At 34.2% G+C, this 57,671-nt stretch carries 44 protein-coding genes (1 of these 44 cut by a window edge); 19 read left to right on the top strand and 25 right to left on the bottom strand.

Going from position 1 to position 57,671, the window contains the following annotated elements; translation table 11 throughout:
- A protein-coding gene (gene pdxB, locus A8B35_RS17845) for a 4-phosphoerythronate dehydrogenase PdxB (protein ID WP_068474854.1) crosses the window boundary here: on the top strand, nucleotides 1-1,009 show its 3' portion. It extends 128 nt beyond the left edge of the window; 1,009 of the gene's 1,137 nt are visible here — the last part of the coding sequence; its start codon lies beyond the left edge, outside the window; it ends in the stop codon at nucleotides 1,007-1,009.
- 179 nt (nucleotides 1,010-1,188) lie between these two features.
- Nucleotides 1,189-2,640 (top strand): decarboxylating NADP(+)-dependent phosphogluconate dehydrogenase, encoded by a 1,452-nt coding sequence (gene gnd, locus A8B35_RS17840; RefSeq protein WP_068474851.1) that lies wholly within the window; start codon nucleotides 1,189-1,191, stop codon nucleotides 2,638-2,640.
- 183 nt (nucleotides 2,641-2,823) lie between these two features.
- On the opposite strand, the gene A8B35_RS17835 is transcribed toward gnd, so the two are convergent.
- The 13 genes from A8B35_RS17835 to metH form a co-directional block, all read right to left on the bottom strand.
- Complete coding sequence (locus A8B35_RS17835; RefSeq protein WP_068474849.1) at nucleotides 2,824-3,792, bottom strand: lysylphosphatidylglycerol synthase transmembrane domain-containing protein; 969 nt, start codon at nucleotides 3,790-3,792, stop codon at nucleotides 2,824-2,826.
- A gap of 184 nt (nucleotides 3,793-3,976) precedes the next feature.
- Nucleotides 3,977-5,281: a KamA family radical SAM protein gene (locus tag A8B35_RS17830; RefSeq protein WP_068474846.1), complete on the bottom strand. Its 1,305-nt coding sequence runs from the start codon at nucleotides 5,279-5,281 to the stop codon at nucleotides 3,977-3,979.
- Between the two features lie 271 nt (nucleotides 5,282-5,552).
- Nucleotides 5,553-6,971 carry a rod shape-determining protein RodA gene (gene rodA / locus A8B35_RS17825; RefSeq protein ID WP_068474843.1) on the bottom strand — a complete coding sequence of 473 codons (1,419 nt, stop codon included), beginning with the start codon at nucleotides 6,969-6,971 and terminating at the stop codon, nucleotides 5,553-5,555.
- The gene (gene mrdA / locus A8B35_RS17820) at nucleotides 6,958-8,802 is read right to left on the bottom strand and encodes a penicillin-binding protein 2 (protein WP_068474841.1); all 1,845 of its coding nucleotides are present in this window, start codon (nucleotides 8,800-8,802) and stop codon (nucleotides 6,958-6,960) included. The genes rodA and mrdA overlap by 14 nt, the downstream gene beginning before the upstream one ends.
- Before the next feature lie 11 nt (nucleotides 8,803-8,813).
- Nucleotides 8,814-9,332: a rod shape-determining protein MreD gene (gene mreD / locus A8B35_RS17815; RefSeq protein ID WP_068474838.1), complete on the bottom strand. Its 519-nt coding sequence runs from the start codon at nucleotides 9,330-9,332 to the stop codon at nucleotides 8,814-8,816.
- Nucleotides 9,329-10,156, bottom strand: a complete 828-nt coding sequence (mreC, locus tag A8B35_RS17810) for a rod shape-determining protein MreC (protein ID WP_068474834.1) — start codon at nucleotides 10,154-10,156, stop codon at nucleotides 9,329-9,331. The genes mreD and mreC overlap by 4 nt, the downstream gene beginning before the upstream one ends.
- 146 nt (nucleotides 10,157-10,302) lie before the next feature.
- Nucleotides 10,303-11,325, bottom strand: coding sequence for a rod shape-determining protein (locus A8B35_RS17805; protein ID WP_068474831.1), 1,023 nt, complete (start codon nucleotides 11,323-11,325; stop codon nucleotides 10,303-10,305).
- Between the two features lie 12 nt (nucleotides 11,326-11,337).
- Nucleotides 11,338-12,927 carry a bifunctional phosphoribosylaminoimidazolecarboxamide formyltransferase/IMP cyclohydrolase gene (purH, locus tag A8B35_RS17800; RefSeq protein ID WP_068474829.1) on the bottom strand — a complete coding sequence of 530 codons (1,590 nt, stop codon included), beginning with the start codon at nucleotides 12,925-12,927 and terminating at the stop codon, nucleotides 11,338-11,340.
- 313 nt (nucleotides 12,928-13,240) lie between these two features.
- On the bottom strand, nucleotides 13,241-14,641 hold the full coding sequence (locus A8B35_RS17795) for an LPP20 family lipoprotein (protein WP_083634507.1): 1,401 nt from the start codon (nucleotides 14,639-14,641) through the stop codon (nucleotides 13,241-13,243).
- 18 nt (nucleotides 14,642-14,659) lie between these two features.
- Nucleotides 14,660-15,118 carry a regulatory protein RecX gene (locus A8B35_RS17790; protein ID WP_068474826.1) on the bottom strand — a complete coding sequence of 153 codons (459 nt, stop codon included), beginning with the start codon at nucleotides 15,116-15,118 and terminating at the stop codon, nucleotides 14,660-14,662.
- A 48-nt stretch (nucleotides 15,119-15,166) separates the two neighbouring features.
- Nucleotides 15,167-16,537 (bottom strand): NAD-dependent succinate-semialdehyde dehydrogenase, encoded by a 1,371-nt coding sequence (locus A8B35_RS17785; protein ID WP_068474823.1) that lies wholly within the window; start codon nucleotides 16,535-16,537, stop codon nucleotides 15,167-15,169.
- A 287-nt stretch (nucleotides 16,538-16,824) separates the two neighbouring features.
- On the bottom strand, nucleotides 16,825-17,778 hold the full coding sequence (locus A8B35_RS17780) for a methylenetetrahydrofolate reductase (protein ID WP_068474819.1): 954 nt from the start codon (nucleotides 17,776-17,778) through the stop codon (nucleotides 16,825-16,827).
- A 140-nt stretch (nucleotides 17,779-17,918) separates the two neighbouring features.
- Entirely contained in the window at nucleotides 17,919-21,653 is a 3,735-nt protein-coding gene (gene metH / locus A8B35_RS17775) for a methionine synthase (RefSeq protein WP_068474816.1), read from the bottom strand.
- 421 nt (nucleotides 21,654-22,074) lie between these two features.
- On the opposite strand from metH, the gene A8B35_RS17770 reads away from it, so the two are divergent.
- A complete protein-coding gene (locus tag A8B35_RS17770) occupies nucleotides 22,075-23,061 on the top strand; it encodes an acyltransferase family protein (protein WP_068474813.1) in 987 nt (328 codons plus the stop codon).
- 290 nt (nucleotides 23,062-23,351) lie between these two features.
- Nucleotides 23,352-24,608 carry a phosphoethanolamine transferase gene (locus A8B35_RS17765; protein WP_222844173.1) on the top strand — a complete coding sequence of 419 codons (1,257 nt, stop codon included), beginning with the start codon at nucleotides 23,352-23,354 and terminating at the stop codon, nucleotides 24,606-24,608.
- 59 nt (nucleotides 24,609-24,667) lie between these two features.
- On the opposite strand, the gene atpG is transcribed toward A8B35_RS17765, so the two are convergent.
- The 9 genes from atpG to A8B35_RS17720 form a co-directional block, all read right to left on the bottom strand.
- Nucleotides 24,668-25,543 (bottom strand): ATP synthase F1 subunit gamma, encoded by an 876-nt coding sequence (gene atpG / locus A8B35_RS17760; RefSeq protein WP_068474808.1) that lies wholly within the window; start codon nucleotides 25,541-25,543, stop codon nucleotides 24,668-24,670.
- Nucleotides 25,544-25,550: 7 nt separating this feature from the next.
- Nucleotides 25,551-27,134 carry a F0F1 ATP synthase subunit alpha gene (atpA, locus tag A8B35_RS17755; protein ID WP_068474806.1) on the bottom strand — a complete coding sequence of 528 codons (1,584 nt, stop codon included), beginning with the start codon at nucleotides 27,132-27,134 and terminating at the stop codon, nucleotides 25,551-25,553.
- Between the two features lie 26 nt (nucleotides 27,135-27,160).
- Nucleotides 27,161-27,697 (bottom strand): ATP synthase F1 subunit delta, encoded by a 537-nt coding sequence (gene atpH / locus A8B35_RS17750; protein WP_068474803.1) that lies wholly within the window; start codon nucleotides 27,695-27,697, stop codon nucleotides 27,161-27,163.
- Nucleotides 27,698-27,715: 18 nt separating this feature from the next.
- Nucleotides 27,716-28,213 carry a F0F1 ATP synthase subunit B gene (atpF, locus tag A8B35_RS17745; protein ID WP_068474800.1) on the bottom strand — a complete coding sequence of 166 codons (498 nt, stop codon included), beginning with the start codon at nucleotides 28,211-28,213 and terminating at the stop codon, nucleotides 27,716-27,718.
- A 33-nt stretch (nucleotides 28,214-28,246) separates the two neighbouring features.
- Complete coding sequence (atpE, locus tag A8B35_RS17740) at nucleotides 28,247-28,456, bottom strand: ATP synthase F0 subunit C (RefSeq protein WP_171973234.1); 210 nt, start codon at nucleotides 28,454-28,456, stop codon at nucleotides 28,247-28,249.
- 34 nt (nucleotides 28,457-28,490) lie between these two features.
- Complete coding sequence (gene atpB / locus A8B35_RS17735; protein ID WP_068474794.1) at nucleotides 28,491-29,552, bottom strand: F0F1 ATP synthase subunit A; 1,062 nt, start codon at nucleotides 29,550-29,552, stop codon at nucleotides 28,491-28,493.
- Between the two features lie 33 nt (nucleotides 29,553-29,585).
- Complete coding sequence (locus tag A8B35_RS17730) at nucleotides 29,586-29,936, bottom strand: hypothetical protein (RefSeq protein ID WP_068474791.1); 351 nt, start codon at nucleotides 29,934-29,936, stop codon at nucleotides 29,586-29,588.
- A gap of 15 nt (nucleotides 29,937-29,951) precedes the next feature.
- Nucleotides 29,952-30,329, bottom strand: coding sequence for a bactofilin family protein (locus A8B35_RS17725; RefSeq protein WP_068474904.1), 378 nt, complete (start codon nucleotides 30,327-30,329; stop codon nucleotides 29,952-29,954).
- Between the two features lie 114 nt (nucleotides 30,330-30,443).
- Complete coding sequence (locus A8B35_RS17720; RefSeq protein ID WP_245820815.1) at nucleotides 30,444-32,210, bottom strand: adenylate/guanylate cyclase domain-containing protein; 1,767 nt, start codon at nucleotides 32,208-32,210, stop codon at nucleotides 30,444-30,446.
- A gap of 93 nt (nucleotides 32,211-32,303) precedes the next feature.
- Here A8B35_RS17720 and A8B35_RS17715 point away from each other — a divergent pair, with 93 nt between their 5' ends.
- The 14 genes from A8B35_RS17715 to A8B35_RS17650 all read left to right on the top strand — a co-directional run bounded on the left by A8B35_RS17715 (nucleotide 32,304) and on the right by A8B35_RS17650 (nucleotide 51,496).
- Complete coding sequence (locus tag A8B35_RS17715) at nucleotides 32,304-33,137, top strand: universal stress protein (protein ID WP_068474787.1); 834 nt, start codon at nucleotides 32,304-32,306, stop codon at nucleotides 33,135-33,137.
- A gap of 72 nt (nucleotides 33,138-33,209) precedes the next feature.
- A complete protein-coding gene (locus tag A8B35_RS17710) occupies nucleotides 33,210-33,785 on the top strand; it encodes a non-canonical purine NTP diphosphatase (protein WP_068474784.1) in 576 nt (191 codons plus the stop codon).
- A 3-nt stretch (nucleotides 33,786-33,788) separates the two neighbouring features.
- Nucleotides 33,789-36,134, top strand: coding sequence for a type IX secretion system anionic LPS delivery protein PorZ (porZ, locus tag A8B35_RS17705; protein ID WP_068474781.1), 2,346 nt, complete (start codon nucleotides 33,789-33,791; stop codon nucleotides 36,132-36,134).
- Between the two features lie 159 nt (nucleotides 36,135-36,293).
- Entirely contained in the window at nucleotides 36,294-38,852 is a 2,559-nt protein-coding gene (locus A8B35_RS17700; protein WP_139314929.1) for a DUF3352 domain-containing protein, read from the top strand.
- 8 nt (nucleotides 38,853-38,860) lie between these two features.
- Complete coding sequence (locus tag A8B35_RS17695; protein WP_068474775.1) at nucleotides 38,861-39,847, top strand: Gfo/Idh/MocA family protein; 987 nt, start codon at nucleotides 38,861-38,863, stop codon at nucleotides 39,845-39,847.
- 118 nt (nucleotides 39,848-39,965) lie between these two features.
- Nucleotides 39,966-42,431: a replication restart helicase PriA gene (gene priA, locus A8B35_RS17690; protein WP_068474772.1), complete on the top strand. Its 2,466-nt coding sequence runs from the start codon at nucleotides 39,966-39,968 to the stop codon at nucleotides 42,429-42,431.
- Between the two features lie 102 nt (nucleotides 42,432-42,533).
- The gene (locus A8B35_RS17685; protein WP_068474770.1) at nucleotides 42,534-43,535 is read left to right on the top strand and encodes a bifunctional heptose 7-phosphate kinase/heptose 1-phosphate adenyltransferase; all 1,002 of its coding nucleotides are present in this window, start codon (nucleotides 42,534-42,536) and stop codon (nucleotides 43,533-43,535) included.
- Nucleotides 43,536-43,706: 171 nt separating this feature from the next.
- Nucleotides 43,707-44,507: a ParA family protein gene (locus A8B35_RS17680; protein ID WP_068474768.1), complete on the top strand. Its 801-nt coding sequence runs from the start codon at nucleotides 43,707-43,709 to the stop codon at nucleotides 44,505-44,507.
- Between the two features lie 18 nt (nucleotides 44,508-44,525).
- Complete coding sequence (locus A8B35_RS17675; RefSeq protein WP_068474765.1) at nucleotides 44,526-45,398, top strand: ParB/RepB/Spo0J family partition protein; 873 nt, start codon at nucleotides 44,526-44,528, stop codon at nucleotides 45,396-45,398.
- Between the two features lie 27 nt (nucleotides 45,399-45,425).
- Nucleotides 45,426-46,070: a DUF5683 domain-containing protein gene (locus A8B35_RS17670; protein ID WP_245820814.1), complete on the top strand. Its 645-nt coding sequence runs from the start codon at nucleotides 45,426-45,428 to the stop codon at nucleotides 46,068-46,070.
- Between the two features lie 52 nt (nucleotides 46,071-46,122).
- A complete protein-coding gene (locus A8B35_RS17665) occupies nucleotides 46,123-47,664 on the top strand; it encodes a lytic transglycosylase domain-containing protein (protein ID WP_068474758.1) in 1,542 nt (513 codons plus the stop codon).
- Nucleotides 47,665-47,740: 76 nt separating this feature from the next.
- Nucleotides 47,741-49,171 carry an SGNH/GDSL hydrolase family protein gene (locus A8B35_RS17660; protein WP_075603565.1) on the top strand — a complete coding sequence of 477 codons (1,431 nt, stop codon included), beginning with the start codon at nucleotides 47,741-47,743 and terminating at the stop codon, nucleotides 49,169-49,171.
- A gap of 2 nt (nucleotides 49,172-49,173) precedes the next feature.
- Nucleotides 49,174-50,685 carry an MBOAT family O-acyltransferase gene (locus A8B35_RS17655; protein WP_245820813.1) on the top strand — a complete coding sequence of 504 codons (1,512 nt, stop codon included), beginning with the start codon at nucleotides 49,174-49,176 and terminating at the stop codon, nucleotides 50,683-50,685.
- A gap of 118 nt (nucleotides 50,686-50,803) precedes the next feature.
- Entirely contained in the window at nucleotides 50,804-51,496 is a 693-nt protein-coding gene (locus A8B35_RS17650; protein WP_068474749.1) for a zinc metallopeptidase, read from the top strand.
- Nucleotides 51,497-51,546: 50 nt separating this feature from the next.
- Here A8B35_RS17650 and A8B35_RS17645 read toward each other — a convergent pair whose 3' ends face one another.
- A complete protein-coding gene (locus A8B35_RS17645; RefSeq protein WP_068474747.1) occupies nucleotides 51,547-52,050 on the bottom strand; it encodes a DUF3124 domain-containing protein in 504 nt (167 codons plus the stop codon).
- A gap of 819 nt (nucleotides 52,051-52,869) precedes the next feature.
- On the opposite strand from A8B35_RS17645, the gene A8B35_RS17640 reads away from it, so the two are divergent.
- On the top strand, nucleotides 52,870-56,388 hold the full coding sequence (locus A8B35_RS17640) for a VPS10 domain-containing protein (protein WP_068474744.1): 3,519 nt from the start codon (nucleotides 52,870-52,872) through the stop codon (nucleotides 56,386-56,388).
- Nucleotides 56,389-56,676: 288 nt separating this feature from the next.
- Here A8B35_RS17640 and A8B35_RS17635 read toward each other — a convergent pair whose 3' ends face one another.
- Both A8B35_RS17635 and A8B35_RS17630 read right to left on the bottom strand, forming a co-directional pair.
- Nucleotides 56,677-57,123, bottom strand: a complete 447-nt coding sequence (locus A8B35_RS17635; RefSeq protein ID WP_068474741.1) for a DUF2147 domain-containing protein — start codon at nucleotides 57,121-57,123, stop codon at nucleotides 56,677-56,679.
- A gap of 228 nt (nucleotides 57,124-57,351) precedes the next feature.
- On the bottom strand, nucleotides 57,352-57,549 hold the full coding sequence (locus A8B35_RS17630) for a hypothetical protein (RefSeq protein ID WP_068474738.1): 198 nt from the start codon (nucleotides 57,547-57,549) through the stop codon (nucleotides 57,352-57,354).
- Between the last annotated feature and the right edge of the window lie 122 nt (nucleotides 57,550-57,671).

Here is a 57,671-nt window from a genome sequence, read left to right as displayed (position 1 = left end):
TACGCGTACACGCACCAAATGTAATGCCCACCTACTTAAGGGGAGTAATGTAAAAACCATTGCTACAGCTACCATTGGTTACGACCATATTGATACTCAATTTTGTGCAGCACACAATATTACTTGGAATAATTCCCCAGGTTGTAATGCCGGATCAGTAAAGCAATATATTGCTTCTGCTCTTGCTACCTTAAGCTTGGCAACAGGTCAATCGCTCAAGGGAAAAACCATTGGTATAGTTGGGGTGGGTAACGTCGGCTCTAAAGTAAGCGATTTAGCCAAGGGCATCGGCATGAAAGTTTTATTGAATGACCCACCAAGGGCTAAGAAGGAAGGTGCTGCTGCTTTTGTATCCTTAAAAGAGATTCAAGAAAAGGCGGATGTCATTACCTTTCATGTTCCCTTTCAGCGTGAAGGGGTCTACAAAACGCATCATCTGGCCGATAATGCTTTTTTAGCTGCTTGTAAGAAAGATGTAGTTATTATGAACTCCTCAAGAGGTGAGGTGATTAACAATGCCGATTTATTGAATCAGATTAATACAGGTCATATTTCCAATGCCGTAATTGATGTTTGGGAAGAGGAACCAGCTATCAATCTTAATTTATTAAACAAAGTTTTAATTGGTACTTCGCATATTGCAGGTTACTCCGTAGATGGTAAAGCAAACGGAACAGCTCAATCTGTTAATAACATCAGTAAGTATTTTAATTTGGGTCTCGATAATTGGTATCCTGAAGCTTTGCCACAACCAAAGCAACCAGTAATAGAATTAGATGCAGCAGCTCATAGCTTTGATGATTTATGGATAAAGGCAGTGTTGCATACCTATCCAATCAACATTGATGATGAGCTCTTGAAAACTAAACCCGAAGATTTTGAACAGCACCGTGGTAATTATATGATGCGACGTGAGTTTCAGGCTTATACAATTCGCCTGAAAAATGGTAATGCAGATATCATTGATTGCCTTAAGAGTATTGGGTTTATAAATGTAATTAAAGAATAGAGGCGATTCTGCTTTCTGTTTTAACATTATATAACGCAATCAATTAATTTAGAGAAAAACAATATTCAATGATATTTGTCTTTATATCTGAATACTTACATTTACAAAGAATAAAATAAACATATTACATATGATATCGGGAAGTAATCTACCCAGTATCTCTTTCAAAATATCTAATTATGAGTAAAAAAGCCGATATAGGATTAATAGGTTTAGCTGTAATGGGCGAGAACCTTGTATTAAACATGGAAAGTAAAGGTTATACTGTAGCCGTTTTTAATAGAACTACTGAAAAGGTTGATAAGTTTGTGAACGGACGTGGAGCAAATAAAAACTTTATTGGTGCCCATTCTATAAAGGAGTTGGTTGACTCATTAGAGAAGCCTAGAAAGGTAATGATGCTTGTAAAAGCAGGTGCTGCTGTTGATGCCTTAATTGATCAGGTGATACCGCATTTAGAAGAAGGAGATATTATTATTGATGGTGGTAATTCTCATTATCCGGATAGTATTAGAAGAACAGAATATGTAGAGAGTAAAGGATTACTTTTTGTGGGTAGTGGAGTCTCAGGAGGTGAAGAAGGTGCACTAACAGGACCTTCATTAATGCCAGGTGGATCTCCTGCTGCATGGCCTCATATCAAAGATATTTTCCAAAATATTTCTGCTAAAGTTGAGAACGGTGTTCCTTGCTGCGATTGGGTTGGCGAAGGTGGTGCTGGTCATTTTGTGAAGATGGTGCACAATGGTATTGAGTACGGCGATATGCAAATTATCAGCGAAGCCTATCATATTATGAAGGAATACCTTGGTATGACTCATAAAGAAATGCACGATGTATTTGACGAGTGGAACAAAGGTGATTTAGATAGTTATCTTACTGAAATTACTCGCGATATTATGGCTTACGAAGAAGATGGCGAGCCATTGGTTGAAAATATATTAGATGCTGCCGGACAAAAGGGAACGGGTAAGTGGACAGGAATTACAGCTCTTGATTTGGGAGTGCCTTTAACTTTAATTGGTGAGTCGGTTTTTGCACGTTGCTTATCATCACAAAAAGCCGAAAGAGTTGAAGCAGCCAAAGTATTGGGTAGCCCAATAAAGAAATTCGAAGGCGATAAACAAGCTTTTATCAATAATATTAAGGATGCACTTTTTGCTTCAAAAATTGTATCGTATGCGCAAGGTTACGTTCTAATGAACGAAGCTGCGAAGGAGTTTGGATGGGATTTAAACTATGGAGGTATTGCATTAATGTGGCGCGGTGGTTGTATCATCCGTTCTGTTTTCTTAAACAAAATTAAGGATGCATTTGATAAGAATCCAGCACTTCCTAACTTGTTGTTAGACTCTTACTTTACAGATAAAGTGAAAGATGCAGAGCAAGGATGGAGAAATGTGGTTGGACAAGCTGTTATTGCAGGTATACCTGTTCCTACATTCTCTAGTGCATTAAGTTATTACGATGGTTACAGAACTGAGAAGTTACCAGCTAACTTGCTACAGGCACAACGTGATTATTTTGGAGCGCATACCTACGAAAGAGTAGATAAGCCACGTGGTGAGTTTTTCCACACAAACTGGACGGGTAGAGGAGGAGACACTGCTTCAACTACCTACGATGTATAAATAATAGGCAACTCATATAATTGTTGAAAGCCGGCTTTAATAAGTCGGCTTTTTTGTTGATTACATCTTTAAAAGAATATCTTTAATAATGTAATGTGTTTATTTACAGCACTAAATGAAGTTATTAACAACTTCGTGAATAGTTGAAAACTTGTTGTTTAAGTGTTGATATCCTATTAATAGCTATTTATCATCCTCTTCTTTAGCAGGAGCCTCGAAGTTGAATATTCGTTGCGTATTATAGGCAAAGTATCCTCCAAATAGAGAAACAAATAGGGATAGCGAATAAAATATAATACTTAATGCAACTGCATGATCTTGATTTAGGCCAAGGTACTTAGAGCCTATCATGAAGGTAACTTCTCTTAAACCTAGTCCACCTAGTGATATTGGTATAGCCGACATAATGCTAGATAATAAAAAGAGGAATAAGTAATCTTCAGCATGTCCTGCTATTTCGGTTCCCATCGACATGAGTATAATAAGTGCCGAAAGCATCTGTAGTCCTTGTATGATAATGGATAGAACAAGTACTTGAATTGTACCTCCTTTTAAATGGCTACTAACTACTCTTAGGTATATGTAGTATCCGATTGCTAAAAAGGGGATGAATATAATGAACCACTTGAAGAATGGTGATATAAGCACCAAGAACTCATTAAACCAATTGGCTCCTTCAAAGTCTCCAGCCACAGCTGTAAAATCATATTCTATAAAAAACACCAGAGCGCATAAGTACATCAATATAACCACAAGTCCACTCAGTCTATCAGCGAATATGGTTCCGATTAACCGTTTTACCGGCGTTCGATAATATTTATTGATGAGGTAAACCTTATAGCCATCACCACCTACACCACCCGGCAGGAATAGGTTATAGAACATTCCTAGCCAAAATAAACGAATGTTAGTTATTTGGGGGATACTTACCGGAATGTATTTGTAAAAAACATTTAAGCGAAATGCGGAGCAAACCTGAGATGCTGCAAATACTATTATCGCAATTACTAGATAAAAAGGATTTATACCTGAGATGGCGCCTAAAGTTTGAGCTAAATCTACTTTTGAAAATACGTAATATAGAGCTCCAACAGAGAGCGTAATTTTTGCAATTAATTTAATTGCTTTGGCATACTTCTTAAAAAACGACAATGCTTATGATATTAAGATTAATAGAATCCTATTTGTTGATCGTAAACAAATTAATTTAAATATAATGATTCGTTTACTATAGGATCAGCCACAAATTTAATTATTATGTGCAATCAATCACTTTTATAAACAAAAAAAGAGTGACTTAATTGTTAAGTCACTCTTCCTCCAAGGTAATTAGTTTTTATTTAAGAAGTACCTCAGCAAGTTCTTCCTCGAAAAAGAAATTCTCCATTCCAAAGGCTGGACTAAGCTCATCTATCCATTGTGCTTTTTCATCGTATTTAGCAAAAAATGGTCGTGCTGCCCAATCACTATTTCTTCCTTGAATAAACTCAAGGGCTATAACTTTTTCTCCTTTTATTTCAGTAACTCCTGAAACCCTTACTTTACCAGGCGTGCACGACATACTTGGTCCACGTACCGTACGCGCCACACCACTCACTTGAGTGTATGCTTTTTGAAAGATCTGCCACGCTTTTACTACTGGTATTCCAAAGTATTCTTGAGCTCCAGTATCACGAGCCATAAACATGTAATAAGGTATTAAACCAAGCTTAACTTGTTTCTTCCACATATCTGCCCAAACATCAGCATCGGCATTAATGTGATTTAATACAGGAGACTGAGTTCTAATTGTTGCTCCAGTTGCTCGTATCTTTTTAATGGCACTTTGTACCGCGTCTGTACTTAATTCTGTTGGGTGATTGAAGTGTGCCATAAATGAAAGTGATTTACCTGCTTTGGTAACTTTTTCAAAAATAGCTAACATATCATCCGCATCAGTATCTGTTAAATATCTATAAGGCCAGAAACCTAAGGTTTTTGATCCAATTCGGATAGTTTGTAGGTGCTCAATATTTGCATCTAATATCTTTGTGATATAAACATCCAATGCAGATGCTTTCATAATCATTGGGTCACCACCTGTAATTAATAAATCAGTAATCTCAGTATGTTCTTTTAGGTAACCAACAATCAAATCAGCCTCTTTCATTGAGAACTTAATGTCGTTCATGTTGGTGAACTGTGGCCATCTGAAACAAAAAGTACAATAAGCATGGCATGTTTGACCTTGCGTAGGGAAAAACAACATAGTTTCCCTGTATTTATGCTGTACGCCTTGTAGTTTAACTCCGTTAAGTTCGGGTACGTTATACTCCAACTGGCCCGCAGGATGTGGGTTTAATTTTTCTCTAATCTTATTTGCTTCCTCTTTAATTACTTTTTTATCCGCATTTTGCTTCAATAGATGAGCCATTGAATTAAAATCATCGGAAGGAAGCATTTCCTTTTGAGGAAAATTAAGAATAAAGATCGGATCAGTTTTATAATTACTCCAATCAATTAACTCATCCACTACATAATTATTTGTTTTAAATGGTAAAACATTTCCAACTACTTCAATAGCAAAAAGATCTTCTTCAGACAATTGATTGATTTGGGGAATGTTTTTAAAATTATGTAACGTATAAGTCTGATACTTCATAAATAATTATTTTAAATATTACTGCACTTCAATTCAACACTAACACTCATTGCCTTTTAATCATGATATATGGATGATTTTAGATGGCAAATTTGCAGTGATGCTAATTATTATTTTAGTAATTAATTCAACTTTGCGCCAAATTCCTTACTAATTGTCAATTTTATAGGGAAGTTAGTTATAAATCGTAAATCCCATAAGTGCCTAAAAAAAAGGATATTATGCGATTTGAGATTAAATCGGGCACAAAAGTATGAAAAATTAAAACAAATTACCTAATAAGTTCGGTTCTATTTGTGTCAAGCTTTAAAAATATAAATAAAAGTGTAGTAAATCCCCATAAGGAGGATCCTCCGTAACTAAAGAATGGCAAGGGAATACCGATAACAGGAGCGAGGCCGATTGTCATTCCAATATTTATTGCAAAATGAAAGAAAAAGATGGACGCGACGCAATATCCGTATACCCTACTAAATGTAGAGTGCTGTTTTTCTGCTAGAATAATAAGCCGGAGCATTAATATAAGAAATAGCGCAATTACAGCTGTAGTGCCCACAAATCCCCATTCTTCACCAACTGTGCAATAAATAAAGTCAGTGCTTTGCTCTGGTACAAAGTTAAATTTTGTTTGTGTTCCCTGTAAATATCCTTTACCAGTTAAACCACCTGAACCAATGGCAATTTTCGATTGATTTACATTGTATCCTGCGCCCAAAGGATCATCTTTAAACCCCAGAAGAACGTTAATACGAGTACGTTGGTATTCTGATAAAATCTCTTCAATAAAGTAATCGGTTGATAGCGTAAAAATTATGGCACCCCATAAAAACATTAGGATCGGGTAAACTACTTTTTGTCGTTTTTTTATCCCAACAACCAATATATAGGTGCTTGATGCTAAAGTTGCAACAACAATTAATAACTCCCAGAAATATTCCTTTTCAATGGCTGCATAAATGGCCAATCCAAGCAATAGTGTTGCAATACCTATTGCTAAACTTATTGCAACAAGCTTTAGGTTGGTTTTGTACATCAATATTAGCGCAATAACAACTATGATTGATGATAATATTAAATAGTTAGGATAAATTATGGTAAACACTGAAACCACGGCACCAATAACAGCTAATATTAATACATTGCCTGAAAATCCTTCTCGATAGAAGGGGAGGGCCAATACAAAAAATACTAAAGCTGAGCCCGTGTCATTCTGCAATAAGATGCATACAACAGGAGCCATCCATACGGCTATTATTTTTAATAAGTCTTTCCGCTTTTTAAAGGAGAAGCCGTAATTACTGATTATCCTTGATACAGTTAAGGCAGTAGCAACCTTGGCTAACTCAACGGGTTGGAACCTCACAGGACCTAGCTCAAACCACGATTTAGCTCCATTAATTTCCTTACCTAAAAAGATAACACTGAATAGTAAGAATACCGATAGACCGTACAAAAAGTAGGAGAATGCCACATAAAACTTACTATCGGTTATGAATAGAATCCATATGATAAATAACGATAAGCCGAACCATATTAACTGTTTTGCATATTCTTTATTGGGATCAAAGAAAACAGGATTCTCGGGGTTGTAGTTCGCCGCATAAATATTAATCCATCCAAAAGCCACGAGGATAAGATAAAGGATAACTGTTATCCAATCGATGTTTTTTATAGTACTATTTTTTACCATGAATCAAATCTCCTTCCAACATCCTTTTTTCAATCCACTCGCGCGATGGCTGAATTTCTTTATTTAAGTATTTTTCTACCATTAAACCTGCAATTGGCGCAGCCCAAGTAGAACCATATCCACCATTTTCAACATATACGGCAATGGCTATTTTAGGGTCATCTTTAGGTGCAAAAGCAATAAATACCGAATGGTCTTTTCCGTGAGGGTTTTGAGCAGTTCCTGTTTTACCACAAATACTTATCCCCGGAATACGTGCCATTCTAGCAGTTCCTAACTCATCGTTCCATACTGCCATTTCCATCCCATCTATAACAGGAGCAAAATGGGTTGTGTCAATTCCTGTTTCATGCTTTTCTAAAAATCGAGAAGGAACAGTATCATTTTCAATTGATTTAATAATATGTGGTGTGTAGTAATATCCTCTATTCGCAATTGTGGCAGACATATTTGCCATTTGAATAGGTGTAATCAATAACTCACCCTGTCCAATAGCCATTGAAACAACTGTTAATGACGACCAGCTTTTGTTATATATTTTATCGAAAGTTTTACTGTTCGGAACAAAGCCTCTATTCTCATTAGCAAAATCAACTCCTAGTTTGTATCCAAAGCCAAATCTCACTAGATAGTCTTTCCAAAGTTCAAAGCCATTTTGCACTGTCCCATTTTTTGGTTGATCGATAACATATCGGAAGACATTACAATAATATGCATTACATGAGTTGGCGATAGATTGACGTAAATTAAGCGGACTATAATGGTGGTGACAACCCAAGTGAAAACGGCCTACATTATAGCCGCTATAGCACTCAAATTTTGAATTTGGAGTAATTACACCTTCCTGCAGTCCAATTAATGCTTGTACGGTTTTAAATGTTGACCCTGGCGGATACCATGCCATAATAGGTCTGTTATACAGTGGTTTTAAAGAATCGGTACTAAGTTTTGAGAAATTACCAGCTCGTTGTTTACCAACCAATAAATTAGGATTGTAGTTTGGACTAGATACCATTGATAAGAGCTCGCCTGTAGAAGGCTCAATTGCAACAATGGCACCAATCTTATTTTGCATCAATTCTTCACCATAGGCTTGCAAATCAATATCAAGTGTTAAATTGATGTCTTTTCCTGCTACAGCAGGAATATCAAATTTCCCATCTCTAAAAGCCCCTTTTTCACGACCATGAACATCCACTAATACATATTTATAACCTTTCTCTCCTCGAAGGTTATTTTCGTAAGTAGATTCTATTCCATTAATCCCGTGGTAGTCACCTTTTGTATAATACTTATCTCTCTTTAAATCTTTTGATCCTACCTCGCCGATGTAACCAAGAATGTGTGCAGCATATGGATATTCGTAGTTTCTGAGTGTTCTTCTTTGAACGAAGAATCCATCGTACTTATATAGTTTCTCTTGCAAATAACCATATTGCTTTGCTGATAACTGTTTGTAAAATATGGACGGTTTAATGGCTGAAATTTTACGGTATTTTAGTTTTGTCCGCATTTTATCAAAAAGCTCAACCAATTCTTCTTTTGTTATTTCAAGGGCATTGCAAAAAGAAGTAGTATCGAGGCTTTTTAATTCTCGTGGAACCACCATCAAATCATAATCTGCCTGATTGGAAACTATGAGATTATTATTTCTATCATATACCAAACCCCTTGCCGGGAAGGTGACGATCTCTCTTCGAGTATTGTTTTCTGCATATGATTTATAAGATGGATCGTAAACTTGCAGATTGAAAAGTTTAAGCACAAATGTTAATGCCAATGAAATAAATATCAAGGCAATAACAATCGATCTTTTATTTATATTTCCCACAGCCTTACAATTTAAATTCTTCGTTTTCTTGAATAGGTAAACAGCAGGGCGATAAGCATTATCAATAAAGTAAATATTGAACTAAATGCTGTTTTAACTATCGTGGAGACAAAAGTTTCTACTCCGAATGATTCAATGAAAAAGTAAAAGAAGTGGTGTATAATAATTAATGTGATGGCATATTTTGCAAACCAGGCAAAACCATAATAGTTAGGGAGTGGGAGTGTTCCTACTTCATAACTATCGCGTGGAGCAAAGCTTCTAAGTATAAACGGTCGTAGGTATGCAATTAATACACAAGCTGCCATATGCATACCTGCCGAATTCAAGAATAAGTCAACCGACAGGCCTAGTATTGCACCTAAAACTAATAGCAACCATTTGGGCGTTTCAAAAGGCAAAGTTACGATGAATAGAATATATAGGAATGGATTTAAGTATCCTGATAATTCTATTTTGTTTAAAATAAATACTTGAAAAAGCACAAAAAAGAAAAAGCTTAGTATGTACCTTGGAATTCGTGTTATCATCTTCTCGACTCCTCCTCTAATTTAATTTTCTCCTCTTGAAACACATTCTCAATAACTTCTACAAAACTGAGTTTTGAGAAATCAACACTTAGTTTAACGCTAATTTTGTAAAAACTTTCCCCTATTGGGTGTTCTACACCATCTACGGTACCAATTAAAATGCCTTCAGGAAATATCGATGAATATCCACTTGTAATTACCTTGTCTCCTAAACTAACTGAGGCATGCTCTGGTATTTCTTCAAGAATTACTGTGTTGGCTGTTTTGTTATCCCAACTAATAGATCCAAAGAAGTCAGATTCTTGCAGTTTGGCAGATATTTTTAAGCGCGGATTCAATAATGAAAGTCCGGTGCTATAGTTTTTAGAGCATTTAATAATGATACCAACAATACCTCTTGGTGAAATAATGCCCATATCAGGCTTTATACCATCATCAGTTCCTTTATTGATTGTGATATAGTTGAATGTGTGTTTTGTTGAATTATTAACAACGCTTGCGGCTCTATATTTATATTGGGTTGTGGTTGATGAATCTCCGAGTAATGTAAAATAATCCTTCGACTGCTTAAACGATTTTATCATTTGGCTGCGCAGGTAGGCATTCTCGTTGGCTAATTCTTCATTAATGGTTTTTAATGCCAAGTATTGCTCAATGTTACTTGTGGTTTCAAAAAGATCGCCTGAAATTTTTGAAGAAGAACTTAAGAATAAAGCACGTTGATTTTGGTTGAATGTTACAATTAAGGAGAAGGCTATTATTTCGAGAAAAATAAATAAAAAGCCCAAGTGGTATTTGATAATAAAGTGTAAAATACTTCTCATTTACTTGTACTAATTTTAAGGTGCTTTATCTACTATATTAAAGTACTTTATGTTGGTGTAAAAAGTTACAATTATCGGAATTATAATCTTTTAAAATAAAAACCCGGTACAAAATTTATACCGGGTTTTAATATTTTGATTGCTTATTATCTTTTTAAGAAAGAGAATTTATGTCTGTTCTTAAGAGCAATGCCTGTTCCTCTTGCCACCGCATGTAATGGGTTCTCGGCAATATGGAATGGGATATTAATCTTATCCGTTAATCTCTTATCTAAACCTCGTAATAAGGCTCCACCACCAGCTAAATAAATACCATTATTTACAATGTCAGAATATAATTCTGGAGGGGTTTGCTCAAGCGCACTTAATACGGCTGTTTCTATTTTAGAAATTGATTTTTCTAAACAGTGTGAAACTTCCTGATAAGAAACTGGTACCTCAATTGGTAATGCAGTCATCTGATTAGGACCTTGAACAATATAATCAACCGGAGGCTCTTCCAATTCAGGTAAAGCTGATCCAACATGAATTTTAATTTCTTCGGCAGTACGCTCCCCAACTTTAATGTTGTGTTGACGACGCATGTACTCCATAATATCTGCAGTTAAATCGTCACCCGCAATACGTATTGATTTGTTGGTTACAATTCCTCCTAAAGAAATTACAGCAATTTCAGTGGTACCACCACCTATATCTACCACCATATTCCCTTGCGGTGCTTCAACATCAAGGCCTATACCTAAAGCAGCTGCCATAGGTTCGTAAATCATATACACTTCACGACCACCTGCATGTTCTGCAGAGTCACGTACCGCACGAATTTCAACCTCGGTACTACCCGATGGGATACAAATTACCATTGTTAAGGAAGGTGTGAATAAACGAGAGTTGGTATTGATCATCTTAATCATACCTCTAATCATTTGCTCAGCAGCATTAAAATCTGCAATCACACCATCACGTAATGGACGAATTGTATAGATATTGTCGTGAGTCTTACCATGCATTTGGCGAGCCTTTTCACCAATAGCCATTAGCTTATCGGTTCTTCTGTCTAAAGCCACAATAGATGGTTCGTCAACTACAATTTTATCGTTGTGGATAATAATTGTATTCGCCGTACCCAAGTCAATGGCAATATCTTGTGATAAAAAAGAAAAAAATCCCATGAATTAGGTTTTTTAGTGTTTAAAATGACGTTTCCCTGTGAATAACATAGCTATTCCAAACTCGTTGCAAGCCTCAATCACTTCCTCATCTCTGATACTTCCACCTGGCTCAACAATATATTTTACGTTGTACTCATTCGCAGCTTCAATACTATCGCGGAATGGGAAGAATGCATCAGAAATAACTACTGAATTTTCAATCTTAACTCCTTCTTTTAGATCGAAACGTGGCATTGTTAAATGACGTAAACTATCTAAACGATTTGGTTGTCCCATACCTGCTCCTGTTAACCAAAAAGAACCATCTTCATTTTCAGTTACAATTGCAATTGCATTACTTTTAAGATGCTTACATGCTGTAATACCGAATTTAGCCAATTCCATTTTAGTAGCTTCAAACTCTAGTTTAGTAACGTTTTTAAATTCGTTATCTACACCTTCGTCTTCATCCTGAACTAAAATACCACCACTAACTGAGCGAATCAACTTTTCACCAGTGATTTCATTTTTAATTGGCGTTTCTAACAAGCGTAAGTTTTTCTTTTTAGCGAAAACTTCTAATGCCTCAGGCGTAAACTCAGGAGCAATAATAATTTCAACAAAACGTTTTGAGAACCACTCAGCAATAGCACCAGTTACCGTTCCTGTGAAACAAATAATTCCACCGAAAGCACTAATTGGATCTCCTGCCCAAGCCAACTCTAAAGATTTTGTAATGTCATTAGTTACAGCTAAACCACATGGATTTAGATGTTTTACTACTGCTACAGCTTGTTTGCCCTCAATATGGTTTACTGAATGATATGCATCACTAGCAGCTTTCCAAGCAGCATCAGCATCAAGCATATTATTGTAAGATAATGCTTTCCCTTGTAATACATTTGCATTAGCTAAAGAAGCACCTTCTTTAATGTTGTTGTACTTATATACAGTTGCTTTTTGATGTGGGTTCTCACCGTAACGAAGTACTTCGCCATCGTTTAAGCTGATACGTTCCATATCATCTTTATCTTTATTAAAGAAGTTTGAGATGGCAGAATCGTAATGTGAAGATACACCAAAAGCAGCAGCGGCAAATTTAAATCTATCTTCTAAGGTAGACTCACCGTTTTGCTCTTTTAGTACATTTAATAAATCAGCATATTGATCTTTAGAAGGAACAATAATAACATCTTTATAATTTTTAGCAGCACCTCTAATTAAGGAAATACCACCTATATCAATTTTCTCGATAATATCTTGTAAAGGAGCTCCTGAGGCAACAGTTGCTTCAAAAGGATAAAGATCAACAATAATTAAATCAATCTCTGGAATATTATATTCTGCTAATTGTTGTAAGTCGCCCTCGTTATCTCTACGAGCTAAAATACCACCAAATACTTTTGGATGAAGTGTTTTTACTCTTCCTCCTAAAATAGAAGGGTAACTAGTTAAATCTTCAACACGCTCACATGGCACATCCAATCCTTCGATAAAAGCTTGAGTTCCACCTGTTGAATATATAATTACACCTTGTTGGTGTAAGGTTTTTATAATTTCATCTAATCCATCTTTATGGAACACAGAAATAAGCGCTGATTTAATTTTTCTTGAGCTACTCATATTGCAGTTTTATTCTATTTATTTTAGCAGAAATACAATCAATTTTGATAAAAATAATACCTCAAATAAAGCAAATGCATGTTTTATTGACACACTATTTTTTCGAATTGACTTTGATTAGCGCAAAATTAAGAAAATAAGGACAGTTAGCAAGTCGCAAATTAATTTTATTCGGAGTTTTTGGGTAGTTCTTTTTAATATAAAAAGAAGCTGAATGAGCATTTTATTTATTAATGGACAGGTAGTTTGTAGGACAGCAATATTAAAATGCCTAAAAATAGAAAAAGCTGCCTTTCCAGACAGCTTTCGAATTTTATAAATTTACTTGCTCCATATCGAGCAGTGTTTCATCTTTTAGTTTTTCAATGGCTTTTTCACGAGCATCTTTTAATGCATATTCAAAGCTTCCGGGTTGTATCCCTTTTACGCCAGAAAAGCCATCGGAAAAAATCTCCATTTGTGTTTTATTATCAACTATTGAAATATTTACATCGGCAAAAACAATATATAAAGAATAACCACTTCCCTTTTTTTCGTCTCCTTTGGTAAATGAAGAATTTATTTTAACGATAAAATCCGCATTCTCTTCATCTGTGGTAATATTGAAATATGAACTTGCTAATTCAGACTTGATCATCTTGCTAAATACATTCGCACTAGCACTATTTCCGAAAGATTTTTCATCAATAACTAAATATGCAGATGATTTTTGCACCTCGATATTAAATATAGTAGTTGGTAAAAATTCATCGTGAAAAAATGCCTTCAGTAAAACACGTGTTTCAGCATTTTCTTTTTCGAATAGGGGAGCTACATTAAATTTTGCAGTGATCTCTTGACTTTTTCTTTTTGAAATTAAACGTGTGATATCGCAGCCTGCAACACCCTCTCTATTGGTTGCTTCCGGAGATGATAATTCTCCTTCTCCCTTTGAAAAGTAAAATTTCAGGGGTAAGTTAGATAAAGCTCTTTTATCGCCCATGGCATCCACATATGAAGCATGCAGGCTTAGTGGTACCTTTAACTCTTTACTAAATTGTAATTTGTAATTTGGTTGGTCTGCTTGAAGATGAACTGCTTTAAAGGCATCTTGAACGCCTGCGAAAATTGCTGATCCTAAATTTATAGTCCCTTCAATATCTTTATAGGTAAGGTCTTCGTTAACGTGAGGTTGAATGGCTTTTATTGCCTGAACATATAATAATAATGCTTGATAAATATTACCGCCTGAAACTGCTTTTTGCGCATCGTAGTAGTACGTAGCACTCATTTTCTTTGCATAATCGAGTTTCATCTCTTTTTGCATTGCGTACTTGTCTTTTGATAAGCGTACTAATACCCAATACTCTTTTTTATCTTCCCAAGTAAGTACCTCGTAACCTTCGAGTGTTGCTTCAACGGATTGTGATGTACTAGACTCAAATTCTTCTTTAACCTCGTAATTGTTTTCGAACTGTCGGAGAATGGAATTGGAAGAAATGGTTACTTGTATCTCAGAACTCATTTCTTTTAATGCCTTGTTACGGGCGTTTGTTCTATAAGTAACATCGCCACCAATTTTAGGAGTCATGGCTCTACCCATGTAGTACGAATTATCTGCAGGGCGCTGTTTAACCCAATCGGGCTTGCGTTTGGCATTTAACTGATTTGTTGATGAGCATGAAAGTAGAACAATTGCTACTAAATGTATTGCTAATATTCGTATACTATCCATATTGGTTTAAATTTAAAATTAGAGCTTTAAATCATCCAAAGCATTGTAAATAAAATTTGGTTCAAATCCTCTTGAAGAGGCAAAACGCACTAAGGATGCTTTTTGTTTATAAGGATCTGTTTCTTTACTTTTTGATTTCTTTTGCTCTAGTAAAAGCATTAAGGTTTGAAAGTACTCATCTTTATTGATTTCATCAAGAGCTGAGTCAACCATTTTTCCAGATATATTCTTCGCCTTTAATTGATAACGAATTTTCACCTTGCCCCACTTGTTAAAATTAAACTTATCTTTTACATAAACTCGTATATAGCGCGTTTCATCGATAAATTTCTCCTCAATAAGTTGATCAATTATTTTGGCGATATCAGCCGCGTTAATTTGCCAATCGTAGAGCTTCTTTTCTATATCGAAAACACACTTTTCTTGGCGTGCACAAATGGCCGCAACTTTAATAAATGCATCTTTTGCTGAGATCATCGGAAATATTATATTTTACATCATATAACAGTTGTTAGTTATTGATGTTTAACGAACATAGATAGTTTTTGCGTTTACAAATTCGTGCATGCCCATTAGCGATAGCTCTCTACCGTAACCACTTTCTTTTATACCTCCAAATGGTAATCGTGGATCTGATTTAACATGTTCGTTAATAAAACAACACCCTGCCTGTATCTTATGTGCTCCTATTTCAATAGCTTTTTCAATATTACGGCTGAAAATTGCAGAACCTAAACCGAATGAGGTACTGTTTGCTATTTTAATTGCTTCCTTTTCAGTTTCAACACGAATAAGTGCGGCAACAGGACCAAATAATTCTTGGTCATAAGCAGGCATACCGCTCTGCACATTTCCGAGTACTGTTGCTGGAAAGAAGAAACCATCTTCATCGTCGTTAATTGTGCCGCCACATAGAAGTTCAGCTCCTTTAGAAATTGATTTGTTTACTTGGCGTAATAAATCTTCGCGGATATTCCCTCGAGCCATTGGTCCTAATTTATTTTCTTCATTAAAAGGATCTCCGTAAGTTACCGCTTTCATCTTTTCAACAAAAAGTTTTGTAAAGGCATCGTACACTTTATCCATAATAATGAAACGTTTTGCACCAATGCAGCTTTGACCGGTATTGATAAGTCTCCCTGCTACACAGCAATCGACAGCAGCATTAATATCTGCATCTTCAAGTATAATATATGGATCGCTTCCTCCTAATTCTAGTACGCACTTTTTTAAGTATTTTCCTGCAGTTTGAGCAACTGCTTTACCTGCTTGAGTACTGCCAGTTAAGGATATTGCAGCTACTTTTTTATTGGCAATAATACGCTCAACCTTTCTGTTCGAAATTAAAACTGTACGAAATACATCAGCTGGGAACTTAGATTCTAGAAATAAGTCTTCAAGGGCAATTGAACATCCAGGAACATTAGAGGCGTGTTTTAATAATACTGTATTACCTGCCATGATAGCTGGAATTGCAAAGCGAAACACTTGCCAAAAAGGAAAGTTCCATGGCATTACTCCAAAAATAACTCCTAAGGGGCGATAAGTAATGTAAGACTTTTGAGCCTCTGTTTGTATATGAGTGTCTTTTAGGAATTCTTCAGTATGATTGGCATAATATTCACACAACTCTATACACTTATCAATTTCTGCATGTGATTCAGCGATAGGCTTACCCATTTCATGTGTTATGGTAAAGCTATAAGCTTCTTTTTTCGTTTCGAGCAGAATTGCTAGGTGTCGTAAGTATCCTATACGTTCTTCAATTTGGCTTTCTCTCCATACGGCTTGTACCTCATAAACATCGCGTAAGATGTTTTCAATATCTTCCCATTGTGATTCGGGAAATTCTCTACTAATCTCTCCTGTAGCCGGATTGATACTTTTAAGAAGCATGTTTTTCCTATTTTATTGCAGTAATAAAGTTACGGCAAATATGGGAAATTTGAAGTAAGATGCAATTAAGTTTATGTGTAATTCGGTATCACCGTCCTTAATTAGAATGATATTAAACAAGGTATTTTATGTAAAGACGATTTTGAAATAGAGTTTAATTGTTGATGGAGTGTTTGTTAGTGCTGCGTACTATGATTTGAGGTATTTGTATTTTACTTAAATCAATTACAAAAAAAATCCGATGCTATTGAATAACATCGGATTATATATTTTATGCAGACTGTATTTTAATATACCGCTTCCGCAACTTTACGTACGCTTTGTGTGGCCATCATGGTATAATAATGAATAATTGGTACACCATGTTTCTTTAATTCTAAAGATTGCTGTGTACACCATTCAACACCAACTTGCTTAACGGCATCGTTATCCTTACACTTGCGAATTTCTTTGGCAAATGCCTCAGGAATTTCACAACTGAATATTTTAGGTAAGATTGTAAGTTGATTAGCTGTTGTGATAGGTTTAATACCTGGAATAATTGGTACAGTAATGCCAATGGCTCTACATTTATCTACAAAATCGAAATACTTTTTATTGTCGAAAAACATTTGAGTCATCACATACTCGGCACCAGCATCAACCTTAGCTTTGAGGTGTAATAAATCAGAGTCCATATTTGGAGCCTCTTCATGACGCTCAGGATATCCGGCAACACCGTAAGCAAAAGGCGTTGCTACAGGCTCATTCGCTGTTCCATCTAAATATTTACCACGGTTAAAATCGTTCACCTGATTGGCTAAATCAATGGCATATTGGTTACACTCTTCTGTGCGAGCAGGATATTTATCCTTATGGGTATCATCACCTCTTAATACTAGAATATCGTGTATACCTAAAAAGTTAAGATCGATTAATGCGTACTCAGTTTCACTTTTTGTAAAACCACGACCAATAATATGAGGTATCACTTTAATCCCAAATTTATTTTGGATAGAAGCTGCTACAGCCACCGTACCAGGACGTTTACGAATAATACGTTTCTCAATTAATCCCTTGTCGTTAGTGACAAAAGAAAACTCCTCGCGATGGGAAGTAATATTAATAAACTGAGGATCGAATTCCTTTAGTGATTCAATAGTTTTATAAACCTTCTCAATATCGTTTCCCTTTAATGGAGGTAATAACTCAAATGAGAATTTGGTCTCTTTATTTTTTAATACTAATTCTGCAGCAGTCATATTTTATTTAGTTTGAAGGCTGAAGTGAGTCGTTTTAGGTGTAGAACACCTTACTCTGCTTCAACTATTCTAATACATACTCTTTATTAACTTTATTGGTAACCAGTTTTGTTGCTAAACAAAGAACTTGACAACCTATATTATTTATAACTCAAATTTAATGGTACCCATTTTTCAATTTCTTCGATGGCAACCCCTCGACGGTCAGCTATATCTTGTATTTGATCTTTAGCTACTTTACCCATTCCGAAATAAACTGCCTCAGGGTGACCAAAATATAGTCCACTTACAGATGCATTAGGGAACATGCTGTAATGCTCTGTTAATGTAATACCCGTGTTTTCTTCAGTATTCATTATTTCGAAAAGTAATTTCTTTTCAGAATGATCAGGACAAGCTGGATAACCTAATGCTGGGCGAATCCCTCTATATCTTTCACGGATAAAATTCTCTGTATTGAACTCTTCATCGGGAGCATAGCCCCAGAATTCGCGACGTACTCTGAAGTGCAATAACTCAGCAAAAGCTTCGGCACATCTATCGGCAAGTGATTTTAATAAGATGGAGCTATAATCATCGTGATCGGCTTCAAAAGCCTTTTCCCACTTATCAACACCCAAACCAGCAGTAACCGCAAATCCACCAATATAATCCTTCACACCAGAGTCAATTGGCGCCACAAAATCCGACAAACAATGGAATGCCTTTTTACCTGGCTTATCTTGTTGCTCTCGCATTTGGTTAAAACGGCCACGCTCTACAGTTCGGGTTTCATCGGTATAAACCACAATGTCATCACCATCACTTTGCGCAGGGAATAAACCAAATACAGCCTTCGCTTTGGTCATTTGTTCCTTCTCCATTCTATCAAGCATAGCCTGAGAATCGTTCCAAAGTTTCAGTGCTTCTTTTGCTTTATTTTGGCTTAATTCAGTTTTAAATTGTGCCAACCATGTAGTTTCTTCTTCAGGAGTATTAATAGATTCAATACCATCGTAATTACCTGTTAATTGCCATGCTTGGAAGAAGAATGTCCAATCGATAAACTTGCGAATCTCACTTAAATCGTAATCATCAAAAACTTTAATTCCTGTAAATTGAGGCCTTGTAATATCTTCTTGCTTCCAATCGATTTTATAATTATTTGCTCTTGCCTTAGCAATAGGAGCTATAACGGTAGCCTTTTTATTGGCATTTCTCTCTCTTAACTTTTCATATTCCTCGCGTATGGCTAAGCCGAAAGATTCTCTGCTGTTATTAGATAATAACTGACTTACCACCTGTGCGCTTTTTGAGGCATCTTTAACATGCACCACAGGATGATTATAATTGGGCTCAATTTTTACCGCAGTATGAATTTTTGAAGTTGTTGCACCTCCAATTAATAAAGGCACTTCAAAATTCTTCGCCTTCATTTCTTTGGCCACATTCACCATTTCTTCTAGAGAAGGCGTAATTAAACCACTTAAGCCAATAATATCTACATTGTGTTTAATAGCTTCCTTCAAAATAGTTTCGGTAGGAACCATTACACCCAAGTCAATTATTTCGTAATTGTTACAGGCTAGAATAACACCCACAATATTTTTACCAATATCGTGCACATCACCTTTTACAGTGGCCATTAATATCTTTCCGTTCGAAGATGCAGCACCTTCAACTTTTTCAGATTCTATGATTGGCTGAAGAATGGCTACTGCCTTTTTCATCACACGCGCAGTTTTAACCACCTGTGGTAAAAACATTTTTCCATCACCGAATAAATCACCCACCACATTCATACCATCCATTAGTGGTTGTTCAATTACGGATAGGGCAGTTGGGTATTTCTCTATGGCTTCAGGGATATCTTCATCTAGAAAGTCACTAATTCCCTTAACCAAACAATGGGTTAAGCGTTCTTCAAGTGTTCCTTCGCGCCAAGCAGCAACTTGTGCTTCCACAACGCCTTGATCTTGGTCCTTGATCTTATCGGCATAATCAACCAAACGATCCGTTGCATCAGCTCTGCGGTTGAATACTACATCATCAACATAGCCCAATAATTCCTTATCAATATCATCATAAACCTGAAGCATAGCTGGGTTCACAATACCCATATCTAAACCTTCTTTAATGGCATGATATAAGAATACTGAATGGATTGCCTCACGCACCACATTGTTTCCGCGGAACGAAAACGATAAATTACTGATACCACCACTAATATGTGCATGTGGCAAATTAGCTTTAATCCATTTTACCGTTTCAATAAAATCAACGGCATAATTATTATGCTCTTCAATACCCGTGGCAATAGCCAATACATTGGGATCGAAAATAATATCTTGTGGCGGAAAGTTCAATTCTTCTGTTAATATCTTATAAGCTCTTCCGCATATTTCTATTCTACGCTCGTAGGTATCGGCCTGACCTTTCTCGTCAAATGCCATAACCACAACAGCAGCACCATATTTTTTAATAATAGATGCTTCGTGTTTAAATTTCTCTTCGCCTTCCTTAAGTGAAATAGAGTTTACAACCGATTTACCCTGTAAACATTTTAAGCCGGCTTCGATTACTTCGAACTTCGAAGAATCGACCATAACAGGAACCTTGGATACATCAGGCTCAGCCATTAGCATATTTAAAAAGGTCACCATTTCTTCTTTGGCCTCTAACATGGCATCATCCATGTTTACATCTACGATTTGTGCTCCATTTTCAACCTGATGACGTGCAATAGATACAGCCTCTTCGTATTTTTTCTCTTTAATTAAACGCAAGAACTTACGAGAACCGGCTACATTACATCGCTCTCCTATATTCACAAAGTTGGTATCGGCACGCATTTGTAGCGATTCCAATCCACTTAAGTGAGTAATATCTGATGGCTTTTGTTTCGGATGTACCTCAAATTTTGTAGCTGTGTTTGCCAATGAAGCAATATGCTCTGGTGTTGTTCCGCAACAACCACCTAATATATTTATTCTACGTTTGTCTAACCAGGTAGCAATCAAATCCGACATTTCATCGGGCGTTTGGTCGTATTCCCCAAACTGATTTGGCAATCCTGCATTAGGATGTGCACTAACATAGAATGGTGAACTTTTAGCTAATTCTGTAATGTAAGGTTCTAATTCAGCTGCCCCTAATGAACAGTTTAAGCCAACGCTTAAGATATCCATGTGCGAAATAGAATCTAAGAAAGCTTGTAAGGTTTGTCCGGATAAAGTGCGCCCACTGGCATCGGTAATTGTACCCGAAACCATAATAGGTAACTTCACTCCCTTTTCTTCAAAAACCTCATCTATGGCAAATAAACAAGCTTTTGCGTTTAAGGTATCAAAAACGGTTTCAATCATCAATAGATCAGAACCACCATCTATTAAAGCATGAATTTGCTCCTTATATGAATCTTTAACTTCATCGAAAGTTGCAGCTCTGTAACCCGGATTATTAACATCGGGAGAAAGCGAAAGCGCAATATTTAGTGGACCAATAGAACCGCAAACAAAACGAGGTTTATCAGGGTTCTTAGCCGTAAACTCATCGGCAATTTCACGAGCTAAAGTAGCGGCAGCAAGATTAATGTCACGAACCGCATCTTGCATATCGTAATCAGCCTGCGAAATAGAAGTCGAATTAAAAGTATTGGTTTCAATAATATCTGAACCAGCCTCTAAATATTTGGCATGAATCTCTTTAATAACATGTGGTTGTGTTAGAGATAGTAAGTCGTTATTACCTTTTACCAGTTTATGAAAGTCCTTGAAACGTTCACCTCGGTAATCTTCTTCTTCAAGCTTATAGGTTTGAATTAAACTACCCATTGCGCCATCTAAAATTAGAATACGCTCTTCAATCGCCTTATATAGTTGCTCTGTTCTACTCATTCAATCTAGTATTTGCCAATTAAACTAATTGTACAATAAAAGGTTTACGCATTAAGCGAAACAAACCCCTTAAACCATGACATTTATCAATCATTAACAATTAGCGTGCAAAAATAGCAAAATATTAGGCACAAAGGCCATATTTGTATAAGATTGTTAGTTTACTTATAATTGATGTGTTTGAGTAGTTGAGTTCTTTAAAATATATTTATTATAACTGACATACTCTATGAATTCTGATAGGTAAGGTCATATAGTTGTTTGCTGTATTGTTCTCAATAACAGGTTATGTTCTTATGGTAATATGAGTATTTCTATAAAGAAATTTTCAAGGGTGTTTATATATTTGCCTTTGTTATAAATATAGAGAGGAAGTGTTCTTTTTAATGTTGTTTGTTGATAAAATATACTTAAGAATATTATGAGAAATTGTGAAAAGAAAAGGTTTGGTTGGATTGATGCAACTAGAGGAGTTGGAATAATACTAGTTGCTTTCTGCCATATTTACTTTGAATATACTAGAATGTATATTTATAGCTTTTTAATCCCGCTTTTCTTTATTATATCAGGGATGGTCTATGATAAAAGAAAGTATTCTAATACGTATTCTTTTGTAAAACAAAGGGCAAAGCAGTTATTATACCCATATTTTTTGTGGTCTTTTCTTCTTTTTTCATTTTGGGCAGTTGCTGATTCTGGGGATTATTCTATAATTGATGGTTTTATTGGTATATTTTATGGTATATGTGATCATAAATATCTCGATTGGGGTATGATGATGTGGTTTATTCCTACTCTCTTTGTTACAGAAATACTATATGATTTCATATCTCGTAGGCGAGATCAAATACACATTGTAGTGATTTTTTTAACTTTTTTTGGATACTGTTATTGTCAGGAGATAAATTATAAGTTGCCCTGGAATATTCATATTTCATGCATAATGTTATTCTTTTATCATGTTGGAAATATTAGTCGAGGGTATTTCATTAAAGGAACGAACATACAATATGCACTATCAATTCCTGTTTTATTTTTGCTTTATCTAATTTCATGTACATTAAATGGAGATATTTATAGTGAGAGAGGTGAGTTTAATAACCTATTTCTTTTTGTGTTGTCAGGTATATCAGGCACATTCTTAATAATGTGTTTCTTGAAGCTGTTGCATATTAGGTGTCTCGAAGTAATTGGATGTAGCTCTTTGTTTATAATGATATTACATTTGCGTACTTATACTGTTTTTAAAATTATAGAGTATTATATTTTTAGTATTGAGCATAAAGATTCAGTTATATCATCAATTATTTTTACCACTCTTGCTATATCTTTAATTACACGACTGACAATTTTAGTTAGAAAGAGATTTATTCTTTTACTTTACCCAACATATTTATCTAAAAGTTAATCATGGTACTGAAAATTTCTCGTTTAATAAGGAGTAGCAAGCAACTTCACTTTTGTTGTGCAATTATTTTATTAAGCATATTTATCTCCTTATCTAACTATTTTAGGATCCCAATTGGGGGTGCTTCAGATTTTATAAAGTATGCGGTTCATTTTGTTATACTAACTTTATCTGTTATAGGCGTCTTAGGTATCTTGTCAGTTAGCCGCAGGGTGTTTATGATAATTGGACCAGTTGTGATATTTTTGTTTGCAGTAAGTGCCTCTTCATTATATCTTTATAATATCACTGTGACTAGTGAGATAATTGAAGTTATTTTTAAAACACATTGGGCTGTTACTAAAGAGTTTATAGGTACATCATTTGTGTTCTTATTTGTATTCCTATTTATAGGTCTGGTTTTTATAATGTGGTTAAGGTTAAGGTTGGCACGTATTCAAACTCAACAGAAGATACTCCTATTTTTTGTATCTTTATTATTGATTTTTCCAGCTATAGCTGCTAATAAAAAAAGGTATAATACAATGATAAGTCGTGTGCCTTTTTCATTAATAAATGCAACAAAAGAATATTATTTAACACTCAAGAATAGTCAGTTAGAGCGAAAAGTAATCGGTGAAGATGCTTATTGTACTAATGAAGATTCGGTAATAGTAGTGCTTGTATTAGGGGAATCTCTTCGGAACGATCACTTATCCTTCAATGGATATGATAAGTGTACCAGTCCATTATTAGAAAAGAGAAGAATATATTCATTTAATAAAAATAGGTCTTTACATACATATACTGCAGCATCTATTCCACAAATATTAACTAGAGCAGATTCAATGAATCTGCAAAGAGCATATAATGAAGAGTCCATTATATCTTTGTTTAAACGAGTTGGCTATAATACTGTTTGGCTAGCAAATCAGGTGCCTGATTATACCTACGCGGCCCTTGCAAAAGGGAGTGATATATATCTTAATTTAAATGCTCAAAACAGCGATTATTCCGATGCATTATCTACTGATCAAAATATACTTAATGTAGTTGATCAGCATATAAATGGTATTAATTATAAAAAGAAGTTTCTTATACTTCATACCCTTGGGTCACACTGGTATTACAATTATCGGTGTCCTCTGGATATGAGAATATTCTATCCTATTATTAATTCAAGATCATTCGTTGATAATAGTTCGGAGCAAATGATAAATTCTTACGATAATACAGTGTATTTTACAGACTATTTCATAGATGAGATAATCTCAAAATTAGAGGGTAAAAACTCGATTTTAATTTACGTATCTGATCATGGTGAATCTTTAGGTGAAGATGGAAAGTGGCTTCATGCTACAAATCATGAAAGCTTATATAATGCGGCTTGCTTTATATGGATGTCTGATCGGTATATAAGACGATATGGCCTAAATCCTCATCAAAACACTTCAAAAAGAACAAATACTAGCTCAATTTTCCATACTCTTTTGCAGGCAGGAGGTATACAAAGTAACATACTTGAAATGAATAAGAGTCTGCTTTCTGATGATTTCTGTCAATACTAGTTCTAGTGAAAGCGAGGGTGTTTTGGGCACCCTCGTTATATAATAAATTTTAAGGGACCTTATTGAGATAAAGCCTCTGCACCACCAACAATTTCTAATATTTCGTTGGTAATTGCTCCTTGACGTGCTTTGTTATAACTTAATTCTAAATCGCTAATTAATTCACTTGCATTATCTGTTGCCTTGTGCATAGATGTCATTCGAGCACCATGTTCCGAAGCAATAGATTCAAGTATGGAACTGAAAAACATTGTTTTTAATGACTTGGGAACAATATCCTCAAGAACGGCATTCATGCTTGGCTCGTAAATATAATCAGATGTTTGATTTACATCAATCTTAGGCAGTTCTATTGGTAGGAATTGCTTTGCACTTACATTCTGTACCGCTGCATTTACAAACTCATTATAAACAAGAATTACTTTATCGTATTTTTTATTTAAGAAGTCGATAATGATTTGATCAGAAATTAGTTCCACATTATGGAATGCTATATCGCTATAAACTGCATTGTTTGAAATTGCACAGAGTGTTCCTGCTGTTTTTAAAAGCTTTTCACCTTGTTTTCCAATCGACATAACATCAACTTTTGATTGTTGATGTAGATCGCTAAAATCAGTGTTTAATAGTTTGTTAACTTCTTTACTAACATTAGAATTAAAAGCACCACACAAACCACGATTAGATGTAATCATTACGATTAATACCTTTTCTAAGTCCCGTTCTTCGGTAAGTTTTAATTGATGACCTTCCTCCAAAGAACTTATTATATCATAAATAATATCATTTAGTTTTTCGGCGTAAGGTCTAATCTTAACAATATCGTCTTGTGCTTTTTTAAGCTTGGCAGCAGATACCATTTTCATGGCACTGGTTACCTGACGTGTTGTTTTTACCGAATCAATTCTGGTTCGTATGTCTTTTAAACTAGCCATCTATATTTTATTCATCTGATTTATAACGTCGGGCAACATCTTTAGCTACACTTGTTATTACTTCCATTTCAGCATCTGTGATCACTCCTTTAGATAGGTTTGAAACTGCATCTGCGTGACGCATCTCTAATTCATCGATAAAGTTAGTTTCAAACTCTTTAACCTTTTCTAATGCTACATCAGACATTAAGCCTTGCGTACCACAATAGATTAATGCGACCTGATGTGCTACTTTAGCAGGTGAATATTGAGGTTGTTTTAATAGCTCAACATTTTTCCGTCCCTTATCTAAAATCGCCTTTGTAGCAGGATCAAGATCAGAACCAAATTTTGAGAAAGCTTCAAGTTCGCGATATTGAGCTTGATCAAGTTTTAGTGTACCAGATACTTTCTTCATCGCTTTAGTTTGGGCACTACCACCTACACGAGAAACGGAAATACCTACATTAATGGCTGGTCGCACTCCAGCATTAAATAAGTTACCTTCAAGGAAAATTTGACCATCAGTAATGGAAATTACATTGGTTGGGATATAGGCAGATACATCACCAGCTTGTGTTTCAATAATTGGAAGTGCAGTTAATGAACCGCCGCCTTTTACTTTTCCTTTAATCGAATCAGGTAGATCATTCATTTTTGATGCAATCTCATCTGACTCAATTATTTTTGCAGAGCGTTCTAATAAACGTGAATGCAAATAAAATACATCCCCAGGATAAGCTTCGCGACCAGGAGGACGACGAAGTAGTAACGAAACCTCACGATATGAAACCGCTTGCTTCGATAAATCATCATAAATAATTAAGGCAGAACGGCCTGTGTCTCTAAAATACTCTCCAATTGCTGTACCTGTAAAGGGAGCATAAAATTGCATTGCAGCAGGATCGGCTGCGGTTGCAGAAACTACTGTAGTGTAAGGCATTGCGCCATACTTTTCTAATGTATTTACAATTCCGGCTACAGTTGATCCTTTTTGCCCCACAGCAACATAAATACAGTATACTGGATTGCCTTGATCGTAGAATTCTTTTTGATTAATGATGGTATCAATGGCAATGGCTGTTTTACCAGTTTGGCGGTCGCCAATAATCAACTCACGCTGACCACGCCCAATTGGAATCATTGAATCAATAGCCTTTAGGCCTGTTTGTAGAGGTTCTTTTACCGGTTGGCGATATAAAACACCAGGCGCTTTACGTTCAAGAGGAAATTCATAAACTTCACCTTCAATGGCGCCTCGTCCATCGATAGGATTGCCATTAGTGTCAACAACACGTCCGAGCATTCCATCGCCAACTTTTACTGAGGCAATTCTATTAGTTCGTTTTACGATATCTCCTTCTTTAATCCCTGTTGAAGTTCCTAAAAGAACAACCCCAACATTATCTTGCTCAAGGTTTAAAACAATACCATTGCAACTTTCAAACTCAACAAGTTCGTTAGCACGTACATTTTGCAAGCCGTAAACACGGGCAATTCCATCACCTACCTGCAGCACAGTACCAACCTCTTCAAGATCAGTATTAGAAGTAAAACCTTCTATCTGTTTTTTTAATAATTCCGATATCTCGGCTGGCTTTATTTTTTCCATTGGTATTAATCTTTAACCAGTAGTAACTAACTTAATAGTTGTTTTTTAATTTGTTTTAGCTTTGATGAAATTGTAGTGTCAATTAGTTTTCCATCAAGCATAAGCATAAATCCTCCAATTAAATGTTCTCTTACAACAACTTCTAATTCAACAATAGATTTAAGCTCTTTTGCTAAAAAGGACTGAATATTAGCAATGTATTCTTTATCGAGCAGAATGGCTGTATAAAGCGTAACTGTTTTTATCTGTTGTTCCTTTTTATACATTGCAATGAAATCCAGAGTAATGTATTGAAGCATTCCTTCTCGATTGTTATCAACTAGCATAGTTAAAAACTTCATGGTAACTTCATTCACATGCTCCCCGAAAACATCTTGAAATAATTTCTTTTTCTTATTTTTCGGTATTACAGCACTATTGAGAAATTCGCTTAGTTTGTTGCTATTGCCATATTGCTCTTTTATCAATTGCATATCTTCATTCACCTTTTCAGAGATGTTTTTATCTATGCTTAATGAATATAAGGCTTTTGCGTAACGAACAGATATTAAACTATAATCCATGAAATTTTATTCGCTTAATTAGTTGAAATTCGCTTTGTCCAAGTGCTTGTTGATTAATTCCTTTTGTTTTTCATCTGTATCAATTTCTTTATCGATAAGAATACTGGCAATTTGAATTGACATGTCAGCTACTTGGTTCTTTAATTGATTAATGGCCGTTAGCTTATCGGTTTCGATTTGTTTACGGGCAACATTTAACAATTTTTGCGTTTCCTCCTGAGCACTTTCTTTTGCCTCAGCAAGAATGCTATCTTTTAAAGCACGAGTATCTTTTAAGAGCTCATCTCTTTCCTTTTTAGCCTCATCCATCATTTTTTGACGGGTTGCTACCATTTCTTCAACATCAGCCTTAGCTTTTTCTGCGGCTTGTAGAGAATATTCAATGGTATCTTCTCGCACTTTTAGGGCTTGTAGGATTGGTCCCCAAGCATACTTTTTTAGTGCTAAGAATAATCCAACAAACGAAATGGTAGTCCAAATAACTAAACCAGGATTTGGAGTTAATAAAAAGTCCATAGTCTTAAATTTAACCCATACAAATGGGGATAATTATCCTTTTAATAAAGCAACAACAACGGCAAATAAGGCAACGCCTTCAATAAGAGCCGCAGCTACAATCATAGCAGTTTGAATTTTAGAACTAATCTCTGGTTGGCGAGCCATTGCTTCCATAGCACCATTGGCTAATTTTCCAATACCTAAAGCCGCACCAATAACGATTAAACCTAAACCTAAAGATGTAATAACTACTGAATCCATAATCTCAATTTTTATTTTATATTTATTTTAATTCTTAATGTTCTTCATCTGCAACAGCCATGCCTATAAACATGGCTGAGAGTAATGTAAATATATAAGCTTGTAATAAAGCCACTAAAAGCTCTAGCATAAACATTACCATTGATAATAATACAGATACAGGTGATATTATTACTGTATTTAGAATAAATATTAAACATACTAAACTTAGTATAATAATATGTCCTGCGGTAATGTTTGCTAATAAACGAATAGTTAATGCAAATGGCTTTGTAAATAATCCTATTATTTCTACGGGCACTAATAATACTTTAACAAAAGCTGGAACTCCTGGGGCTGTTAATGTATGTTTCCAATAGCTTTTTGAGCCATTAATATTTGTGACTATGAAAGTCATAATTGCCAACACCATTGTAACTGAAATATTCCCAGTAAAGTTGCTACCTCCTGGAAAGAAGGGTACTAAACCAATTAAGTTATTAATCCATATAAAGAAAAACACTGTTAGTAAGTACGGTACAAACTTATGCGCCTTATGGCTTCCTATTTGCTCTTCTGCAATGTCATTTTTTACAAAAATAATAATTGGCTCAAAAAAAGATTGTATCCCTTTGGGTCTACTTGGTTTATCAGAATACATTTTAGCAATTGTTATGAAAATTGCTAAAATAATTATTAATGATAACCACATCGACCATACATTTTTTGTTAATGAAAAGTCAAAAGGTTTTTCATTGATGATATGGCCGTGACTATCTTTTGTTACAACTCCTTCTTTATTGGTTTGGTAAATAGTTCCGTGGTCGTATATGAAATACTGTCCTTTGCTTTGCGCGATATGAGTTTTTTTATCAAACTTTGAAAATAAGAATGTATGTATTTTCCCTTCGCTATAAAGCAATATAGGAAGAGGAATTTCGATGTGTTTTTCGTTTTCTCCCTCACCCCAAGATACAACATGCCAAGAGTGTGCATCTGAAATATGATGCATAATGAGATCTGTAGGGTCAAACTCTTCGTCTTTTGAGCTTTTTTCAGAAGCAAAAAGAGGTATAGAAACCAATATTACGAGGAGTAAACTAAAAACTTTTTTCATTAGTAATGACTGTTGTTGTATTTTTAAAGATCCTTACCTGTTATCGACAGTAAAGCCAACGCCAAGGTAGAATAAATAATTAACCATAAATACGAGAGAAAGTTGAATCTTATATGGATTATTACTTAAAATAATTGGTAAAAGATAAATTAAGGCCATTGTGAATCTTACCGAAGTAAGTATTATTGAAATGATTAACGTTTTATCTTTTGCCTTTTTAATTGCAAGACCAAAAATGTATAAAATACCTCCAAAAACTAGAGCCATATATAAATTTATATATAGTATTTCTATTTTTAGATTTGGTAATAATAATTGCGATAATAGATAATTTCCTAATACTATTAAACCAAGTAATATAATCCTTATGGTTGATAACTTCATTGAGGTTAATTTGAATTAACCTTTTTCTTTTATTTCAGTTTTAGGTTGATTTACATCTCCCATTTTACACGATCCTGTAAATGTTGCTCCTGGCTCTATTGACAATTTAGACGTAAAAATGTCACCTAGTAGCTTAGACGCATTTTTAAGAGATAGTAATTCAGACACTTTAATCACACCTTGAATAAGCCCGGATAATTCAGCATTTACACACTGTACCTCACCAATAATTTTTCCTTTGGAACCAATAACTACCTTTCCTTTAGATATGATATTCCCTTCAACTTCTCCATCAATCCTAATATCACCGTTGGTTTCAACATTTCCAATAATTTTGGTCCCAGAACCAATCATATTGGGTAGTTTATTATCGGTTTCATTTGATTTTGCCATACTATTACTTACTTTTTTCTTTTTAAACCACATGCTATAATAATTGCCCACCAAAGAAAATAAAAATTTAAATTTCCAGGGTATTTAAAGTGCTATTTTTAGTTAAATATTGAACTAATTATTTTTGTCTGCTATTAAATCTACTAATTTCTTAATTTGTTTTTCTTTTTTAACCTGTCTAAGGTCTTGTGCAGTTTTGGTATAATATCTATGAGCTTTTAAGAATTCTAGTTGGTATACATGCCATTCGCTGAGCGACATTTTAGTGTGGCAAACACAGATCTCCTTCCATAAACGATCAGAAATTGGAATAAAATCAGCTCTGCCTAAATAATCTAGGTCCGCATCTTTTAGTACCTTTTCACTTATACTTAGAGGTATTGTATTTTGTTTTGTAGCCATTATCAGATTACATATTTCTTTTATCTCGTCAGCTGTGTATCTGTATTTAGAGAGAGTTTCTTGAGCGATTTTAACACTTTCTTCCTCGTGATTATCTATCACATTAATAAAACCAACATCATGAAAAAGTGCAGCTAGTTTAACTATAAGTAACTCACCCATTGAAAGACCTTCTGATCTTCCTATAATTTCAACTTGTGTGCATACGTCAATTGTGTGAAATACGCTATGGTAATGTAGATTTTTTGATAATTTATTTTCTAATAAATCTAAAATATACTCTTCGATATCAATATATTGTACCCATTTTATTTTAGTGTTAAACTTACTGTTAGGGATAATTCCTAAGCCATCAACTGAGAGTTCCTTTTTAATTTGATTAACGAAATACATATCGGTTTCACCTTTATATTTAATAGGCATTTTCCCTCTATATTTGCAATCGAAGAAATCTTTTACTAATTCATATGTTACTCCAGAAATATTAATCTTCCCAGCTATCCCCGAAGATTCCATCCGGCTAGCAATATTGACACTGTCTCCCCAAATGTCGAATGATAGTTTTTTTCTGCCTATTGTGCCAGAAATAACGGGCCCCGTATGTACGCCAATTCGTACCTCCCAGAAATCCCCAGCTTCTTTTTTGTTATCAATATTTGCTTGCTTCATGAATTTTTGCATTTCTAAAGCTGCTAGGATAACCTCTATCGGATTAGTGCTGTTTTTAATTGGTATTCCTCCTGCACACATGTAGGCATCACCAATTGTCTTAATTTTTTCTATGCGGTACTTTTCAACAACTTCATCAAAACGTATGAAAAACCTATCTAGTTCATCAATAAGTGTTTCTGGGTTTAAATGCTCTACTATTTTTGTAAATCCTTGTATGTCGGCAAACAAAACGGTTACCTTATTATATTTTCTTTTTGGAGATTGTTGTTTCGGAAGAATATTGTCAACTCTAGATTGTTCGGTTTTAAAGAAGTTTATACCTAGGGCTTTTTTAAAGATCTCGATCTGGTTATTTATATGTTTTCTAAGAGATCCTCTAGCTATAATAATAAGACCTATTAGTATAGCTGTGGTTAATAAGAACCAAAGCCAATAGTTACTTTTAACCTTAATGCTAATCTTTTCGGATAGTTTATTAGTTTGTACATAGAATGTATATTCTGAAGGGTCTAAATTGCTGTATGAAACTGAATTTTGATAAGTAGAATCGGATCTGTTAGATTGCATCCCTTTTAGGTAGAATACCTTAAGTATAGGTTGCGAATTTTTAGATCCAAGATCAAAGGTTAATAAATCATTTTTATTAATATAAATAATTGAATCTTCATCTAACAATATTGTATCTAGATTAACCGTTATGTTATCGATCAGAATTTCTTTATTCTGCGATAGAAGAGATAGTTCTGATATTAGTAGAGAAATGAACAACCACAAATAGAAATTTATATGTAGATATTTAATTTTCAAGATTATTAGATTTTATGAATATGTAGTTGTATTTATATCAAAAGTAGTATATTTATTCGCAAAATAAACCAAGTTTATTTAATAAGAACACATATGGAGAATTCTGAAAAAATCATTGTTGTACCATTCGACTTTACGCCTGTAGCATTCAATGCAATAGAGCATGCTAAAATTTTATCATTGAAGCAAAATGCTACTATAGCCTTGCTGCATATAGTAAAAAAGGATGATGACATCGATAAAGTAACTGTTACATTAAATGATGAAATACTAAAACTTAAATCCATCAATCCTAAAACTACATTTAAAGGAATAGTAAGAGAGGGTACTATTTTTAAAACAATTAATAGTGTTGCCGATGAGATAGGCGCCATTATGCTTGTTATGGGAACGCATGGAATTAAGGGGATGCAAAAGTTAACTGGAAGTTGGGCGCTGAAAGTTATTGTTGGTTCTAAAATCCCTTTTTTAGTGGTTCAGGATCCTCCTGCTCCAAATGAGGTTCGTAAAATAGTTTTTCCTGTTAATTTCAAAACTCAAAACAAAGAGAAGCTAATTTGGGTGGATTTTTTAAGTAAATTTTATCATACAAAAATTTATCTATTCGGAATCTCAAATAAAGGAGGTGAGGTTGACTCTAGAACGAAAGCTAATCTAGCATTTTGTAAGAATTTTCTTTCAGAGAGGAATATAAATTACGAATTGTCTATTTCAACAGGAAAAGAATCTTTAGCCCAAGAGACAATTGCATTTGCAAAACAAATAGAGGCTAATGTAATTATGACAATGACAACTAGGGATATAGCCTTTCATGATTATGTGCTTGGAACAGCAGAGCAGCAAATTATCGCTAATGAGCATAAAATACCTGCAATGGTCGTAAATCCGCGAACTGATTTAATGAAATATGGTTACGGTGGTTTCTAATTAAATTTGCATAATAAAAAAACAACGTCTACCTGCCGTTGTTTTTTGTTTTGTAACAATATTAAATAAAATATGAATCTTGTATTTGCAACTCATAACCCGAATAAATTATCAGAGGTAAAAGAATTACTACAGAACTCGATCTCGTTAAAAGGATTGGACGAGATAGGTTGTTTTAGCGAAATTCCAGAAACAGGCAATACTATCGAAGTTAATGCTACTCAGAAGTCGTCGTTTGTTGCTAATAAGTATCAAATAAACTGTTTTGCTGACGATACTGGTCTCGAAGTGGAATATTTGAATGGAGAACCAGGGGTTTACAGTGCCAGGTATGCTGGTGAGGCTAAAGATCCTAACGCAAATATAGAATTGCTTTTGAGTAACCTAAAAGGAGTTGAGAATAGAAAGGCCAGATTTAAGACGGTAATTTCATTAATCATAAATAACGAAGAGTTTTTATTTAAAGGAATTGTGAATGGTGTAATCTCAGAATCGCCTATTGGAAGTAAGGGGTTCGGGTATGATCCAATCTTTATTCCTGATGGTTATACAAAGACATTTGCTGAAATGGATTTCGAGGTGAAAAATACAATAAGTCATAGAGCATTGGCGGTTAATAAATTGATAGGCTTTTTAAATCAGTTATAAATAATGAATAAGGTATTATTAATTATACTATCACTTTCGTATTCTGCTATTTTTTCTCAAGTTCCTATTGGGGCTTGGCAAGAGCATATAGCTGTGAATGATGTGTTTCAGGTACAGAAATCAGAGAATAAAATATTTTCTTTTGCACGTAATGGATATTTTGTTGTTGATTCAGAAGAAGAAACAATGACGAAATACACAAAGCTTAACAGGTTAAGTGATGTGGATATATCAGCAGCAATAATTCTTCCTGATCAGAAGAGTGTTATGATTGGTTATGCAAATGGGAATATAGATATAATTGAGGGTGATAATTGTATTAATATTCCCGACCTTAAGTTAAAGCAATTATCAGTATCGAAAGTTATTAATAATATTACTATAGTAAATAAGCAAGCTTTCTGTTCTACAGATTTTGGAATATTGGTGGTTGATTATAAAAATCACGAGATCGAGGATACCTATTATATTGGGGATAATGCAGCGGAGATAAAGATAAATCAGATTTGTACACAAAATGATTCAATCTATGCAGCGACTGATATTGGCTTATTAGGAGCTCCTATAGCAAGTAATGCGCTTGCATTTTATGAAACTTGGAAGAATGTTTATCCAGCCAATGAGTTTCTCGATATTATTCCTCATGGTTCAGGAATTTTAGCTGTCAGAAAATCAAATAATAAATTGTATGAAGAGAATAATATAGGAAACAATTGGAGCTCGCGTGCTATTGAATCTTCTTTTGTAAAATATCAGCAGACAGAGGAAGTGATATATTCAATATATGAGGATAGTATACAGGTCTCAAATAAAAATCTTGAACTTCAAGGTAAAATTACATTTTATGACCTTGAAGATAAAAACTTTACACCCAACTTTACTTCCGTAATAGAAGATGGTAATAAGACTTGGCTTGGAGATGAAGTCTTAGGTTTGGTCGAAAAGCAAGCATTTAACGATATTCAATATTTGCCTAACGGACCTTCAACAAATAGGACATTTAAAATTGCTGCTTCAGAGGGTGTTGTATATGCTGTACCAGGTATCCCACATGAAAATTCATATACTCCTACCGCTTATCCGGCAGAATTATCAATTCTTAAGCAAGGGAGCTGGGAAGCGATTAATAAATATACGGACTCAAAATTAATTGGGTTAAGAAATTTTTGTGATATTGCTATTGATCCAAACAATCATAACAAAGTTTATATTGCTAGTAGATATGGAATAGTTGAATTTGAAAATAGCAAAGTATCTAACCATTTTACACACATTAACAGTACCATTGAACCAGTAGACTCTTGGGACTTAATAAATGGCTTAGCTATAGATGATGATGGTAATCTCTATGCAAATAATCAGTCCATTAGTTTTCCAATTCAAGTTAAATTCGGGAATGAGAAACGAGATTGGCGTAAAAACGAATATTATTATTTTGCAAGTAATGAACAAGCCGCAAAATACCGAAATATGATTATATCTTCACAAGGCTTTTTATGGAGTACATGTAAATATATAAATGAAGGACTTTATGTGTTTGATTTTAATAACACATTAGAAGATGCTTCAGATGATACTGTAAAAGGTCCCATTCAAGGATCTGAAGATAATCGTTGTGAATATTTAAAATTCTGGGATGAAAATGGAGCAGTTATTGATGTAACTCCAAATGCACTCTGTGAAGATAAGGATGGTTACATATGGATAGGTACGAATTCAGGTATTCTTGTATATTATCGGCCAGAAAGAATATTTGAAGAAGAAAAGCCTGTTGCATCTCGAATCAAAATTTCAAGAGAGGATAGTAGTGATTTAGCAGATTACTTATTGGATAATGTTGTGATTACTGCGATTCAAACTGATGGTGCAAATAGAAAGTGGATCGGGACAGAAACTGATGGTGTCTACTGTGTTTCACCAGATGGCATTAAAACGATTCATCACTTTAATAAAGATAATTCTCCTTTACTTTCAAATTTTATAACTACAATTGCGATTGACCCAAGTAATGGGATGGTATATTTTGGGACAGATAATGGGATAGTTTCTTATATGAATGAAGCAGTAAATGGTAAAGAGTCGTATAATGAAGTCTATGCATTTCCAAATCCTGTTCAGCCTGGGTATGAGGGTGTGATTACTATTGCAAATTTAGTTGACGACTCAACTGTGCGTATTACAGATGTCAGCGGTAAATTAGTTTATCAAGGTATCTCACTTGGAGGGCGTTTGGTTTGGAATGGGCGTAATATTTACAATGATAAAGTAAAGTCAGGAGTGTATATTGTATACGCTACAAATAAAGATGGATCTGAAACTGTATCCACAAAAATAATGATTATAAATTAATTTTAGATTTAGAGAATAATGCTTAAAAAGGTAACGCTAATTATACTATCTGTTGTACTATTTCTAAGCCTCGTTTTTTGTTACATTTATTTCTCAAGTTTAAAAAATTATAGTAATAATAATATAATAAAGGCTGTTCCAGATAATGCGTTTTGTATTATGCGTATTAATAACTTAAAGGGGACCTATAAAACAATTCTAAATAAAACTAATTACAAAAAAGAACTTGAAAGTTTTAATTGGTTTAATGATTTTGTCAAACATTCAGATGTACTCATTGATAGTGTAGTAGAGACCCCTCTTAATCAAATTTTATCAAATAATTTAAGTGTTTCTTTACACACGAGTGGCGATAAGTCAATTGATGCTTTATACTTATATCGCTTAAAAAATAAAGCTGAAGAAAGTAGTATCAAAGATTACCTTAGAGGATCTTTACCCAATGGACTTCATGTTGACAAGAGAAGGTATAATGCTAATGATATATATGAGATAGTATTACCACAATCAGATAATTACTATGTTTCTTTCACCTCGGGTATTTTAATAGTAAGTAAGTCAAGTCTTTTAGTAGAAAAATCGATACGACAGGTTCAATCTGCAATCTCCTTGTTAGATGATACTTCTTTTAATTTGGTATTAAAAACAATGGGGCAATCGGATGATGCAAATCTGTTTGTTAACTTTAATAGAATACCAGATGCTCTATTACCATTGTTTGATAGATCTTATTATCCTGAACTTAAAGGGTTGAAGTTTTTTGGATCTTGGGCTGAGTTTGATGTAAATATTAAGGATGATAAGTTGTTATTGAATGGTTTTATTAGTTCTAACGAGAATCAGAATAAATTAAATCAGATATTTAAAGATTGTAGTCCACAATATTCTAAGATTTCAAAAGTAATTCCGGCTAATTCCGGTCTTATCCTTGCTTATACTTATAACAAATCAGTAAAGCTTAAGAATAATCTTAATACGTACCTTAAAAATAATAATCTTCAATCGGATTATAAAAAAGGGTTTTCAAATGGCAATTCTGAAGGTTTAATTTTTGAATTAATGGATAGCGAATTTGCATTAGTTGATGCGAATATAAATAGTTTAAGCCCTAAAGAAGGCAGTTTTTTAGTGTTGAAAACCAAAAGTGAGAACAGAGCAAAAAGTAGTCTATCTAAGCTATTTAACAAGCCATTAAAGGAGACAAGTTTTTACCAGTTAGATAAACAAACAAAGATCGCTATTTATAAAAACGATCGCGAAAACGATTTTACGAATATCTTCAAACATTTACTCCCTTATACTCCAAGCAAATATTTCTCATTTTATAATAATCATATATTCTTCGCAAATACTAAAGAATCGCTTAAGCAGATTCTATATGCTAATATTCTAGGTAAAACTATCCATTATAATAGTTATAATAAAATCTTCTCAGAAAATTTTGCTTCAAAGCAGAATGTTTATTTTTATTGTAATCTAGCGAATGTAGCCAAACATTTTAACCCTAAACCAAAGTGTACTTTATTAAATCCTAACGCAGAGCAGAAAGAAGCTCTTAATAACTTTTATGGCTTAGGAATTCAATTGGCAACTAACAATAATATGCTGTATTCTAATATTTGCATACAACATAACCCTTCGCGTAGCCAAGAGCCGCAAACAATATGGCAAAGTAAACTTGATAGCTCTGTGCACTTTAAGCCAAGTATTGTACTAAATCATTATACAAAGGAAAAGGAAATATTAATTCAGGATTTGAGTAATAAAGTTTATCTTATAACTCCAGATGGTAGAATTTTGTGGGAGAAAAAACTCAACAAACCAATACTCAGTGATATTTATCAAATTGATTTCTATAAGAATAATAAACTTCAATATTTATTTAATACAGAGGATCGTATTTATTTGTTAGATAGAAATGGCAATAATGTTGAGCGTTACCCCATCAATCTATCAAATAAAGCTACCAATGGCTTAGCCTTGTTTGACTATGATAAAAACAAAATTTATCGGATTTTTATTGCGACAGCAGATCATAAAACTCAAGTGTATGATAAAAAAGGGAGTATAATTACAGGTTGGAAAGCCTCCAAATCAGAGCATATTGTCAGTCAAGAAATACAGCACATTCGAAATAATGGAAACGATTATATTATTTATGCCGATGAGAATAGGAATTATATTTTGAATCGTAGAGGAGAAACTAGGCTCACCATCAAGGACGATTTCTCACGTAATAAATTAAGTTCAGTTTTCTGTGTAAACAATAAACTAGTTACCACAGATACTTATGCAAATATCCGATTCATTGATTTGAAAGATGGTAATGTTACAACTAAAAACCTTCTTAATACAGAGCTTTCGCATTACTTTACTATGGTTAGTAAAGGTAGTGAAACATCGTATATTTTAGTCACACAGAATAAAGTGATGATTTATAATAATAAGTTTAAAGAAATGGCATCAATTGATATTAAGGGGACTTTAGCGTTGCATGCAGATATTTATCAATTCTCGTCTACCGATTATAAAATTGGTGTTTATGATGAAGAAAACAAAAAGATTTTCCTTATTAATAAGGATGGGTCGTTTTATAAAAACTTCCCTTTAAAAGGTTCTTCTCGTTTTAGTATTGGGTTTCTCACTAAAAAGAAATCTAACTTTAATTTAATTGTTGGAGGGGAAAATAATTATTTGTATAACTATACAGTTCAATAGATTCAATTATGGATAAACTTAAAATAGGGGTATTAGGGGCATCAAACCATTTAATTAAACGAATTATACTACCTCTAAAAAACACGAATAATTGTGAGTTATACGCTATAGCCTCAAGATCTGAAGAAAAGGCAAAAAAGGTTTCTAGTAAATTTGGGATTCCTGTCAGCTATGGTAACTATGAGGATTTACTTAGCGACGAATATGTTGATGTCATTTATATACCACTTCCCAATCATCTGCATTGTGAATGGATTAAAAAATGTGCTGATGCAAATAAGCCGATATTGTGTGAAAAGCCCATTTCTCTTAATAGAGAAGAAGCATTAGATGTATTTACTTACACAAAGCAAAAAAATGTTTTGTTGATGGAGGCTTTTATGTATAAATTTCATCCATTATGGTTACATGTTAAAAACATTGTTGATACCAACCAAATTGGAGCCATTCAGTATATTAATGTCGCATTTTCGTATAACAATCCGAGTATAGCTAATATTAGAAATATTAAAGAATTCGGTGGAGGAGGGATGTATGATATTGGCTGTTATGCCGTTTCTGTACCTCGTTTTTTATTAGGGAGTGAACCCAAAAGGGTAGTTTCTTTATTGAATAGAAACGAGGAAACAAAAACAGATACATTATCATCGGCCCTAATGGATTTTGAAGGTACTAATGTAACTTTTAATGTATCAACATTATCTGAAGCAAACCAGAATGTTGAAATTGTAGGCGCAGCAGGGCGAATATCTATACCTATTCCGTTTAATACTTATGTTGATACGGAGAGTGAAGTGTGGGTGCACACTGCTCAAGGCAGTAGAAAGCTTACATTTGAAGTAAGCGATCAATATGGCTTGATGTTTGAAGCATTTGCTGAGGCAATTATTAAGAATCAAGATCTTCCCATATCTGCTCAAGATTCAATTAATAATGCAGCAGTTATTGATGCGATATTTAAATCATCGGAAATAAATAGTTGGGTTACATTATAAACAAACTAATTGTAATACGAGCTCAACTATAACAGTTGGGCTTTTTTTATTTGTAAATCTGAGAAAACCACAAATTCTTAATACTTTCGTCAATTCAATAAAATTTCATTTTTCATAAATGTATAAGATATTTGCTGATATAATTTTACCAGTTCCGCTTCCACGGCTATTTACTTATGCTGTACCTTGGGATATAGCAGAGAATCTAGAGGTAGGAATGCGAGTAATTGTACCCTTTGGAAAAAAGAAATTCTATTCGGGGGTAGTATATCAATTACATGATAATGAGCCGCAAGATTATGAGGTTAAGGAAATTGGTACAGTACTCGACGAAACACCTGTAGTTACAATAACCCAACTTAATTTTTGGCAATGGATTGCCGATTATTATATGTGTACCCTAGGTGAGGTTTATAAAGCTGCATTACCTGCGGGTTTAAAGTTAGAGAGTGAAACAAAGATTCATTATAACGCAGATTGGGAGAAAGAAGAGGCTTTAACTCAAAAAGAATCCCAGATTTTAGATATTCTTCAAGAGAAGAAGGTAGCCTCTATACAAGAGCTTAATAATCTTTCGGAAATTAAAAATGCACTACCTACTGTAAAGCGATTACTCGATAAGGAAGCTTTATTTGTGAGTGAGAAACTGAAAGATGGTTTTAAGCCTCGTACACAAAAGATTATTGGAATTTCAGCAAAGTATCAAAAGGAACAAATGTTGCAGAATGCTTTTACGCAATTGGGTAGAGCAAAAAAGCAGCTTGAGGTACTAATGACTTTGCTTACCTTAATAGGAGGAGCGCATCCTGAGAATTTTGCAAAAACAATTACGCGTGATTTGCTGAAAAAGAAATGTGATACTACGGGGGCAGCAATTAGGCAGATAGTGCAAAAAGGAATCCTTGAAGAGACGGACGAGATTATCTCTCGCCTAAATCAAAGCGATACGCAAATTAAAGAATTACATCCGCTTACAAGCGAACAGGAAAAAGCTTATGTGGAGATTAAAGCTCAATATCGCGAAAAAGATGCGGTTTTGTTGCATGGTGTTACATCAAGTGGAAAAACTGAGATATACATACATTTAATTGAGGAACAAATAAAACTAGGTAATCAAGTACTTTATCTGTTACCAGAGATTGCCTTAACCACTCAAATAACGCAGCGACTTAAGGCCGTGTTCGGAAATAAGTTGGGTGTTTATCACTCTAAATATAGCGATGCAGAACGAGTTGAAGTTTGGGATGATATACTGAAGAAGAATAATTATCAGGTTATCATTGGAGTTCGCTCTTCAATTTTTCTTCCTTTTGATAAGTTGGGATTAATTATCATTGACGAGGAGCATGAGAATACCTATAAGCAATTTGACCCAGCACCACGATATCATGCCCGCGATACCGCAATTGTTTTAGCAGCCATGCATAAGGCAAAAGTATTGTTAGGAACTGCAACACCATCCATTGAGACCTATTATAATACGCAGATAGGCAAATTCGGATTGGTAGAATTGTTTAATCGCTACGAAGGTATTCAGATGCCCGAGATAATTACTTCTAATGTAAGAGAAGAGCGACGAAAAAAACGCATGGTAACCAATTTTTCTCCAATTTTAATTGATGAAGTAAGAGGTGCCTTAGCTAAAAATGAACAGGTTATTTTATTTCAAAACCGACGAGGTTTTTCACCTTATATAGAATGTAATCAGTGCGCGTGGGTGCCCAAATGCGATTATTGTGATGTCAGTATGACCTATCATAAGCATAATAATCAGTTGATATGCCACTATTGTGGGCATAGTTATTTTTTGCCACGCACTTGTAAGGCTTGTGAATCTCATGAGCTTGAAACTAAAGGTTTTGGGACTGAAAAAATAGAGGAGGATGTAAAGTTAATGTTGCCAGAGGCTTCGGTGTTGCGTATGGATTTAGATACAGCCAGAACTCGAAAGGCACATGAGAAAATAATCAATAGCTTTCAGAGTGGCGAGGTTGATATATTAATAGGTACTCAAATGATATCGAAAGGATTAGATTTCGATAATGTTAGTATAGTAGGTATATTGAATGCAGACAGTATGCTTAACTATCCCGACTTTAGGGCTTTTGAGCGTTCATTTCAGTTAATGTCGCAAGTAAGCGGACGTGCAGGGCGTAAGAATAAACAGGGAAAAGTGATATTACAAACTACAAATCCTGATAATCCTGTTATCTTGGATGTGATCAATAATAATTTCAAGAATCATTATAATGAGCAATTGGCAGAGCGTGAGTTGTTTAAATATCCTCCTTTTTATCGACTCGTCTATTTCACTGTACGACATAAAAACAATAGGCTAGCTGAGCAAGTCGCAGATTATTTTACTAATTATTTACGATCGATATTTGATTCAAGAGTTATTGGTCCGCAAGAACCTCCAATCAGCAAAATTCAAAATTGGCATTTACGTAAGGTGATGGTAAAAATTGAGAAAGGTGCATCTCTTAAAAAAGTTAAGGAATTAATTAATCAAGCAATAATTGCGTCGCTTTCTCATCCGGCATTTAAAGCCGCTCAAATTCAAATCGACGTGGATCCAATGTAGTGGTTCAAAAATGAATATTGCTTTTAGCTGCTAATATTTGTTTTATATTTGCTGCGTCTTTATAAATAGTACAATAAAGTTAAACGGTCAAACTCAATATAAATGTCAAAAGAGTTCTTCAACGATTTATTCGAATCCTTTAATAATAAAAATATTCTCATTGTTGGGGATGTAATGATAGATTCCTATTTATGGGGAGATGTTAATCGTATTTCGCCAGAAGCACCAGTGCCTATATTATCGGGTATTGGTCGTGAAGATCGCTTAGGAGGAGCCGCTAATGTGGCCCTTAATATTCAAGCCTTAGGGGCCAATCCAATTTTGTGCTCAGTTATAGGTGATGATTTACGAAGTCATGATTTCTTTAGTTTACTTGATAATCAAAAGTTGAGCAGTGAAGGGATCGTAAGGTGCGAAAACAGGATGACGACTGTTAAAACTCGAGTAATTAGTCAACAGCAACATTTGTTGCGCGTAGATGAGGAAATAACAAGTCCAATCCCAGAAGTAACTGAAGCCAAAATTCTTGGGCAATTTCACACAGTCATCGAAAATAATGCTATTGACGCAATTATATTTGAAGATTACGATAAAGGCGTAATTACGCCCCGAGTAATAAAGCGCATTGTTTCAATTGCTAATGAACTTGGTATACCAACATTAGTTGATCCCAAAAAACGTAATTATATCGACTATCAGAATGTTACATTCTTTAAGCCTAATTTTAAGGAGTTTACAGAAGGGTGTAAGTTAGATCTTAAAAAAGGACCTAGTGACGAGTTGGTGCAGGCTGCCTGTAAGTTTCAGGAAGATCAGAATATCGACATTTTAATGGTAACCTTATCGGAATATGGTGTGTTTATCTCCAAGAAAGGGGGAGCTAATTATATTGTTCCTGCAGAAATACGAAATATTGCTGATGTTTCGGGAGCAGGAGATACTGTAATTAGTGTTGCCACTTTGTGTCTGTTACAAAAGTTGGATCTGAATAAGATTGCTCGCGTCTCTAATATGGCAGGGGGCTTAGTTTGTGAAGAATCAGGAGTTGTTCCGATAAATAAAAAGCTTCTTTTAGAGGAGTGCTTGGTTAAAATTACTGACTAATTAAGGCTTTTTAAAAGAGTTGGGTTATAAATAATCAGTGTAACTTTTATACTGTTTTTCGTATACGTTATTTTAATTAAAAGTTTAACTTTGACAAGCTTTAAAAATCAGACAACTTGATTTGGCTTAACTAAGTAATTTTAAAATACTTAATTGATTTAATTACTGAATATGGGAAAGATCATTGCACTTGCAAATCAAAAAGGGGGAGTCGGGAAAACTACAACTGCTATTAATTTAGCGGCAAGTTTAGCGGTTCTTGAGTATAAAATTCTTTTAGTAGATGCCGATCCTCAGGCAAATGCCACATCTGGTTTGGGCTTCGACTTAAGAGAAATTGATGCAAGTATTTACGAATGTATCGTAGATGACATTGAACCAAAAACGGCTATATTAAAATCAAATATTGAAGGTTTAGATTTGCTACCTTCTCATATCGATCTTGTTGGTGCTGAAATTGAGATGCTCAATAAGCCCGAAAGAGAGAATGTATTAAAAAATGTGTTAGCACAAGTACAAGCCGATTACGATTTTGTTCTTATTGATTGTTCTCCATCCCTAGGGTTGATTACAGTTAATGCGCTAACAGCAGCTGATTCTGTTGCTATACCAGTACAGTGTGAGTACTTTGCACTTGAGGGGTTAGGAAAGCTTTTAAATACAATAAAAATCATTCAAAGTCGTTTAAATACCGATTTAGAAATAGAAGGATTTTTATTAACAATGTACGATTCTCGCTTACGATTATCGAATCAGGTTGTTGAAGAAGTACAGCGTCACTTCCAAGATATGGTTTTTGAAACGCTAATTGCTCGAAACATCAAGCTGAGCGAAGCTCCAAGTTATGGAAAAGCAGTTGTTGAATACGATGCAACTTCTAGAGGTGCTCAAAATTATTTGAATTTGGCACGTGAGTTATTGCAGAAAAATAATATGACTAAAATCGATAATAAAGATAAGGTCTTAAAATAATAGAATACAATATACAGAATGGCTAAAAAGAATGCTTTAGGAAGAGGATTAGGTGCACTTATTGAAGGAACAGATGATGTTGTAAAAAATAAGCCCCTCTCAGGAATGAATGAGATTGATGTGAGTAAAATTGTAGCCAATCCTTGGCAACCTCGCTCTCATTTCGACGAAGAAAAGCTTCAGGAATTAGCCGCTTCTATAAAAGAAATTGGAATTGTTCAGCCTTTAACCGTTCGTAAATCAGGTAATACTTATCAGTTAATTGCCGGAGAACGTAGGTTTAGAGCTTCTAAAATGGTAGGCCTTGATAAAGTACCTACTTATGTTCGAACTGCTGATGATGATACAATGCTTGAAATGGCATTGGTTGAGAATATTCAGCGTGAGGATTTAGATCCGATTGAAGTTGCCATCAGTTACCAGCGTTTGATAGATGAGTGTAATCTTACACAAGAAAGTATGTCGGAACGTGTTGGTAAAAAGAGGGCGACAGTAACAAACTACCTTCGATTATTAAAACTCCCTGCCGAAGTTCAGTTAGGGCTTAGAGATAAATTATTGGGAATGGGACATGCCCGTGCCATTATTGGAATCGACAACTCTAGAGAACAAATTAAGCTGTTTAAGGAAATTGTAAAAAACGATTATTCAGTTAGAAAAGTGGAGGAGTTGGTTCGTGAATATAATAATCCTAGCGAACCTAAAAAATCAACTAAGCCTCAACTGCCTGAAGAATATCAGCAATTGAGTAATCAGATATCAAGTGTTTTTAAAACAAATATTAAATTCTCTCGTGATGATAACGGAAAAGGAAAAATTGTAATTCCTTTTGCATCGGATGAAGATTTAGAAAAAATCATTGGCATTCTGGATAAAGCAAATAACAAGTAACAAACCGATACATTTAAAAGCTTTATTTTGATCAATATTAAAAGTAGTCTGCGGGTAATTGGATTGATAGCAATCCTCAACTCTTTTGCAATTAATGCAAAGGCGCAGAGTGACACAGCATATTTTGAAGTCGCAGACACCTTGGTTTTTTTACCCGAGCCTGAAGTTAAGTTACACTCTCCTCATAAAGCTACCTTATACTCAGCTATACTACCTGGTTTAGGACAAGCATATAATAAGAAGTATTGGAAGATTCCTTTGGTTTATGCAGCACTTGGTGGTTTAGTTTATGCCATTGATTTTAATAGTACCTATTACAGTAAATACAAAACTGCTTATCGCGATTATGTAATTCAAGATCCCAATAATAAGAGTTATTTAGATGTTTTACCACCTGTATATGACGAGGATGATCTCAAAAATGATGCTCGTTTAGATGCGTGGTTTGAGGGACAACTTGAAAATAAAAAAAATTACTACAAACGCTATCGCGATTTAAGTTATGTTGGTATTGTACTTGTATATGTTCTTAACCTTGTTGATGCAAGTGTAGATGCTCATTTTAAAACCTATGATGTTAGCAACGACCTTAGCATTCATTGGGAACCTATCGTAACTCCTATCGGATCGCAGTTTAATCATGTTGGATTGCAGGTTCGGCTTGTATTTTAGCACTACTCTCTTTTGCCAAGTTTAATTTTATCAACAGAGTAAAATCATTGTAATGAAGACATTATTTTCTACCATATTAATTTTAATCACATGTATATGTGTTTCAGCTCAAACTGAAATAGCACTTAAGGATACGCTTAATTTAGGAACTGATGTTGAAGAAGGTGCTTTTACTGAGAGTCTTGATGATTTAGCCTTTAAAGGGATTGAGTCTATTCATGCAGATTCGCTTAGGATAGCAGCAGAACGTGCCTTGAAGAATATTCCAGATTCAATTTATATTAATCGCTTACAGAGTATTGAGTCTCCCATTAATTTCCCATACAATAGTAAGGTAAAAGCTTACATTGAATTGTATACAAAACGAAAAAGAAATCAAGTGTCAATAATGCTTGGTTTGTCAGAATACTATTTCCCAATATTTGAAGCTCAACTTGATGCTGCCGGTTTGCCGCTAGAGTTGAAATATTTGCCGATAATTGAATCGGCCTTAAATCCAAGAGCATTTTCTAGAGTGGGAGCTTCGGGTTTGTGGCAGTTTATGTATCCCACAGGAAAACAATATGGATTACAAGTTAACTCTTACGTTGATGAGCGACGTGATCCTATAAAAAGTACAGAGGCAGCAATAAGCTATTTATCAGATTTATATGAAATGTATAACGACTGGTATTTGGTGATAGCAGCTTATAATTGTGGTCAGGGTAATGTAAATAAGGCCATTCGCAGATCAGGTGGTAAAAGAGATTTTTGGGAAATCTATCATAGATTACCTCGCGAAACACGTGGTTATGTGCCAGCATTTATTGCTGCAGCATATACTATGAATTATTATGAAGAGCACTTAATCAGTCCGCAAAAATCAGATATTGTATTAGAAACTGATACAATAATGATCAATAATTTATTGCACTTTAATCAAGTAGCGGCTATGATGGATGTTAATGTTGAAACTTTACGAGAGCTCAATCCACATTATCGTTTAGATGTTGTGCCAAGTATAAATAAAGAATATGCGCTAAAATTACCAACAAAAAGTATTGATTCGTTTATTGATAAAGAAGAGTTTATCTACTCTTTTGAGCGAGAAAAGTATTTTGCATCAAACAAGCTTGTTGAGCCAAGTAACCATCATTACGCACCATCGGCACCTAAGAATAAAACTAAGTTATACTATACGGTTAAATCAGGCGATGCTGTTGGTTTAATTGCAGATTGGTATGATGTAAGAACTTCGGATTTAAGATATTGGAATAATATAAGTAGAAATCTTATAAAGGTTGGTCAGAAGTTAGCAGTATATGTTCCTAATAATAAAGTCGCTTATTATCAGCAAATAAATAAAATGAGCTATGCTCAGAAGAAAAATCTAGATGGTAAAACGGTTGTAATTGCATCTAAGTCATCTGTTAAAACACCGGTAATGCATTCTGGAGATTACGAAGTTTATACAGTTAGAAAAGGTGATAATTTGTGGACCATTGCTAAAAAATATCCAGGTGTTTCAAATGCCGATATCATGCAGCTTAATGGTATTTCAGATGCGTCAAAATTAAGCCCAGGTCAAAAACTAAAAATTAGGCCTAAGAGTTAATTTGCCATGTAGCGCTTTAATATATTTAGATTTTGTTATCTTGGATTTTCAGATATAACTGAACTTCTTATAACTAATGATAAAACCTCCTAAAATATTCTTTACCTTTTTGTTGATATGCGCTGTGTTTTTGTGCATTTCAGTATTGTTTCCTTCTGGAGTTATCCCATTGGGCAATCAAAAATTGAGATGGGTATCTCTTAACGACACGAAGAATTTATTTTATAGAGAGGAAGCTATTATTGAGAATAGTTCTAGTGTAAAGTTAGATACTTTAATTGTATTAACAGATACTATAGAGGGTACTGAATTAGTCGATACTTCCTTAATTCATAAATTTAAAGGCCAGGAAGATTTACAATTAGAATATTCCGATGAGTTTAAGCCGCTTCTTCAAAGTTTCTACTCAAAAATATTAACAGCAAATTCTTCTGGTAAAGTAATTCGAGTACTTCATTTTGGTGATTCTCAAATTGAAGGGGATCGTATTACACGATATTTACGAGCATCCTTTCAGAATGATTTTGGAGGAACCGGTCCTGGTTTTATCCCATTATATGACCCACACAAGCACTTTAGTTCTGTTTGGATTAGTAATACTGGTGATTGGAAAGAGCATGTTGTATATAAATACCCCCGTGAAATACCGAATAACGAATATGGTTTAGTTGGTAAAGTTAATACTATTCAGTCGCCTGGCTGGGCATCCATTAAGGTGTCAACAGCGCCGAGTGCCCTACCTTCTGCCAAAGAGTATTATCATTCGCGTATGTTTGTTAAAAATATTGAGAGTCCTTTGCTTGTAGATGCCTACTGGGGTAATACTTTAATTAGTTCTGATTCGCTCAAACAAGAATCTGACATAACAGAGATTAATTGGTCTTTTAAACAAACTCCTAAGAGATTTACTATAAAATTAAATACTTCAGATAGCCCATTATTTTTGGGAATGACACTAGATAGTTTAAGTGGTATTGCGGTTGATAATATTGCTATGCGAGGGCAATCAACACCTAGGCTTGATAAAACAAATAAAGAACTATTCAGGGCAATGGCATCTCATTTAGATATTGGGATGATCATACTTCAGTATGGCACTAATATGGTTCCTACTGTGGCTAAAAATTACCATTTTTATTACCGAATGCTTTATAAGCAACTTTTAACTTTAAAAGAAACGATACCTAATGTACCTGTAGTTATTGTGGGCGTTGGAGATGTAGCATTTGAAGATGAAGGTAGTGTGAGTTCTTATTCGCATGTTTATGATATAAAAGAAGCACAAAAGAAAGCAGCTGTTGAAGCAGGATTCGCTTTTTTTGATTTGTATGAAGTTATGGGGGGAAAGGGAGCTATTATAAAATGGGCAAATGGAGTTCCGCACTTAGCCATGTCAGACTATACCCACTTCAATAAAAGAGGTGGTGAAAAAGTTGCTGAATGGATTTATAAATCAATTATGTCTGATTTTAGTCAGATGAATAGTCAAACCATTGTAAATGAATAAAGTTGATTGATCAGATACTATCCATATTAACTTACAATCCAGAGTCTAACTTTGTGTATACACATATGGCATTCTGGATTTTCTTTGGCTTTGTATTGCTAGGTAATGCTATCCTATATAAAAAGAGTGTATTACGTAATGCTTTTCTTTTTGCATGTAGTTTGTTCTTCTACTATAAAGCTGGGGGTATCTATTTCGGGTTACTAGTGTTTTCAACAATTATAGATTATTCAATTGGTATAGGGATTTCTCGAAGTAGTAATTTATTAAAACGAAAAATATTACTAAGCCTAAGTATATTTGTAAACCTCGGCTTATTGGCTTACTTTAAATATAGCTATTTTATATCAGATTTAGTTGCAGAATATTTCAATCTTCACATTAGTATCAATAACTATTATACAAGTTCTCTTAATGCAATATTGGGTACCCACTTTACTGTTTCTGATATTATATTGCCAGTTGGTATTTCGTTCTTTACCTTTCAAACCATCAGTTATTCAGTGGATGTATATAGGGGCAAGGTGCAGGCTGTTAAAAGCATCATAGATTTTGGATTTTATGTATCATTTTTCCCGCAATTAGTTGCCGGACCTATTGTTAGAGCCTGGGAGTTCATTCCGCAATTACACAAACGATACCAACTAAGTTATAAGTGGTTTTGGTGGTCTGTTTGGTTAATAATGATGGGCTTGTTTAAGAAAATGGTAATTTCAGATTACCTATCAGTTAACCTTGTGGATAGGGTGTTTGATTCACCTATGATGTATAGTGGGATGGAACTTTTATTGGGTGCCTATGCATACACTTTGCAAATTTACTGTGATTTTTCTGGCTATACCGATATTGCAATTGGTGTGGCACTTCTATTAGGCTTTCGTTTACCACAGAACTTTAATGCACCGTATAAGTCTGTTTCTGTTACTGAGTTTTGGCATAGGTGGCATATCTCATTATCATCCTGGTTAAGAGATTATTTGTATATCCCTCTAGGAGGAAATAGAAAAGGGAAGTTTCGCCAAGGCCTTAATTTAATGATTACGATGCTTCTTGGTGGTTTGTGGCATGGGGCAGGTTGGATGTTTGTTATTTGGGGTGCATTACATGGTTTTGCACTTCTTATAGATAAATTTTTATTGCGAATTTCTCATAATTTAGGGTTTAGATTTCCTAAGATTTTAGGCAGAGTTTTTACGTTTCACTTTATAACACTTACGTGGATTGTATTCCGATCTTCCGATATCGAGTCCTTTAACTTGTTTATCTATCGTATCCAGTCCGCCTTCTCCATATATCCAATAAATTATATATTAGCGAAGCATTCCTTTGCTGTATTTCTAATTTTTATTGGTTTTATGAGTCATTGGCTTCCTGATAACCTTAACCGGTTAATAAAAGTTTCATTTATTAAGTCATCAGTAATATTGAAATTATTATTCATTATTGTTATATCAATAATTGTATATCAATTTAGCTTAATAGAGGTTAAGCCATTTATTTATTTTAGGTTTTAGAAACCTTATGTTATCTAATAGTTTAGCAAATATTGAATAATTGATGATTAGAAATATTGTCATATTAAGATAATATGGCAAAGTTTTTGAGTATTGTACAAGTAAAAAATATACGAGTATGTTAATGATAATATTTATTGGGTTTTTAATATTGAGTTGGTCTGTCAGCTCAAAATTGAAATCAAAGTTTAAGAAGTATTCTAAGGTTAGATTAAACTATGGTTTAACAGGCAGAGATGTGGCAGAGAAAATGTTACGCGATAATGGAATTCATGATGTTAAGATTGTTTCAGTAGGAGGACAACTTACAGATCATTATAATCCTGCAAATAAAACGGTTAACTTAAGTCCGGATGTATATAATGGAAATAGTGTTTCAGCTGCAGCTGTAGCTGCACATGAATGCGGTCATGCAGTTCAGCATGCAGTTGGTTATAGACCACTGGAAATGCGCTCAACGCTTGTTCCATTACAAAATATAAGCTCAAAAGTTTTAAACTTCATATTTATAGCAATGCTATTTGGGGGATTCTTATTGCCTCAGTTTATTTCATTTGATTTAGCAATGAAGGTTATTATTGCTTGTTATACTGTTTTTACTGCATTTGCCTTTATTACTTTGCCAGTGGAAATAAATGCAACTCAAAGAGCTCTTTCATGGTTAAACACTAGTGGCATTGCAACGGGGCAGTTGCAAGAGCAAGCAAAAGATGCCTTAAAATGGGCAGCGTATACATATGTTGTTGCGGCTTTATCAGCCTTAGTAACTTTAATGTATTACGTTATGATGTATTTAGGAAATAGAGACTAAGGTATTATAAACGAATTATATTCAAGGAGCCATCGTAATTGATGGCTTTTTTATTTTATACGCATTCCATTAGTCACAAAAGATAAGCCTTGCTGGCCAGTTGTTGATGTCATTATTCCTTCAAAAAATGGTTCTTGAATAGAATCTTTACAAGCCCAATTAAAAATAAAGTTAGCTCCTGTTCCTCCTCGTTTATCATCTTCTTCAATAACAATTTCAACAGTCTCCATTGGAGCAATATATATTGGGGATTTTATATAGCTTGTTAATAACTTTCCGTTGGTAGAATAGTAATCAGCACTAATAATATAAATTGAATCGCTTAGCGAGGTATTTCTCATACTAGCCATTACAGTTAGGTCATATGTGCGTTGTTCATTACGTTGATATACCTGTGAATAAACTGATAGGTAAGTGGATCCTTTGAAATAGCTAGAATTAACAGTCGCATTTCTATTATGGTTGGCTTTCAGTACATATGATGGAGAATCGCTTTTGCCAGGATTACACGAAATTATAACAAGACAAGTAATAACAAGAATAATTTTATTCATAACATGAATTTTAATTAGGGTTTGCTGATATATTACATTACAAATATGGCAGCTTTTTGTTGAATATTTGATTTTAAGATGATTTATTGTTTTTAGAACTTCTTTGAGTGTCTTTTTTATTATTGTAGAGTAGGGTTTGTTGTTTGTCAATTATATTAAGCGAATTGGACTCATCATATAAGCAATTGCACTAATCCCTGATTTAGTAGTGTCATTTCTTTAACTCTTATAATATTCAAATTATAGACTCTTTTTTCTTACCTAAATTAATTACAGATCACAGATATTTATTTATTTAAGTGTATAATAACTGCAACTTTACCCCATTTTTTTCTATTTCCTTAAAAGTTTCAAAGTGCTGTTATAATAATTACACTGACATTTTACCTTGTTTAAGATATTATTAATTGCTGGTTATCAATCAATTATAATATTATTCTATCCTTTTTATCTGAATATAACTTACGATTATCTGATTTCTAATTATAGGTATTATATATTTGAAAAAACCAATGTAATGTATTAATATATAATTAGTTAATGTATGGGTGTCTAATTATATAATTTCCCTCACTTGGCGTAGCAATATAGAAAAAGTATTCACTTCAGAACAACGCTTCATTATACATCATGTTAACAATTTATTTATCATTTGGTAATACTTATGTTATTAATTGCGTGTCTATAAATGATTAGTTAGCAGCATTATATACCCCTATTAACCATTCTGTTACACCCCTATTATTTAATATATATTAACATACATTTGACCAAGTGTTAATAAATAAAAATATCTACACATCATTAAAATTTAAAGTTATGAAAAAACACACAATTCTAATCTACTTATTGGCCTTGACGTTTGTAACGAACGGATTTGCTCAATTAAACACTTCTTATTTTGATAAAATAAAAACCCAAAAAATATCATCGGAAGAAGATGTTGAATGGGTTCAATTTGGCCCCGGAATGTCTGGTTATAACGAAATGTTCTGGTGTCATCCTACCGATGTTAATACTATGTTTATGGGACCAGATATGCATGTAAGCTATGGAACATGGGATAATGGTGATTCATGGCAAACTATAAAAGATTCTGATGGAAATGGCCTAGATATGCGTCGTGTACATGATATCGAGTTTTCGTTACAAGATGCTGATTTTGGTGTTGCGATTGAGCGTGAAGGTGAAGTTTTTACAACAAGTGATAGGGGTAAAACCTGGACTTCAATTGATGATATAGGTGGAGCTCACGCTGATATTGCTATTGATCCAACAAATGATAATATTTGGTTTATTGGAGCAGGTGATTTCTGGAATGTAAAGGAAAATCATAGAACTGAGGAAAAACCTAATGGAATAAAGCAGGATAGGGCCGACTATGGTTATGTATTAAAAACTACAGATAAAGGTAAAAGCTTTAAAAAAGTAGCTACTAATATTTCAGATGATTTAGATGTAGGAAGAATTATTATTAGTCCAAAAAATCCGGATAAAATAATAATGGCAACAAGTCATGGTATTTTTAGGAGTACTGATGGTGGAGAAAATTGGAATGCTAGTAATACAGGTTTACCAAATAATTTACCCCGTGATTTAACATCCTATTATAATTCGGCTACCAATGAGTTTATTCTATATCTTGTTGAGCAATCGGTATACACAGCTGATGGTAGTACTGTAAATTCGACAGGGGGTGTGTATAAAAGTACTGACCAAGGTTCTAGTTGGACTAGTATTACAGGTAATTTAGGTATAGATCTTCAAACAATTACAGATTGGACTTCAAGGGAATATTATCATAAGTCAGTGGCTTATTGGTTTGGCATAAGTAAAGATGAATCAAAGGATATGTATACTACTTATCCAAACAATATTTTGTCTGTATACAATAGAATAGTGGTTAATCCATCAGATAAAAATGAAATTTACTTGTGTCATAATAAAAAACACGATAAAGGTTTTGGTCCTGGTGATCTTTGGAAAACTGAAGATGGAGGTAACACATGGTTTGCTTGTGCTCGAAATGGCAAATATTGGATAAGCGGCGATAATCAGTCTTATTGGGAAGAGAAGGGAAATTCAGCAAATGCTAACGTCGAATTTGCTCATTTACAACGTGAAATGGATGAATTGAGCGAAATCAAAGGAACTCGTCATTTAGCGATAAATATTGAAGGTGATGTATTTATTGGGATAGGACAACAAACTCTCCGTAGTACAGATAAGGGTGCTAGTTGGCATCAAGTAGATGATTATGAAACAGAAGATGGAAGTAAGAAGTGGATTAGTCGTGGAACCAGTGATTTACCTGGAAGGTTAATGATTCACGAAACGGGTGTCGAGGGCCGTACTTTATTATGTTCTGGTGAGCATGGTTTATGGCAAACTAGTGATTTAGGATCTTATTCAGATAAAAATGCTGTTGCCGTAGAACAAATAGAGGGACAAGTTAACGAAGATGGGGCCCATTCAATATCAACAGTAGCAGTTCATCCTAATGATCCAGATATTATATATATACTTATGTGGCGTCAAGATCACCAAGGAAAAGTTCGTCGATCTACCGATGGAGGAAAAACATGGACAAACATTGCGACTGTTTTCGAAGCGACTGGGAATGCTCCGTTTCAATATTCTTTAATGTTTGATCCGAATAATCCAGATATTATGTATTTCTGTACTATTCGGAAAGCAGTTTCAGAAGTTGGAACTTCTGTTGACGAAAGTACTCTTACTAAAGGAGCTTATGGTGTTTATAAATCTACTGATGCTGGTTTTAATTGGACACTTAAAAACTCAGGGCTACCAAGCGATTGTAGTGTAAGAAGATTAGCTATGGATCCTGACAATTCAAGTACCTTATACGCTGCATTAAACAAACGCGGTTTAAATGATCCGGGAGGTTTGTATAAAACAACTAATAAAGCAGGAGAATGGTCAAAAGTTACATTACCTTCTGAAATTTTATCGGTAAACAATGTGTTTATTGACAAAAATACAAAAGACATTTTTATTTCGTGTGGTAGTCGTCAGGAAGAATATGAAGCAGGTGGTGTATGGAGAAGTAAGGATAACGGATCAAGCTGGGATAAAATATTTGCAGCACCTTATGTTTGGGAAACTGAAACATCACCAGCAAATTCGGATTACATAATGGTATCCGTTCCTGCTCAGGTTCCGGATATGGTTGACGATTTTATGAATCCAGGATTGTATGTATCTAAAGATGATGGTAACAGTTGGATGAAAATAAATAAAGGTTTAGGTCAACCTGATAAGATTGTTGAAATTCAACCTGATCCTATCGACCAAAATGTACTTTACTGTTCGGCATGGGGAAGTGGCTGGTATAAAGCAACTATACCGGGAGGAACTTCTGTATCTGAGTCAGTAAGTTTTAACAATCTTCCATCCTCTATAAGTAGTAGCGAAAATATTAAAGTTGAAATTAAATATACAGTTTCGAAAAGTCGAGATTTGGTAGTTGTATTAAATAGCCCATCTGGCTCATGGCTAGGTTCTGGTAGGAAAACAGTTTCTTCGGGTTCGGGTACAACTACAGTTACAATTAATTTAGAAACAGCGCCTGAAGCAGATAACGATTACAAACTTAGGTGCGATCTCAGACCAGAAGGCGGCTCAAGTTCTGAAACTATATTAAGTTCTGAAACTACAATTGACATTACTGATGGGGCAAGCTCAGGAGATTTGGTATCTTTCCAGAATCAAGGTAGTTTGGATTATATAAGTTCAGAAGATCCAGAATTAATGACTTGTGAAAAAACATCAGTTGGTTCCACCGAAAAGTTTGAAATTATAGATAATGGAGATGGCACTGTATCTTTTAAAGGGAGTAATGGCTTGTATGTAAGTTCGGAAGATGGAACAAAAGAAATGACGTGTAAGCGAGATGATATTGGTAACTGGGAGAAATTTACAATGATAGATTATGGTAATGATATATATGCTCTAAAAGGAAATAACGACTTATATGTTCGTAATAGTATGTTATGTAACTCGGAGAGTGCAGGGAGTTGGCAGCAATTTTTAGTAACACGAGGACTAAAAAATGCTACATCTACTAGCACTTTATCAAATACTAACTTTACAGTGTATCCTAACCCTGTAGCTGGAGGATTGATTACAATAGAACTCAGCAATAATTTGAGCGACGTAATAATTAATGTGTATGCTTCTAGTGGTAAGTTAGTCTATAATGCCTCAACTAATTCAAAAAGCATTCAGCTTTCAGCTGATAATTTTGAGAGCGGACTTTATATTATTAGTGTAAGAACACAATTTGGTATAAAGAGTCAAAAGCTAATGATAGAATAGTTGATTTCGATATCTTCTAAGTAGAAGTAAAATGTAAATGGATTAATTATGCAATTTTTAATTAATTCATTTGCATTTTTTCTAACTACCAGTCTGTGAATTCATACAGAATCTTCCATTTTGTTAGGATGAACGAAAGTTTTTGTTGTTAGAGGTTGAAAAAGTTACAAAATAGGATCTAATAATTATATGGATGAGACGAGAAATTCCGGAATAATAAAATTAGCAGCTTTCCATACTCTTATGATAGCTAATGTATTTGAAAAAATAGAAGAACTTAATCATGTGTTATTTCACCCGTTTCCAACTAACGGTTTTACCAATTAATGAGAAACCAATATAACCTTTTACATACAATTTATCACTATCAGTTTTAAACCACATATAGCATTTGTAAGTACTACCTGATTTTGGATCGTAAATTGTACCATCTTGCCATTCTTTATCATCAGCATTGTACTCAAAATCATTCAATATTTTTAAACCTTCAATATTATGTGATTTTAAGTTATTATCAGGATTTTTTGTATCCTTACGAATATTCCCGGTGTCGTCTTTAGGGTTTAGTAGCCATATTATCTCTCCATAATATTTACCATTAGTAGATTTACTAATCTTTACTTTAGAGTCATTATCTTGAGTTAACCAAACCCCCAAAATTTCATTGCCTTGAGCAAATAAGTTGCTTGATACTAAAAGTATAGTTAAACAGAATAAGATTTTCTTTACTTGCATACGTATATTAATTTTCTTGCTGACACGAAAATAATATATTTTAAATAAAAAAGAGGTAAAACTCTTAAAACTTAGAATTCTTAATAGTTTGGTTAACTGGGTAAGTTTTTTGGATATGTTATATAAATTAATCTTAAATAATAGAGCAAAAAAAACTTCCCAACATTATTTATGTGGGAAGTTTAAATTCTAACTCTTCTAAGTAATTGGTTCTTTCTTCTCAGTGTACTAGATGTGTACTTGATTATTAGCCGCATAACTTAATTTACCTTGATTAATCATTGATATTACTGAATTTAGTCCTTTAGTAGGGGAGATGCGTAATACTTTGAATATTTCTCCAATATGCATTGGTTGTTTTTCACTTACAACATCAAAAATTCTTTCTTCTAATTCGGGTAATTTTTTTTCTTTTCGTCTGAACATAATTATTTGTTTTAATTGATTTACTTCTTCTAAGATGTGTTTCTTTTCATACTTCCAATATAGTAAAAAGATTAACTAGTTCGAACTGTCTTTTGTCATTTTTAACACCAAATAACAAACTT

It is taken from the genome of Saccharicrinis aurantiacus (assembly GCF_001660705.2).
GTDB classification, from domain to species: Bacteria; Bacteroidota; Bacteroidia; order Bacteroidales; family Marinilabiliaceae; genus Saccharicrinis; species Saccharicrinis aurantiacus.
The sequence above is the reverse complement of the archived record's forward strand: the minus strand, read 5'-3'. Positions and strand labels throughout refer to the sequence as shown.

Coding starts and splice junctions, on each gene's coding strand:
- gnd (WP_068474851.1), top strand. CDS start 1,189: ATGAGTAAAAAAGCCGATATAGGATTAATAGGTTTAGCTGTAATGGGC.
- A8B35_RS17830 (WP_068474846.1), bottom strand. CDS start 5,281: ATGAAGTATCAGACTTATACGTTACATAATTTTAAAAACATTCCCCAA.
- rodA (WP_068474843.1), bottom strand. CDS start 6,971: ATGGTAAAAAATAGTACTATAAAAAACATCGATTGGATAACAGTTATC.
- mreD (WP_068474838.1), bottom strand. CDS start 9,332: ATGATAACACGAATTCCAAGGTACATACTAAGCTTTTTCTTTTTTGTG.
- mreC (WP_068474834.1), bottom strand. CDS start 10,156: ATGAGAAGTATTTTACACTTTATTATCAAATACCACTTGGGCTTTTTA.
- A8B35_RS17805 (WP_068474831.1), bottom strand. CDS start 11,325: ATGGGATTTTTTTCTTTTTTATCACAAGATATTGCCATTGACTTGGGT.
- purH (WP_068474829.1), bottom strand. CDS start 12,927: ATGAGTAGCTCAAGAAAAATTAAATCAGCGCTTATTTCTGTGTTCCAT.
- A8B35_RS17795 (WP_083634507.1), bottom strand. CDS start 14,641: ATGGATAGTATACGAATATTAGCAATACATTTAGTAGCAATTGTTCTA.
- A8B35_RS17790 (WP_068474826.1), bottom strand. CDS start 15,118: ATGATCTCAGCAAAAGATGCATTTATTAAAGTTGCGGCCATTTGTGCA.
- A8B35_RS17785 (WP_068474823.1), bottom strand. CDS start 16,537: ATGCTTCTTAAAAGTATCAATCCGGCTACAGGAGAGATTAGTAGAGAA.
- A8B35_RS17780 (WP_068474819.1), bottom strand. CDS start 17,778: ATGACTGCTGCAGAATTAGTATTAAAAAATAAAGAGACCAAATTCTCA.
- metH (WP_068474816.1), bottom strand. CDS start 21,653: ATGAGTAGAACAGAGCAACTATATAAGGCGATTGAAGAGCGTATTCTA.
- A8B35_RS17770 (WP_068474813.1), top strand. CDS start 22,075: ATGAGAAATTGTGAAAAGAAAAGGTTTGGTTGGATTGATGCAACTAGA.
- atpG (WP_068474808.1), bottom strand. CDS start 25,543: ATGGCTAGTTTAAAAGACATACGAACCAGAATTGATTCGGTAAAAACA.
- atpA (WP_068474806.1), bottom strand. CDS start 27,134: ATGGAAAAAATAAAGCCAGCCGAGATATCGGAATTATTAAAAAAACAG.
- atpH (WP_068474803.1), bottom strand. CDS start 27,697: ATGGATTATAGTTTAATATCTGTTCGTTACGCAAAAGCCTTATATTCA.
- atpF (WP_068474800.1), bottom strand. CDS start 28,213: ATGGACTTTTTATTAACTCCAAATCCTGGTTTAGTTATTTGGACTACC.
- atpE (WP_171973234.1), bottom strand. CDS start 28,456: ATGGATTCAGTAGTTATTACATCTTTAGGTTTAGGTTTAATCGTTATT.
- atpB (WP_068474794.1), bottom strand. CDS start 29,552: ATGAAAAAAGTTTTTAGTTTACTCCTCGTAATATTGGTTTCTATACCT.
- A8B35_RS17730 (WP_068474791.1), bottom strand. CDS start 29,936: ATGAAGTTATCAACCATAAGGATTATATTACTTGGTTTAATAGTATTA.
- A8B35_RS17725 (WP_068474904.1), bottom strand. CDS start 30,329: ATGGCAAAATCAAATGAAACCGATAATAAACTACCCAATATGATTGGT.
- A8B35_RS17715 (WP_068474787.1), top strand. CDS start 32,304: ATGGAGAATTCTGAAAAAATCATTGTTGTACCATTCGACTTTACGCCT.
- A8B35_RS17710 (WP_068474784.1), top strand. CDS start 33,210: ATGAATCTTGTATTTGCAACTCATAACCCGAATAAATTATCAGAGGTA.
- porZ (WP_068474781.1), top strand. CDS start 33,789: ATGAATAAGGTATTATTAATTATACTATCACTTTCGTATTCTGCTATT.
- A8B35_RS17700 (WP_139314929.1), top strand. CDS start 36,294: ATGCGTATTAATAACTTAAAGGGGACCTATAAAACAATTCTAAATAAA.
- A8B35_RS17695 (WP_068474775.1), top strand. CDS start 38,861: ATGGATAAACTTAAAATAGGGGTATTAGGGGCATCAAACCATTTAATT.
- priA (WP_068474772.1), top strand. CDS start 39,966: ATGTATAAGATATTTGCTGATATAATTTTACCAGTTCCGCTTCCACGG.
- A8B35_RS17685 (WP_068474770.1), top strand. CDS start 42,534: ATGTCAAAAGAGTTCTTCAACGATTTATTCGAATCCTTTAATAATAAA.
- A8B35_RS17680 (WP_068474768.1), top strand. CDS start 43,707: ATGGGAAAGATCATTGCACTTGCAAATCAAAAAGGGGGAGTCGGGAAA.
- A8B35_RS17675 (WP_068474765.1), top strand. CDS start 44,526: ATGGCTAAAAAGAATGCTTTAGGAAGAGGATTAGGTGCACTTATTGAA.
- A8B35_RS17665 (WP_068474758.1), top strand. CDS start 46,123: ATGAAGACATTATTTTCTACCATATTAATTTTAATCACATGTATATGT.
- A8B35_RS17660 (WP_075603565.1), top strand. CDS start 47,741: ATGATAAAACCTCCTAAAATATTCTTTACCTTTTTGTTGATATGCGCT.
- A8B35_RS17650 (WP_068474749.1), top strand. CDS start 50,804: ATGTTAATGATAATATTTATTGGGTTTTTAATATTGAGTTGGTCTGTC.
- A8B35_RS17645 (WP_068474747.1), bottom strand. CDS start 52,050: ATGAATAAAATTATTCTTGTTATTACTTGTCTTGTTATAATTTCGTGT.
- A8B35_RS17640 (WP_068474744.1), top strand. CDS start 52,870: ATGAAAAAACACACAATTCTAATCTACTTATTGGCCTTGACGTTTGTA.
- A8B35_RS17635 (WP_068474741.1), bottom strand. CDS start 57,123: ATGCAAGTAAAGAAAATCTTATTCTGTTTAACTATACTTTTAGTATCA.
- A8B35_RS17630 (WP_068474738.1), bottom strand. CDS start 57,549: ATGTTCAGACGAAAAGAAAAAAAATTACCCGAATTAGAAGAAAGAATT.